The sequence below is a fragment of the Acidovorax sp. A1169 genome (genome assembly GCF_030704685.1).
Lineage (GTDB): Bacteria > Pseudomonadota > Gammaproteobacteria > Burkholderiales > Burkholderiaceae_C > Acidovorax.
Genome location: NZ_JAUZDX010000011.1, coordinates 1 through 56,746 on the forward strand (window position 1 = coordinate 1; position 56,746 = coordinate 56,746).

Below are 56,746 nucleotides of genomic sequence, written 5' to 3' on the forward strand. Positions count from 1 at the left end.
TACCGAATAGCGTTGGTTAGCAGATTGCCGAGCACCTGCTCCAAGCGAAATTCGTCCCAAATTCCTGCAACGGTGTCAGGCGTTGCATAGGATAGTTCGCAGCCTGCAGCTGCGGCTTGGGCCTCGAATCCCACCGCCACGCGGCTGACCAAGTGAGCCAAGTCCATCGGTCGGGTCAAAATGGACATCGCGCCATGTTCCATGCGTGCGGCGTCTCTTATGTCATCAATCAGGCGCACCATGTTCTTGATCATCCTCTCGTCACGCTGCATCATGGCTGCGTTGCGATCCACGCTGAGAATGTCACTTCGCGGCACACGAAGCCTCATCTGAGTTTGGAGATAAAGGGTCTGTAGAGGCGTCCGGAGTTCGTGCACGGCTACGGAGGTGAACTCCTCGCGCAGATCGTTTTGGCGCTGCAGCATCACCTGGGCAGCTTGCAACTCCGCGAGTTGCCTGCGCAAGAGCATGTTGCTGAGCACAGCCTCCTCGAGAAGGTCAATGGTGCGTTGATGGTCAAACGCGCCCAGTGTCGCGCCAGATGCGCAGACGATGGTGCTAATCAATACACCATCGCAGCCCACTACCGACCGCAATCGCGGCTCACACCTTTCTTGCAAAAGTGCATTCCTCCGATCGAGAATCTGGTCTGAGATAGTCAAGTCTGTTGTTGTCATGGAGAGATCCTGTGGCGAACGCCTCCATGAGCTTGCTATCACCGGCTACCGATGTCCGTGCGGTGACGCACTGACATGGGTGTTACGTAGCAACACATTTGCCACCCTTGTCCCTAGAGCAGACTACGTTTCTCGACAGCGCGGCCGTGTGGTGGCAGGACAGGGACGTAGCTAGCTCGCGATCTGTGCCGGCAGCAGCCGGTCATATTCCCTCTTTACAACCTCGTAGCACTCGCAAGAGCGCTCCTCCAAGCCCAAACGGTCAAGCACGGTGATGCGGCCACGAGCGTACTTGATCAAACCCGCCGTTTGTAGTTTGAGTGCACTTTCCGTGACGCCCTCGCGGCGCACGCCCAGCATGTTGGCGATCAGCTCCTGGGTCATCACAAGTTCGTTGCCGGGCAGGCGATCTAGACTGAGCAGCAACCAGCGGCACAACTGCTCGCCCAGTGAGTGATGCCGGTTGCACACTGCAGTCTGTGCCATCTGCGAGATCAGCGCTTGCGTGTAGCGAAGCAGCAGATGCATCACGGGCAAGGACTTGTCGAACTCGTCTTTGATCAATTGCGCAGTCATCCGGAACCCTTTGCCGGCGCTTTGCACCACTGCGCGGCTGGGTGTGGAATTCCCGCCCATGAAGAGCGAAAAGCCTACGATGCCCTCGTTGCCCACAACAGCAATCTCCGCCGAGTCTCCGTTCTTCATCACATAGAGCAATGACACAATGGCTGAGGTCGGGAAGTAAACATGGCTCTCGGACTTTCCCGCCTCGTAGAGAACCAAACCAAGCGGTAGGTCGACGAGCTCAAGCACCGGCAGCCAGCGCTTCATTTCGGCGTCAGGCAACGCTGCGAGCAAGCGATTGAGTTTGGCTTCGGCGGAACTGGGTACAACCGGCTTGTGGTGGCGTGTTGGTAAGGTCTTGACAGTGTGGCGCTTACTGTCTGGGGGAGAGATAGGCATTGCTGATTCCCTTGTCAACCTGTCGGTTGCGAATATGTACTCGAAGCCGATGGTCTCGACGATGCTCAGCAAATAGACTTCCAAATCTCCCATAACTGAGTCATGGCACGCTGTGGAAAACCATTGAAATCAGATGCAAGTACAACTATGGACTCCATCTGAAAATTTACACGTAGGACGTGGTCGGCTACTTCATCTGCAGCGATAGAGAGCATTTGCAATGAGAGCCCATGCGCTGCTGCCCGACTTCAATTTCTGATACCGAGTCGATCCCATCTAGGATGTCTGAGGGTGGTAAGCAATCATATTGCGAGCCACCGCAGCCTCCCTGCTGTGTCGATCGTGGCGTAGATCGCATTGCTTCGGTCGGTACGGAATAGCAACGCGCTTGGATTTCGCGTCACTGGCAGACTCAGCAATGGTGGCTACAAGGGATGCGCTCACTGAAGCAGTGATGCATCACAAGCTATTGTTTAGGCGCACAAGGGAAGACGGGGAGATTTTGCGAATACTTGGCATAGTTCAAATCGCGGTTTCCGCGTCCGTTCGGTACCGAACGGACAGGGACCTTGCTTGCGGTGATATTCCGATATGCAGTCACCCTTGAACAGCCGCCACTCACGCGTAAACGGGGAGCGACGCGCCGAACTCGATGATCCAGTCTGTGAAAATTGAGCGGGGCTGGACTATTCCTGCAGCGCCGGATGCAAGGCCATGTTACGACTCTGCCCGGCAGAGTCTGTCACGCAAACACCTGATATCGCTTAGCTGATCGATATGGCTGCGTGCTACAGCGCCCCAATGCGCAAGTGCGCTTATTGAAGGCAACGAGGAGCAACTGAGCCGCTAGGCCCGATACTCCTAAGGGAATTCATCATGATTTCTTCGAAATCGCTACTGATCGTCATAGCCCTGGCAGGTGTCAGTTTCTTGGCGCATTCTCAGGCGGCACCCGTCGCAACGCGAGGGCAGTTGCTATACACCACCCACTGCATTAGCTGCCACACAACGCAGGTGCACTGGCGCGACGACAGGCAAGCCAAGGACTGGAATAGCCTCAAGATGCACGTGCGCCGATGGCAGGGCAACACTGGCCTGCAGTGGGACGAAGCGGACATCTCCGAAGTCGCCCGCCACCTCAACGAAACGATCTACCACTTCTCTCAGACGGCCGATCGGGTGGGAGTGGTTTCCTGGCGCACAACGCCGTGAGCATTCGCCATCTTGACCGGTTGCTGGAGCCCAGAGTGAAGCAGCTCATAACCCACCGCTTCAAGCTCGCGGACATCCTGCAGGCCTACGACACCTTCGGCCGGGCTGCAGAGACCAAGGGGCTGAAGGTGATCATCGAGGCGTGAGCGAACCCGCCGTCAACGCACCCAGCCTTTACTAACCAGGAATTCGAGCATGACCAACAAGCGGATTCTCCTGATTCAGGGCCACCCCGACGCGCGCGAGCCCCACCTGTGCCATGCGTTGGCGCGGGCCTACGCGGCCGGCGCGGGCGATGCGGGTCACGCCATACGCCAGGTCGATGTGGCCGGGCTCGACTTTCCGCTGCTGCGCAGCCAGAAGGAATGGGAGGCCGGCAAGCTCCCACCAGCACTGCAGCAGGCGCAGGACGACATCCGCTGGGCGGAACACATCGTGCTGTTCTTTCCCCTGTGGCTGGGCGACATGCCGGCGTTGCTCAAAGGCCTTCTGGAGCAGGTGGCCCGGCCCGGCTTTGCGTTCACGCGGGAGGCCGGTGGCAACACCTTCGGCAAGAAGGGCCTGACGGGCCGCTCGGCACGAGTGGTGGCCACGATGGGTATGCCTGCCATCGTCTACCGCTGGTACTTCCGGGCCCACAGCATCAAGTCGCTGGAGCGCAACATCCTGGGCTTGTGCGGCATCTCGCCGGTCCATGAAACCCTGATCGGCATGTGCGGTGACCTCAAGCCCGCAGACACAGCGCAATGGATCGCCAAGTTGAAACGTCTTGGCCAGGTGGCTGCCTAACCTCATCGTGCAGAACCTGGGCTTGCAACAGGCCAGCGCGTTTGCCATTCTGATGCTGCTGTCGCTGTTCCTGATCGTGATCCACCTGGTGTTCGCTAGCTAGCGCTACGGCGCTGGCATCCACGATGATTCCCATCATCCTGAGCGTGCTCCTGGCGATAAAGACTCTGGGCATCAATGTGGTCGGCATGAGCATGCTGATGCAGTTCGTGGTGAGCTTTGGCTTCATCCTTCCGGTCAACGCGCCGCAAAACATGATCGCCTATGGCGCCGGTACCTTTGAAGCCCGCGACTTTCTGCACACCGGCATTGTCATCACGCTGGCAGCCACGGTCCTGCTAGTGGTCTGCTCCCTAACCTGTTGGCTGTGGATGGGGTACATGGTGAAGCCCACCTGACTATGTCCCTGATTATTCTGAAAAGCCTGACGGGCTCTTTCCAGATAGATCGATTCGCTGTCAGATCAGCACCGCACCGACCTCACGCCGTAGTGATGGTGGTAACGTCGGCCCTCTGCCGAAGCGCACTATGAGGTCGGGGCGCCCCTCGATGCCCATGGCTGCAGCAAACTGTGACCTGAGCGAAGCGACCTCGACAGGCTGGTTCAAGAACGCATTGCGAACACCCAACGCGGTGGCCTGCAAGGCAAAACGCTCGTAACAACGACCCACTTCGATCCAGTGTGCTTTGTCCGCAGCGTGCCCGATGAACACTGCGATGCCGGCAGAGTTGCGTATCTGCAGAGAGTTCTTGTCATTTTCACTCTTGGCGCTGATGAGCCAGTCAAACGCCTGGCGCCCGATCCAGGCAGGCATGGTGGGGTTCCCGGAGCAGAGGCTGAACAACCCGTCTCGGGTGCGATGGGCGTCGTCCGAGCTGAACCGGATCCAGGACCTGAGTTCCCCCAGGAATTCCTGGTCTACCATTTGCGCGTTGTTTCCTTGAACCACGAAGTCACGCACCCGCTCCATTCCGGAACGTTCTGTGACGAGCAACAGGCTGACACGATCCGACGAGCCCGCCCGTTCCAAGATACTGAGTTCCAGAGTGCTCAACGGCTTTCCATCGAAATCACCTCGTGTGCACTGCCGCATTGAAATGGCATCGAACAGGGATGATCGCGTGGCGTCGACGGGGATCAACTCGGTTCGTATGCTGTCCGCTACGGTGTCGAAAGTCATCCTGGCACCGAACCCATGCGCTAGCGCTGCATGGCCCAGGTTCTCGGCGGCGCACCCCAGAGAAACGAAAAGATGGTGGTCGTCAGGGTCTACTGCAGGGCATCGCCGAGACAGGTCCGGCAAGATCGTGATGGCCTTGTCCTCCATCCTGAATTTCCAGCATTGGGTATTGTGGCTGGATGGCGCCAGCGTGGCGTAGCGGACCAGTTCGCGCTGGACAGCCATAGGGCCGTTAAGTTCCGACGCAGGCGGCTCCTGCCGGATGGAAGCCGCGACAGTGCTGTAGTTGTCCGAGTCCGCGGCCGGTGAGCAGCCTGCGAGCATCAGTGGGCTGGCAACGATGGCGCGCGCTGACGCGGTGAATTGTCTACGTGTCAACATGCGTTGAGCTCCTCATTTCCTGCAGGTGGGGGGCGAAATCGCGTAGCTGGGAGGGTTCGAAAAGCTTCTCTGATCGCATCACACAGAGCGGATATGGCAGTGCCGTCAGGACCGCGCGTGCCCTGAAGAGATGTCGATGAACTCTTGCACGGCCATGGGCATTGCGCTTCCTGCGTGCGGCACCATACTTTCCAGTACGGTGATGCGCTGGGTCAGTACCTCGATGCGCCGCAGCCCATCCATGAGCAGCACCACCGTGAACATGTCCAGGTCGTAGGCGACACGCAGCCTGACCGCCGCGCGCAGAGGGACAACACACTCCGCGCTGAAGTGCTGCTCCGCTTGCTCCGGGGCCATTGGTGCAATCGCTCCATACTCAACCAGTTCTTCAAGCTCCTGCGCGGTCAGTCCGCTGGCCCGTGAGAGATCGGACAGGCTCACTGTGCCCCGGTGGTCCAGCCAATGCCAGTCATGTTGTTGTGTGGTCATTTGGATGCTTCCGTGAGGTTGTTTGACGTGGGTTGAAATCCGATGCACTGGCAAGCTCACCAAACAGCTCTTGCTCGCGCGCAGTAAGCGTTTTCGGGATCTCGATGTGAACCACGGCGTAGAAATCCCCGCGTCCTCCATTGCCATCTGCAAGGCCTTGCCCGCGCACCCTGAGTTTGCGGGCGTAGCGGGTGCCAGCCGGCACCGTCAGCAGCACGGGGACGCCGAGGGTGGGAATCTCTACCTCGGCACCCAGCGCGGCTTCCCAGGGGCTGAGCGCCAGTTTGAAATACAGGTCGTGCTGCCGTACCTGGAACAGCGGATGCGGCGCCAGGGCAATGTGCAGGTAGATGTCCCCGTTGGCGCCGCCCTGGTGCCCTTTGCCACCTTGCCCACGCAGGCGCAGCTTCTGGCCATCGCGCACGCCCGCTGGTATTGTCACTTCCAGCGCACGCCCGGCACCACCGTCGTCAAGCTCCAGGGTGAGCTTGGCTCCCTGGTGCGCCTGCTCCAGGCTGATGCGGGCCGTGGTGTCGAAATCGCGGCCCGGCACCGGGCCGCGATCACTCTGGCGGCCCGCCCGCCCGTGCCCCATGGCCGCCAGCAGGTCGGCCAGGTTCATGTCCGCGAATGTGGGGCCGTTGCCGCCAGCAGGACGTTCCCAGGCGGGCGGCGGCTGGAATTCCTCGCCGGGGACGTGCTTGCCGATGTTGTCGTAAGCACTGCGTTTTTCCGGATCCTTGAGGGTCACGTAGGCTTCTGCAAGCTCCTTGAATTTCGCCTCTGCATCGGCATCCTTGGAAACATCAGGATGGTACTTGCGGGCCAGTTTGCGGTAGGCCTTCTTGACCTGCTCCAGCGTGGCGTCGCGTGGCACGTCCAAGGTGGCGTAGTAGTCTTTGTATTTCATGTTGCAAGCCAGGCCATTGGAGCTCTGGTCATCGGGCCCATATGCTGCCCCGACGCCTGTTGATAGCTGGCTTTAGAGTGCCGCATATGGATGTCCGGAAGTGGGGTAGCGGCAACTGAGGGTATGCATTGCGGTGAATACGGTCTGTGCGGTAGCCGACCCTTGCCATGGCCTCGGGATGTGCAGCCTGGCTCGTACAGCACCTGACCCAACGGCATCCCTACCTGTTCAAGCTGCGATCACCAACGCTCCTACTCGGCGTCTGGTAAAGAGGCAAGCAGGTGGCTTTTCCTCAATTCAAGAGAGGAGGACATCGCGAAAGCTCCGAGACGCTTCGGATGCGCCTCGTTTGTCGATGTTCTGCCTCGGTCGCTACTCTGACGGTAGGCAGCCAGCTTCCTCTCTTGTAGTCAATGGCACGGGATCAGCAACAACACTGCTCCGGACATTCGCGATGCAAGGCATTTCGGAAGAACTGACCAATCACGCCACGCGCTGTAGCTGTCTGCATCCGACGCCTGTGAGCAGCCGAGGGGATCAGGTGGGCTCGGCTGGTACCAAATAGGTCGGCTCCATGTCCAGAGGCATCGCACTGAGCTCTTCCAAGTTTAGTCGGGCATACACCTCGATGCCGTATCCGGTCGGGTCGCGCAACCACAATTCATGCAGAGGCGTCCCGCGCCAGGTTGTCCTCGGGGGTTTAACGATGTGCGCCCCGGCTGCCCTGGCCCGCGAAAAGCTTTCGATGACGGCAGCCTTGTCTCGCACGCCCAGGCCAATGTGATATAGGCTGTAAGTGTCCAGCGGCTTTCCACTGTCGTTGACCAGCAAAACCAGATTCAACTTCAGGCTCGGAACTAAGAATGTCGAAAATCGCGGCATTCTGTCCTTGGGCTCCACGCCCAGGAACGCGGTGTAGAACTTGGTGCTTTCAGCAAGGTCCGCAACACGAATGCTGATGTGAAATTCCTCCGGTGAAACGATCATGGTCATTTAGCGTACGCATCAACTGCGAAAAATGACAAGTTGAAGGCGATTTCGACCGCAATAACCAGGTTGTAGGTGGCGGGAGCATGCGTCTGCCCGTGCTCTTTTTCATTCAAAGTGCGTTCTCGTTCAGTGGTGCTTTGCGCACCAGGACCCCTGAAAGATCAGTAGCCGGCGCAATCGTGTTGAAGACGGTGCCGTACTTCTTCACGTTCTCGTGCAACAGTTTCAGGCGCTGGTCCGACTCATCCGTGTCTACAGTGATTTCGTAGCGGACTGATTCCATCTTGGGAGGGGCATCTTGCCGGACGCCCTGAACCTTGACCTCGACTCCGCGCATCCCAAACTTCAGTATGGGTGTCACGCGCTCAATGCTCTTGATGATGCACGCACTCAGTGCCGCCAACAGTAGTTCCGCAGGATTGAACGCTTCTGGATTGCCAGCCATATCCGTGTCGAGAGTGACTGCTGCTTGCTTGCAGTGCGCAATGCTTTGATGCGCGTCCACACGATGCGCCACTACAGAAAACTGCATCTTCTTTCGCTTTTCAGGTTGGACTTCGGTTGAATTCACAGATGTCTCCTTGCATTGGCAGTACTCGCTGGTGGCCCTTCACTGACCTTGAATATAGTCAAACCAGGCGGATGCACGGAACAGTTTTGCAAGCGTCGTGGAGTGCATGCCGGCTGGTAAGTCAGCAATCTCACCGCGTCTTCACGCTTGGCGCCTGCGCGCATACCTGGGTTCCAGCGTGGCCTGCAAGCATTTCCTCGATCCGCTCCAGCGATCCGATCACCGCGCGCCGGCCTGTGGCGAGCACGAATGCCCGTGCGGCCTCGACCTTCGGCGCCATTGAGCCTGCCGCAAAGTCGTGCGCGGCCAAGGCCTGCGGTGTGATCCGGCCGATGGCGCGCTGTGTGGCCAGGCCCCAGTCCAGGTAGACCGCAGACACGTCCGTGGCGATGACCAGCACGTCGGCCTGCAGCTCACGTGCGAGCAGGCTGGTGCACAGGTCCTTATCGATCACCGCTGCAACGCCCTGCAGGCCCTGTTCGCCCACGGCGGCGCGCGCTACCGGTATGCCACCCCCACCCGCAGCGATGACGAGCGCGCCATGCCCCAGCAACCAGCGAATGGCTGGCAGGCTCAGCACGCGGAGCGGCAGGGGCGATGCGACTACACGCCGAAACCCCGCACCGTCGGCCACCATGGTCCATCCCTTTTCAATCGCCACGCGCTCGGACTCGGCCTTTTCGTACACCGGTCCGATCGGCTTGCTGGGGTGCTGGAAGGCGGTGTCCAGTGGATCGACCTCCACACGCGTGATCAGTGTCGTCACCGCGCGCGAGGCGGGCAGCAAATTGGCCAGTTCCTGCTCCAGCAGGTAGCCGATCATGCCGTCGGTCTGCGCGCCCAGCACGTCCAGGGGGTAGGGCTCCACATCCAGGTAGGCGGCGGCCTGCAGGGCCAGCAGGCCCACCTGCGGACCGTTGCCGTGCGTCAGCACCAGATCATGCAGCGCTGCGACCCGTGCCAGTTGGGCGGCGGCACGGCGGATGTTCTCCAGCTGGTTGTCTGCAGTGGGCGCCTGGTCACGCCGCAGCAGTGCGTTGCCTCCCAGCGCCACGACGACTTTCATGCGAAGCCGATCAACAACATGGCCTGCATCATCCGAGCGTGGCCACGAGCACGGCCTTGATGGTGTGCATGCGGTTCTCAGCCTGCGAGAAAACGATGGACGCTTCAGACTCGAACACCTCGTTGGTGACCTCGATCTCCGTCAGGCCGTACTTCTCATGCACCTGCCTTCCAACCTCGGTGTCCAGGCCATGGAAGGCAGGCAGGCAGTGCATGAACTTCGTGCGCGGTTTGCCGGTGGCCTTCATCAGGGCTGTCGTCACCTGGTAGGGCAGCAGCTCAGCGATGCGTTGCTTCCACACTGCGTCGTCCTGGCCCATCGATACCCATACGTCGGTGTAGAGGAAGTCGGCACCGGCCACCGCCTTCAGCGGGTCGGTCTCCAGCGTGATGCGTGCGCCGGTGGTGAGCGCCAGCTCACGCATCTGCGCCACCAGTTCGGGCGGCGGCTGCAGGCTGGCTGGCGAGCAGATGCGCACGTCCATGCCCATCTGCGTGCCGCCGACCAGGAGCGAGCTGCCCATGTTGAAGCTGGCATCACCCAGGTAGCAAAAGCTGAGCTCGTGCAGGGGCCTGTCGCCAAACTCCTGCATCGTCATCAGGTCGGCAAGAATCTGCGTCGGATGCGCTTCGTCGGTCAGCCCGTTCCAGACCGGCACCTTGGCGTATTGCGCGAGCTCCTCGACCACGGACTGATGAAACCCGCGGTACTCGATGCCGTCGTAGTAGCGCCCGAGAACACGGGCCGTGTCCTTCAGCGACTCCTTGTGGCCCAACTGCGAGCTGCCCGCGTCCAGGTAGGTGACGTGCCCGCCCTGGTCATGCACGGCCACCTCGAAGGCGCAGCGGGTGCGCGTCGATGGCTTCTCGAAGATCAGCGCGATGTTCTTGCCTTTGAGGCGAGGCAGCTCGTTGCCCACTGCCTTGGATCGCTTGAGCTCGACCGCCAGGTCGAGCAGGAAGCGGATGGCATCGGGCGCGAAGTCCTTCAGCGCCAGCAGGCTGCGGTTGCGCAGGTTGAAACTCATGGGGTAACTCCGTTGTGTCGGGCGATCAGATCGCGTCGCGCTCTATCGGGCACGACATGCAGTGGCTGCCGCCGCGACCGCGTCCCAGCTCTGAACCAGGGATGGTGATCACCTCGACACCTGCCTTGCGCAGCAAGGTGTTAGTGTGGGTGTTGCGCGCATAGCCCATCACCACGCCAGGTGCCAGTGCCAGCAGGTTGTTGCCGTCGTCCCATTGCTCGCGTTCTGCCTGCCATGCGTCGCCGCCAGTGCCCACGGACCGCAGTTGGGGCAAGCCCAGCGCATCCGCCACGACGCGAAGAAACGGCCCTGTCTCGGTGCGCACATCCAGGGCACCCTCTCGCCCCCCTGGGCGCAGGCTGTGCACGCGGATCGCATCGACCATCTCGGGGAAGGTCGTCACCAGGTCGACGTCGCAAAACGTGAACACGGTGTCCAGGTGCATGGCGCCGCGCGACTTGGGTATCTGCGCGGCCAGGACGCGGCTGGCGGCGCCCTGGGCGAACAGCGCACGCGCCAGCTGGCTCACGGCCTGGGGGGACGTGCGCTCTCCCATGCCGACCAGCACCACGCCCTTGCCAAGCGGCATCACGTCGCCGCCCTCCAAAGTGGCGCCGCCGTGGTCCTGGTCGGGGTCGCCCCACCAGGTGGTCACCTTCCCTGCGAACAACGGGTGGAAGCGATAGACGGCCGCTGTGAGCAGCGTTTCCTGCCGCCGCGCCGGCCAATACATCGGGCACAGCACCACGCCATCGCCGATCCAGCAACTGCTGTCACGGCTGAACAGCGTATTGGGCAGAGGCGGCAGCAGGAAGTCAGTAGCCGCCGTAAAGCGGGCCAACAGCCCCTCGGGTTCAAACGGCAGCTCTGCGCGCGCCAGCCCGCCGATCAGGTGTTCGGCCAGGCGCAGGGGCGGCAAGCCCTCCAGCCAGGGACGCAGCTGCTGCGCCAGTTCGGTGTCGACCGTGCCGGCGCTGAGCTTGCGGTCGAGCAGCCAGGTGCGGGCCGCCGGATCGGCCACGACGGTGGCCAGCAAGTCGTGCAGTTCCAGCACCTCCACACCACGGTTGACCATCGCATTGGTGAAAGCGTCATGGTCATTGCGCGCCTGAGATACCCACAACACGTCGTCGAACAGCAGCTCGCGGCAGTTGGCGGGTGTCAGGCGCCGCTGCGCCAGCCCGGGCCGGCACACCAGCACGCGGCGCAGGCGGCCAACTTCGGAGTTCAGGCCCTGGGGCATGGTGTGGGCTTTCTAAAGAATTGAACGAAGGGGATGTTCACAGGCCAAGCTTTCCTTGCGCCAGCAGCGTCGCTGCGACACCGGCCAGCGCCAGCAATGCGACCAGGATGGCCCACTCCCACGTTGTAAACACGCGGTCCCGACGCTGGTGCTTGGCCCAGGCGTACAGCACAACACCGGGTGCATAGAGCAAGGCGCTCAGCAGCAGGTACTTGAAGCCTGCCGCATACAGCAGCCACACGCAGTAGACGGTGGCCAGCGCGGCAATGGGTAAGTCGCTGCGGTGTCGGAACTCCCGCTGGCCCTCACCGCGCCACGCCAGCGACAGGCCATATGCAGCGCTGAACAGATACGGCACCAGGATCATCGCGGTCGAGAGCGAGATCAGTGCCAGGTACGACGCCTTGGAAAACAGCGTGAGCACCAGAAACAGTTGCACCATGCCATTGGTGAGCCACAGCGCGTGGGCGGGGACGCCCTTGCTGTTGGAGGCCGACAGCCATTTGGGCATCACGCCATCGCCGGCCGGCGTGAACAGTGATTCGGCTGCCAGCAGCATCCAGGCCAGAAAGCCGCCACCCACCGAGACGATCAGGCCGATGTAGATCAGCACGGCGCCCCAGGTGCCGACTGCATTTTCCAGGACGCCGGCCATCGACGGATTCTTCAACCCGGCCAAGGTGGGCTGGTTGAAAACGCCCAAGGACAGCAGAGACACCGACATCAACAAAAGCAGACAGATGAGGAAGCCCATGACCGTGGCCCGGCCCACGTCTTCGCGCTTGCGGGCGCGTGCCGAGTACACGCTGGCGCCTTCGATGCCGATGAACACCCATACCGTCACCAGCATCGTGCTCTTGACCTGATCGAGCACCGAGCCGAGCTGGGCCGTGCCCCAGAAGTCCAGGCGAAAAGTGTCCAGCTGAAAAGCCATGGCCACCAGCACGATGAACAGCAGCAGCGGCACGAGCTTGGCCGCAGTGACCACCGCATTCAGTACGGCCGCACCCTGGATGCCGCGCAACACCAGGAAGTGAACCACCCACAGCACCGCCGAGGCGCCGAGAATGGCCGCCGGCGAGTTGCCACTACCGAACACCGGGAAGAAATAGCCCAGTGCGCCAAAGGCCGCCACCAGGTAGCCGACGTTGCCGATCCAAGCGCTGACCCAGTAGCCCCAGGCAGAGTTGAAGCCGACGTACTCACCCGACAAGGCACGGGCATAGGCATAGACGCCGTTGTCGAGGTCGGGCTTGCGTAGCGCAAGCATCTGGTAGACCCGCACCAACAGCAGCATGCCGATGCCCGTGACGGTCCAGCCGATAAGGACGGCGCCCGCACCGGCACCCGCTGCCATGTTTTGCGGCAGGCCGAAGATGCCGCTGCCGATGATTGAACCGACGACTAGCGCAACCAGCAGGCCCAGGCCCAGCTTGGCCGGGGCGGGGCTGAGGCTGGGCACGGGGCCTTCCTTGTTCATGTGGATTCGTCGACCGACGCCTCCAGGTGGCAAAGCCTCTTGACCCTGGCCTGAAGCGTGCTCGCAATAGCCCGTGCTTTGTCGGGGGTTGTACCTGCCAAGAGACGCATGGAGACCTTGCCGCGCACGGGCAAGCTGTCCACTTCGCCCAGTGGCTCATAGACGATGGTGATTGGGGCCTCGTCCGGTGCATGTTCCGTGGGCGCTAGCTCCCTAACGATGTAGTCGTAGACGGCAGGATTTGATGAGGACACGCATATTCCAGGAAGCAGGTGTTGGTCCAAGATAGCCGTGTGGCAATCGCCCGTCTGTTCGTTACCGAACCACAGGATCACAGACCTTTTGGCCACTGCGAGACCTTCGAGTCGACGCCTGCGATGACGTCGAAGAGTTCTTCGACGATGCCACTTTGGCGTATCCGCTGGAATTGGCGTCGAGGTCAGTGAGCAACTCGTCGGGGCGTGGGTGGTAGTGCAGCACTCACGCCCCACTACGCGGAGAAATCGCGCTGCATCTGCGTCGATCATTTCTTTCCCGCTTCCCTGGCCAAGGTCCTTCTGTACGTCACCGCACGGTCAAAAAAAGATAGATCACGACAATCAGTGAAATCGCTTGTGTGGCTGCGAACTGTTGCTTGGCTAGCGCATCGAGATCCCGGTGCGCGGCCGCTGTTGGCTTCGATGCGATAGGCCATAAGTGGCCGCATTTCAGCTTGACATTGCCATCGTGTTAAGCCCTATCGTGCCCCAGGGCCTTCAAGCTATCTCTTGCAGAGCAAGTCCGTCACGACTCTCGCCCTGGTCACAGCCGAGGTTCTCGAATGAGCGATTGGAGATCCATTTATGTCTACCGCAACGCCCCATGATCAAGCCCATTTGGGGGCAGAAGAGCAACCTCGAAAAAGGCTCCACGAGGGCCATGACGTGCAAGCATCGCGACCGTCGGCCGGACTCAAGGATCCCGTCTGCGGCATGGGTGTCACGAGCCAGGCCCATCATTCAGCGGAGCACGAAGGGCACCACTTCTACTTTTGCAGCGCCAGGTGCCGCGCGAAATTCGTCGAGGCTCCCCAGAAGTACGTGCCCGGGAGCGACGCACCCGCCTCGCGCGAACCCGAAGCGGCTCAGCCAGGCACGACCTACACCTGCCCCATGCACCCGGAGGTGAAGCAGGACCACCCTGGAAACTGTCCCAAATGCGGCATGAGCCTGGAGCCGATGCTTCCGACGCTAGACGAGGGGGAAAACGCCGAGCTCGTGGATTTCCGGCACCGCTTCTGGTGGACACTGCCCCTGACTATCGTGGTTACGGTCCTGGCCATGGCGGGACACCAACTGCGGTGGTTCGAGATGGCCACTCAGAGCTGGATCGAGCTGGTCCTGACCTTGCCCATCGTGCTGTGGGCCGGTTGGCCCTTCTTCGTGCGTGGCACCCAGTCGGTGGTGAATCGCAGTCCCAACATGTGGACGCTGATCAGTATGGGCACAGGCTCTGCCTTCGTCTACAGCGTGGTGGCCACCTTGGCGCCGGGTGCTTTCCCGGCGTCGTTCCAGGCCATGGGGCGCGTGGGGGTGTACTTTGAAGCCTCGGCAGTCATCATCTCGCTGACGCTGCTCGGCCAGATGCTGGAGCTGAAGGCGCGCTCCCAGACCTCTGCCGCCATCAAGTCGCTGCTGGGCCTGGCGCCCAAGACCGCGCGGCGCATCGACCCCGACGGGCAGGAAAGCGACGTACCCCTGTCCCATGTGCACGTGGGCGATCTGTTGCGCGTGCGCCCCGGTGAGAAGGTGCCAGTGGATGGAGTGGTGGTCGAGGGCAGCAGCGCTGTGGACGAAGCCATGCTCACCGGAGAGCCCGTTCCGATCGTCAAAGGGCCAGGGGACTCGGTAATTGGCGCCACGCTCAACACCAACGGCGCGCTGGTCATTCGCTCGGAACGTGTCGGCTCAGCCACCATGCTGTCCCAGATCGTGCAGATGGTCTCGCAGGCGCAGCGCTCACGGGCGCCCATGCAACGCATGGCAGACCAGGTGGCGGGGTATTTCGTGATGGTCGTGGTCGGCATCGCGCTTCTGACACTTTTCGCGTGGGGCCTGTTCGGACCGGAACCAAGCTGGGTCTATGGCCTGGTCAACGCAGTTGCCGTGCTGATCATTGCGTGTCCCTGTGCACTGGGCCTGGCCACGCCCATGTCCATCATGGTGGCGACGGGCCGGGGCGCGACCAGTGGCGTTCTGTTCCGAGATGCCGCAGCCATCGAGAACCTGCGCAAGGTGGATACGCTGATCGTGGACAAGACCGGAACGCTTACCGAGGGCAAGCCGTCATTCGAGCAGGTGGTGGCCATGCCCGGCCTGTCCGAGGATGAAGTGCTGCGCCTGGCGGCCAGTCTGGACCAAGGCAGCGAGCATCCTCTGGCGGACGCGATTGTCCATGCGGCGCGGGCCAAGGGCTTGGCGCTGGACAAGCCGGAGGATTTCGAATCTGGATCGGGTATCGGCGTGCGCGGCCGGGTTGCAGGCCGCCAACTGGCCCTGGGTAACACTGTCCTGATGGAGCAAGTGGGCGTGTCAGCGGAGCCGCTGCTTGCGCAGGCCGAGGCTTTGCGTGCCACGGGCGCCAGCGTGATGTACCTGGCAGCGGATGGTCAGTTGCAAGGGTTGCTGGCGGTCTCGGACGCGGTGAAGTCCAGCACGCCGGATGCCTTGGCAACCCTGCAAGCGGCAGGTTTGCGCATCATCATGGCCACTGGCGACGGCATGACTACCGCCAAGGCCGTGGGCGCAAAGCTCGGCATCGATGAGGTCCACGGCGAGGTCAAGCCGGCAGACAAGCTGGCCCTTGTTTCCAGGCTGCAGGCCGAAGGCCGTGTCGTCGCCATGGCTGGCGACGGGATCAACGACGCGCCAGCTCTGGCCAAGGCGGATGTGGGTATCGCAATGGGTACCGGCACAGACGTGGCGATGAACAGTGCCCAGGTTACCCTCGTCAAAGGGGATCTTCGCGGAATCTCCACGGCGCGCGAACTGTCGGAGGCTACGGTAGGAAACATGAAGCAGAACCTCATGTTCGCCTTCTTTTACAACGCGCTGGGCATACCATTGGCCGCCGGCCTGTTGTACCCCTTCACCGGCTGGCTCCTGTCCCCGATGATTGCAGCTCTTGCGATGAGTCTGAGCTCAGCATCTGTGATCACCAATGCCCTGCGGCTTCGCAAGGGTTGAGTACGTAGCCAAATGTTGAACCATCCAGCGCAGCGGAACAAGAGCCTCATGGTTGTTCAAAAGCGATCGCGTTGATTTCATATCCGGGGATCAAGGCTTCCTTCATCCTGAGCTCAATCGAAGGTGGGTTGAGCCGGCCTTACCACTGGCATACCCTCTGCCAACCAGGCATCGTATCCACCGGCAATCGATTCCACGTTCATGTATCCCATGGATTGCATGGTGGTGGCCGCGAGCGCGGAACGACCGCCTGTCTTGCAATAGAGGACTACGCTGAGGTCGCGCCTCTCCAGTGCGGGGGTGCCTGATAGCTTGAAATCGAGTAGACCCCTTGGAATATTCATGGAGCCGGCCAAGTGCCCTGCAGCGTATTCATCAGCTTCGCGTACGTCGAGAATCGCGTCGGCTGTGAGCAAGACATCAGTGGCGTCCTTGACCGATACCTCATGGCATTGGGCTTTAGCGGCAAGGACGAGATCATGTGCTGTTTTCATGGGAATGGATGAGATCGTTTTGAAAATGAGGTCCGAGGCACATTCGATCGGCTGACACCTACTGCTTAGATGGCTCGTCATAACGATGAAGTACATGCCGGTGCCGCGAGGCAGTTAGTAAGGATTCAGCCCTTCAGCACCCAGCGCAACACCATGGCCACCCCCAGCAGCGCGGTGATGCTTGCCCCCCAGATGCCAGCCATCCAGAGCAGCCGATTCCACAGCGGCGGCAGGGGCTCGTCGGAGCGTTGGGTGGTGATGGCCGGCCAACGAAAGAGACGCGGTTTCATGCGTGGTACCCGTCTGCGGCGACCTTGCCGCGAAACACCCAGTACGACCAGGCGGTGTAGCCCAGGATCATGGGCAGCACGAAGGCAGTGCCCCAGAGCATGAAGATCTGGCCGCTGCGGTCGGTGGCTGCGTCCCAGATGGTCACTGCACCTGGCACGATGTACGGGAACACGCTGACACACAGGCCCACGAAGCTCAACAGAAAAATGCCCAGTGTGAGCAGGAATGGCGCTGTCTCATGGCCCGCCCTGAGGCTGCGCACGAAGGCCACACTGGCCAGGGCCACCAACACAGGCACCGGGGCCACCCACAGCAGGTTGGGCCAACTCAACCAGTTGCTGAAATAGTCGGCGCTCAGGAACAAGGTGGCGATGCTCACCGCCCCGATGGCCGCCAGCGTGGCGCCGCCCAGCCACCACGCCATGGCACTCGCCTGGCGCTGGAGCGCGCCCTCGGCCTTCATCACCAGCCAGGTGGATCCGAGCAGCGCATAGGCCACGACCACACTCACGCCGGTGAGCAGCGAGAACGGCGTGAGCCAGTCCCACCAGCCGCCGGCGTACGCCCGCCCGCTGATGGCCACACCCTGCAGCAGCGCGCCCAGGATGATGCCTTGCGAGAAAGCGGCCAGCAATGATCCGCCGGTGAACGCGAGATCCCAGAAGCCGCGGTGGGCCGGATCACGCCAGCGAAACTCGAAGGCCACGCCGCGAAACACCAGGGCCAGCAGCATGGCAATGATGGGCGCGTAAAGGGCGGAGAAGATCAGGCCGTAGGCGAGTGGAAAGGCCGCGAGCAAGCCGCCGCCGCCCATCACCAGCCAGGTCTCGTTGCCGTCCCACACCGGCGCGATGCTGTTCATCGCGGTATCGCGGTCTTGACCCACCTCGAAGGTGCTGAACAGGATGCCGATGCCGAGGTCGAAGCCGTCGAGCACCACGTAGATGAAGACAGCCACCACGATGATGAGGGCCCAGACCAGCGTCAGGTCGATGTTCATGCCGTTTCCTTATTCGGTGGTCAGGACTTCTGGCCGCAAGGCCACGGCGGGCGTGGTGCCGGCGGCGCGCGCAGGGATGTTGGGCGGGGCCGATTCATGAACCACTGGCGGCTTGGCCATCAGCTTCAAGATGTAGAGCACCCCGGCCCCGAAGACCGCGAAGTACACGACCACAAAGGCCACCAGCGAAGCCGCCACCGCAGGCGCTGACAGCGGCGAGGCCGACTCGGCCGTTCGCATCAGGCCCTGAATGGTCCAGGGCTGGCGGCCCACCTCGGTGGTGACCCAGCCTGCCAGCACCGCAATCAGGCCCGATGGGCCCATGGCCAGTGCGAAGCGATGCAGCCACTTCCATTCGTACAGCCGGCCCCGGGCGCGTGCCAACAGGCTCCACATGCCCAGCCCCGCCATGAGGAAGCCCAGGCCCACCATGGTGCGAAACGCCCAGAAAACGATGCCCACCGGCGGATGGTCGGCCGCTGGCACCGTGTCCAGGCCCGCCATCGGAGCGTTGAGGTCGTGCTTGAGGATGAGCGAAGACAGCTTGGGGATTTCCAGCGCATAGTCGACGCGGCCTTCGGCGCTGTTGGGAATGCCGAACAGGATCAACGGCGCGCCTTGCGGGTGGCTCTTGTAGTGACCTTCCATCGCCATCACCTTCACCGGCTGGTGCTCCAGCGTGTTCAGGCCGTGCAGGTCGCCCAGCACGATCTGCAGCGGCGCCACGATCGCCGCCATCCACATCGCCATCGAGAACATGAGCCGCGCGCGTGGGTTGGTGCGGTCCTTCAGCAGGTGCCAGGCACCGACGGCGCCCACCAGAAAGGCGGTGGTCAGGTAGGCGGCTGACAGGGTGTGCGCCAGCCGATAGGGAAAGCTGGGGTTGAAGATGATGGCCAGCCAACTGCCCGCCGGGATGAACTGGCCGTTGGCGTTGATCGCGTAGCCAGTTGGGGTTTGCATCCAGCTGTTGACCGACAGGATCCAGAACGCCGAAACGAAGGTGCCCAGGGCCACCATCAACGTGGCGGTGTAGTGCAGGCGCTTGCCCACGCGGTTCATGCCGAAAAGCATCACGCCGAGGAAGCCGGCTTCCAGGAAGAACGCGGTCAGTACCTCGTAGGCCATCAGCGGGCCGATGATCGGGCCGGCCCTGTCAGAAAACACGGCCCAGTTGGTGCCAAACTGGTAGGACATCACGATGCCCGAGACCACCCCCATGGCGAACACCAGCGCGAAGATCTTGATCCAGTAACGGAACAGGTCCATGTAGTCGGCGCGCCCGGTCTTCAGCCACAGGCCTTCGAGCACTGCCAGGTAGCTGGCCAGCCCGATGGTGATGGCGGGAAACAGAAAGTGGAAACTCACCGTGAACGCAAACTGGATGCGTGCCAGCAGGAGTGCGTCGGGCATCTCAAACATTGTGAATTCCTTGCTTTTCTGCAACAGGACCGATCGGTCTCATTGCTGGCATCCGTCAACTGGAAAACTCGCTGAAGCATCGGCGTTCGGCGGAGGATCACTACAGCTGTGTGTAGAACTTGCCACCTCCTGGTTTAGTCCGATGACCGCTGCCGCAGCGCTGCCCAGCAGGCCCAAAGAGTCGAGAGCAGCATGCACCGATAGCTTTGCGCCAGCAGGCTCCGTGCTCGAACGGCTGCGGCATGCACAACGTCCGGACGATATCGATGCTGCAGTTCTGAAGTCGCTTGAGAAGTCTGCTTGACACCAGGAGGCTGAGGCTACCGGGATGAGCGAAACGGGATCGCCACCTGCTATCCGTGCTCTGCGTACACTCACCGCGGCCCACCGCCAGCGTCCAGTGAGCCACCCAAACCTCTAAGCTTGCCGTGTCTCGTTGCAAGCCGATTCAGCTGCCTTTGAACAATGCGCTGTAGCTCTCACAATCGATTTTCGGAAATCTTCATTCCCTGTACCGAAGCGCCGATCTCCAGGCCAGCATTCGCCAGAACAAAGCCTACTACTGGGGCTCGCATAGTGTTGGTATCAATGCTGCCGTTTGCTCCAACGTTCGCAATCGCCACGGTTGCATCGACACCGGCGATCCAGCCGTTGCTGGCTAGAAACTTGTCAAGTGCTTCCTGGGTCGTGAATAGGTAGAAGATGCCCTTCGATTGAGCGCCCGCCTGCCAGCCGATTGAGCCGGCTGCGATGTTGTAGTACTTTTGCGTACGGCCCTTGATTCGAAGTGCACCATGCCCGAATTCGCCTCCCACCACAAAGCTGCCACCGACCACTGCCGGGAAAACCAACATACCCTTGGATGCTGCGACCATGTCCCGCGCGCCCGGCACCGTGTTGTAGAGCTTTGACAGTTCAGCGTCGATCTGGGCATCGACAGCGGCATGCTTAGAGGTAGCGCTTGCACGATCGCCAATCTGACTCGTCGTACAGCCCAACATGGAGAGGCCACTTACTGCGACGAAAGCGGATAGAGCGTAGGAGCGGATGTGGTTGGCGTACATATGAAATTTTCCTTGAGTGAGACAGAAAGCCCTGGCCAATGAGCAGCGCTACACGCGCAGGCCGACCTCAAGGGTTGCACTATTGCAAAGTGCAGTCTGTTCGTCAGCGCACGTGGTTCAACAATGGTGGATGCACGGCCAGCGCTGCGTTCGTCAACGCACAGACTCGGCACAACGACGGGCGCAGGCTCAAGCCTCCAACAACTACTTGGGTCGCGACCATGAAATCAGATAGCCAGATTCAAAAAGACGTCCTTGACGAACTGCTTTGGGAGCCTTCGGTGCACGCAGCTGAAATCGGCGTCGAGGTCCACGAAGGCGTGGTTACCCTCGCAGGGCACGTGAATAGCTATGCCGAAAAGTTCCAAGCGGAGCAAGCCGCCCAGCGTGTTTCTGGTGTCAAGGCGTTGGCCATGGAGATCGATGTCAAACTCGTTGGCTCAAGCAAGCGAACTGATGCCGAGATTGCGGCTTCCGTTGAAAGCGCCTTGCAGTGGACAAATTTTGTGTCAAAGGACAGCGTCAAGGTGATGGTTGAGAAAGGGCTGGTTACCTTGTCTGGCGATGTAGATTGGGACTATCAACGGCTGGCCGCAGTCACTGCAATTCGGTTCTTGCGCGGTGTCAAAGGCATCAATGACCAGATCTCCATCAAGCCCAAGGTGGCAGTAGCAGCGGTGAAAGCCGACATCGAAGCGGCTCTCAAGCGTCGTGCGCATACCGACTCGCACGCCATCAGCGTGTCGGTCAAGGGTCAAGCAGTGACCTTGTCGGGGAAGGTCCACAGTTGGTCTGAACGTGACCTGGCTGCGACCTCTGCTTGGGGGACTGCAGGCGTCTACCAAGTGATCAACAACATCGAGCTGATCAGCTGAACAAGGACGCTTCCCTGTACGGCCGCGTACGCGGCTTACTTCGATCCCCGGTAGCAGTGCCGGGAGCCTTGCGCTTGCACACGCTGCAGGCGGCTTTTGAAATCAACGCACGCACACGCTATGACCTATGCCACTTTGATGGTGCACCTGGAAATCGGCCGCTCCAACGAGTCTCTGCTGAATATTTCTGCTGTATTGGCTGATCGTTTCAAGGCTGCGGTAGTTGGCATTGCTGTTGGCCAGCAACTGCAGCCGGCGTATGTCGACGGCTATGCCGCCGGGGACATGTTTGCGCTGGACCTCGATGACATCAACAAGAACATCTCTGAGGCCGAAGATGAGTTTCGTAAGGCGTTGGCTTCTGCATCCACCAGATTGGAATGGCGATCTTCAGTTCAGATGGGGCCACAGGCTGAGCATATCGCGACTGAGGCTCGCAGTGCCGATATCGTCCTCACGGGCGCCAGGGGACCTGACCTCTTTGGCACCTCACGGATGGCGAGCTGCGCTGAAATCGTGATGCGCGCCGGGCGTCCGGTATTAGTCGTGCCTGACGCGGTCAATGTTCCCAGATTGGACTGGATCGTTGTTGGCTGGAAGGATACGCGTGAGGCTCGGCGCGCTGTATCAGATGCGCTTCCATTTTTGAGCAAGGCGGCTCATGTGACTGTCGTCGAGTTTGCAATGCCTGACGATATGGATTCAGCACGTTCCCGTGTCGACGATGTGTGCGCTTGGTTGGCGCATCACGGTATCAGTGCCGAAGCGGTGGTGCAATCCGCCGGGGATGGTGACAACCTTCTGGATACGTTCGCTGAACGTCGTGGAGCTGATCTGATAGTCGCGGGGGCCTACGGACACACACGCTTGGGGGAATGGCTGTTTGGCGGATACACCAAGGATCTGGTGCGGCGTGCTAGGCGGTGCGTGTTGCTTTCGCATTGACAAGGGCGTTTGCAGGATTCTTCTCGGACTAGCTGCAGCTTCCAAGCGCGAATTTTTACGGTATTCCAAACGTCGTTTTTTCGTCCTGTATGTGGGCCGTCTGCCGCTGTGTGCGCCAGCAGACTGACTAGTTTAAAGACGCGCTGTCTACTGCAATCAACCACACGGCGGTGGACTAGTTGCACAAATCCTTCCCATCTCTCGGAGAAACCATGAACCGTATTCACTACCCAAGCTTGCTCATCGCATTGGCTATTGCTTCAACTATCGGTGCTGCTCAAGCTCAAAGCTCAACTGGAGCGAGCCCTGGCGGCGCCGCCACGAGGACTCAAGTCAGAATGGAGACCAAAGAGTTCTTGAAGACACATCGCTGGGATGAGATCACCGAAACGTGGATGCTCAAGAATGGAGTGGAACCTCCAGTGGGCGTCATTCCGCGTGCCGTATTCAGGTCGCAGCGTGATGATTTCCTGCGCAAGAATAGCTGGAACGACATGAACTCTACCTGGGTGCCTCGCGACCCCGTGCCAGCAACGCTGAGCAATTTGACCCGTGCGCAGCAGCAGGCTGATACCTTGGCCTTCATGCGCACACACAGTTGGGATGAGGAGGGGGGCGAGTGGGTCGTGAATCCATCACGCCAGATGAAATAGACCCGAACGCTGGAAGACTTGGCGGCAAATGAGCGAGGCGCGTTGGCGCACATCTGGTGAAGGTATCCTCGTTTGCTTCCCAACCGCTAAGCTGCATCGCAGCAATGCGTCACCGCAAAAAAGCGGACTTGGGCAATTGGCAATCCCGGTGCGCCCAGTCAACAGTAGAGCCAATTTGAGCTGCGTCGCCTACTTGCCGTGCTGGTCGCAAGTTCCTCCTTGTTACTTCCCCCATATCCACTTTGTGCACCCTGTACCGTCACTGCTTGGCGACCGCGGCATCTGGACGACCTGCTACCAACGCCTCAAGGATGGCGCAAATAGCCAATTGGGGCTACTCAGCGCCACCAGCAGGCCAGCTTCAGGCCCAGGGCCCCGCAGCGCCACATCGGTAGGCGCTTGGTGTCCATTCAAAGCTTGCCCAGCGCTTGCGTCTTTACGGTTGGTTCCACTTCAATGCGCTGCACGCCGTCCATCCACAGCAGCACCGTGAACAGGTCCAGGTCATAGGTGACGCGCAGCCTTACCGCTGCCCGCAGCGGGACGAGGCACTGCGCGCTGAAGTGCAGCCCCTCCTGCTCCGAGGCCAGTGGTGCGATGGCTCCATAGTCGACCAGCTCGGCCAACTCCTGCGCGGTCAGCCCGCTTGCTCGGAACAGCTCGGACAGGCTTACGCTTGCGCGCTGGTCCAGCCAGTGCCAGTCATGTGCTTGTGGGGCCATGGGCATGCTCCAGGGTCGTTGCTTCACGGGGGTTGAAATCCGATGCACTTGCCAATTTCTGGAACAGCTCTTGCTCGCTGGCAGAAAGCGTCTTCGGAATGTCCAGGTGCACCACGGCATAGAAGTCTCCGCGCCCGCCATGGCCATTGGCCAGGCCTTGCCCGCGCACCCTGAGCTTGCGGGCGTGGCGGGTGCCCGCAGGCACCGTCAGCAGCATGGGGTTTCCCAGGGTGGGGATCTCCACCTGCGCACCCAGCGCCGCCTCCCAGGGGCTGAGCGCCAGGTGGAAGTACAGGTCCTGCGGCTGCACCTGGAACAGCGGGTGCGGCGCCAGGGCAATGTGCAGGTAGATGTCCCCGTTGGCGCCGCCCTGGTGCCCTTTGCCACCTTGCCCACGCAGGCGCAGCTTCTTGCCATCGCGCACGCCGGCCGGAATGGTCACTTCCAGCGCACGCCCGGCGCCGCCGTCGTCAAGCTCCAGGGTGAGCCTGGCTCCCTGGTGCGCCTGCTCCAGGCTGATGCGGGCCGTGGTGTCGAAATCGCGGCCCGGCACCGGGCCGCGATCACTCTGGCGGCCCGCCCGCCCATGCCCCATGGCCGCCAGCTGGTCGGCCAGGTCCATGTCCGCGAAGGTGGGGCCGTTGCCGCCAGCAGGGCGTTCCCAGGCGGGTGGCGGCTGAAATGCCTCGCCGGGACGTGCTTGCCGATGTTGTCGTAGGTACTGCGCTTTTCCGGATCCTTGAGGGTCACGTCGGCTTCTGCAAGCTCCTTGAATTTCGCCTCTGCATCGGCATCCTTGGTGACATCAGGATGGTACTGGCGGGCCAGCTTGCGGTAGGCCTTCTTGACCTGCTCCGGCGTGGCGTCGCGTGGCACGCCCCAGGTGGCGTAGTAGTCCTTGTATTTCATGTTGTGCGGCGAGCCGTTTTGCTCTGGGGCATTTACGGCCATTCAGTGGCCGCTAGGACTTGCCTATTCGAAGCTCCTCCACGCAAGTAGTCACGCGGTAGCGGAAAGTCATCTAACTATGTCCCGGTATTGAAACTGTCTGTGCGTTCTGCAACATAGGAATTGTGGCTTCAGTGCGCTATGTTCGCCAGCGAACAGATGGTTTTCCATAGGTTGTCTAAGTTAGGACCATCCACTGTGAAATCTTTCCGACCAGATGAAATACTCAAAGCCACAAAAAATCGTTACCGTCAAAATTGATGGGAATATCAATCCAAGAGACAACCATCTTCTTGCGTCATTGCCCGATGCAGAATGGGCACGCTGGCTCCCAATGCTAGAGGGTATCAAGATGCCATTGGGCCTGGTGCTCTATGAGTCGGGAATGAAGCTGAGCCATGTGTACTTTCCCATCACCTCCATCGTCTCGCTGCTGTATGTACTGGAGGACGGAGGCTCCGCGGAGATTGCGGTAGTAGGAAACGAAGGCGTTGTAGGTATCTCCATTTTCATGGGGGGAGAGTCGACCCCCAGTCGGGCAGTGGTACAGAGTGCCGGCTACGGACTTCGGTTGAGAGCAGATGCCACGAGCATCGAATTCAATCGTGCCGGTCCCGTCATGCATCTTCTGCTCCGCTACACCCAGGCATTGATCACGCAGATGTCACAAACGGCTGTCTGCAATCGTCACCACACGCTCGATCAACAACTGTGCAGATGGCTTCTGCTGAGCTTGGACAGGCTGCGGGGAAGCGACCTCATCATGACGCAGGAGCTGATTGCCAATATGCTGGGTGTACGCCGTGAGGGAGTCACTGAGGCTGCGCTAAAGCTGCAGTCAGCCGGGCTGATTCGCTATGCCAGAGGCCACATTAGTGTGATTGACCGCCCGGGATTGGAGCGGCGAACGTGCGAGTGCTACGAGGTCGTAAGAAAGGAATATGACCGTCTGCTGCCGAATATAGAAGCTGTGTAGCTAGTCCAATTGCGACGTCCAGATGCAGCACACGCTCCCAGCAATTGACGGAACTTCCACGACCTCCAATGCGCGAATCGAATCGAATCGTTGCAGTGCTTGCAAGGTCGTTTTGATCGCGCTATTCATGCAGCCATAGGCGACAACCAGCTTGCAGAAGGCGCGCCCCCGCCACGAGGCTTCCAAATTCAGAATTGGGAGAATGTCATGCATGCAATGGTGCTGAAGCAGTTGGGTAGGCCACTGGAGTGGACTGAGTTGCCAGACCGTTGGCCGGGACCAGGTGAAGTTCGTGTCCAAGTAGGTGCCTGCGGCGTCTGTCGAACGGATTTACACGTCGTGGATGGAGAGCTACCGCGTCCGCAGGTGCCCATAATTCCAGGTCATGAAATCATCGGCCGCATTGATGCGATAGGCGTTCACGCTGACGGCTTCACCCTTGGCCAGCGCGTAGGGATCCCCTGGCTTGGACATACCTGCGGTGTGTGCCCATACTGCAGAATGCAGCGTGAGAACCTTTGCGACACCCCGATTTTCACAGGCTACACCCGCGATGGCGGCTTTGCAACTTCGGTCATCGCCGATGCGCGATTCGTGTTCTCCGTCGGTGAGGTGGGCAGTGATGAATCACTTGCCCCTTTGCTTTGTGCAGGGCTGATCGGTTGGCGTTCCCTGAAGATGGCTGGAGATGGGCAGTTGTTGGGTCTTTACGGGTTTGGAGCAGCTGCTCACATTCTGGCGCAAGTGGCGAAATCGGAGGGGCGCAAGGTATTCGCATTCACTCGGCCTGGCGACGGCAAGGCTCAGGAATTTGCGCGAAGCGTGGGTGCCTGCTGGGCTGGTGGTTCAGATGAAGCGCCGCCTCAGCTCCTGGATACTGCGATTGTTTTTGCTCCAGTGGGCGCTCTCATCCCCCCGGCACTGAAGGCAGTGCGCAAGGGCGGCAAAGTGGTGTGCGCGGGCATTCACATGAGCGATATCCCAAGCTTTCCTTACGACCTCCTGTGGAATGAGCGGCAGATACTGTCAGTGGCCAATCTCACTCGACAGGACGGTCTGGATTTCTTGGATCAAGTGCCGAACTTGAATCTGGTCATCAGGACAACCGCTTACCCCCTGCAGCAGGCAAACCAGGCATTGGCTGACCTGCGCTCAGGGAGTTTCGAGGGAGCGGCTGTGTTGGTACCCTGACTGCGTCGCTTGTTGCGCAAGGAGACCGCGCATGCATCAGGCACGCATATCGCGCTCATGGCGGCTCTCACACGCCACGCATCGCAAGGTTTGCGGCTCGACGCTTAGTCGTTGAAATGGGATGGCAGCCAGACAATCAATGCACAGGCCGTAGCCCGCCCCCTGGATGCGTCGGACAGCGTCCTCTATCTCGTCGAGCTCCTTGATGTGCATGTCAAGAATTGCGCTATCAACTTCGTGCATGCCGGACTGCTGAGGGGCGTCATCGGCATCTCCCAGTAGTGTCATTCGCGCTGCCTCGACTTGCGACACACCTTGAAGTTGCAACGCCCGTTGGACCTTCAGCTCTGTCACCCGGGATTGCAGCAAGGTTGCAAGGGATATGCGCTGAGCATGGGAAAGATGCGCGATCGTATTCATGTGCGGTGATCCAAGTTCTGCGCTAGCGGGCGAGATACCCACCATCCACCGGATAGTACGCACCTGTGACGAACGATGCTTTGTCCGACGAAAGCCAGACCACCAGCTCTGCTACCTCTCCGGCGCGACCCAGGCGGCCCATCGGATGTGCGGCGATCAGCATGGCGTTCAGAGTCGGATCTTGCTCAAGTTTGCTGACCATGGGCGTACTGATAAATCCTGGCCCTACGGCGTTGACGCGGATTCCCTTGCTGCTGTACTCGAGCGCAGCCACCTGGGTGATCCCAACCACCCCGTGTTTGGCCGCGGTATATGCTGAATTGGTTGCGAAGCCGACGGCGCCCAGAACCGAGGCCATGTTCACGATCGAACCACCACCCGTTTGGAGCATGGCTGCAATCTGCCGCTGCATGCCGTAGAACACGCCAGAAAGGTTGATGTTGATGACGTGATCCCACCCGTCCAATGGGTAGTCGGCAATAGGAGCGCTAGGGCCGCCGATGCCTGCGTTGTTGCATGCCACATCCAGTCGGCCGTAGGTGGAAAGCACGTGGTCCACCAGTGCTTGGGCGTCTTTGGGCTGGCCGACATTGGCAGCCAGGAAGACAGCCTCACCTTGCTGGGCCCTTACCAGTGCTACTGTTTCTGCACCACCTGAAGGATTGACATCGGAAACGACGACCTTTGCTCCTTCGCGCGCGTAAGCGAGGGCTACGGCGCGCCCGATGCCAGACGAGGCACCAGTGACCAGCGCTACTTTGTTTTTCAGCATATTGCCATCCATTCATTGATCCCGGTGTCCGGGGAGATAAGTTGCATCAGTGCGCCAAAGTCATCTTGTCGACGAGGCTGTTCACGCCGGGAGTGCCCCAGGCTGAGTTGGTCGCAATTTCGCGCTCGGCCCAGCTATTGACGGTGCCGGCCAGTGTGACTTCCGTGCCTTGCAGGACCACCGAAATTTTGCGTGCATCAGCGATGGATGTGCGCGCCAGAGCGGCCTCAATGTCTGACTGAACAGAGCTTGCTGTCTTGGCCGGCTTGATGGCGATCTTGTCGCTGATGCCAGTTACGCCTATGAGGTGGCGAACTGCGTCAGTTGCGGCGCTTTTCTGGTACTGCCAATCGACGCTGCCTGATAGCGTGACCCAGCCACTCTCCACAGTCACTTTGACCGCCCCAGCAGGAACTGACGACGTCCACTCCAATACGTTCCGAACTGATCCTGCGATCTCTGCGTCGGTCCTTTCTCTGGTGCCAGCAAGATGCACCTTCAATTCGGTGGCCATGGCGTGTACACCGGAGACTCGTTGTGCTGCACGCTCGGCGCTCCACTTCTCCGTGAAGGATTCAACTTGGCCTGCCAAGGTAACCACGCCGTCCTTGACCTCCACCCCAATATGGGCAGCGTTGACCGAGGGCTCCCAAGTCAGTTCTGCTCTCACATCCTGCTGTAGTTGGCTGTCTGTCTTCATTGGGGCCTTGCAATTTATTGATAGGCGCTAAGCATGGTTCGGTCAAGGTGTTGTCGTCTGTGCGTTGCCGAACCTCACTCGGTTGTTGGAGTCGAGGCGTCATCGCAAAAATCGTGAAGTGGATCTTCATGTGTTGCTCGAATCGAGCGAAGCGCTGTTCGACAGACGCTCTGCGATCTGACTGCATGCATTTGCGACATGGCTAGAGCCATTTCGGTACTTCAACACCTAGAGGAGAAGTCCTGACGGGCGAGAACTTATGCTGCCTCCAATGCGAGACAGGGTGGCTAGTCCAGAAGAACGAGATAGCCGCAATTTGCCGCATGCGCAATTGCTTCTCTGGCCATCCATGTAGAGTGCTGTCCGAACCTTCCCCAGGTGATGCTCCAGACAGGCCTGGTTGATTGTTCGATCACGCATGGACCAATTGGAATCTCGCGATGCTTGCCATCATTCAGAAGGTACCGCACCGGGGCGGTAATTCTGGCGTTGTGCGTCGTGCTTGTCATGCTTGGATAGTCTCTCGGCTGGCCCTGAAACTCTGGACGACACCGTAACGCTGATTTTCAGCGTCTGTTGGCAGGTGCTCGAGCTTGGAATGACAACTCAACATTCAGCCCACTGCGATGAAGCGGTCGGCCCGCGCGGCGCTGAGTACGTCGGTCAATTCGCTGCTCATTAAGTCTGCCGGCTTGCGTTGCTGGAGCCAGGAATTTGGCGCCGCAAACCATGCAGCACGAGCCCATCCATCGAATCCGTTTCCTAACTCCGCCAAGATCAGACGTACCGAACGCCTGACCGATAAATTATGCAGGTCAAACTGGAACATTGGAATCCAGAGTGTGGACCGCCACTCAAATCCGAACACATCCCCAGCGGCGATCAGGCGGGCGAGTCCAATGAAGTCGCCCACACCGCGCTCCTCCAGAAGACGGGCTACATCCTCGCCTCGTGCTGTTCCTCCCGTGGCCCTGTAGGCCACGAGCAATGAGGTAAATCCGCTGGTGGTTGGGAGTTCTCCGATGGGCTCAATCGCCTCAAAGAAAGCTGCCGGCTTGAAGGCTTGCCGATTGGGAGTTCTTGAGGATCCGTGGCGTAATCTGGGATTCGATCCTGTCAACACATTCTGCATAGTGGGCCTCTGGGGTAGTTGAATGGGCCTGGCAGCATCTCTAACATGCTCGCCAGAACGGCAAGAATGCGCGGATCGAATGCGCCGCGTCTGTGCGCTCTCTAACTCTCGTTCATCGGCAGCTTTTGCGGGGTAGCCCTACTGGCCATCGATTTCATTCCCTAGAACGGTCTACTCAATGCAGTAGCAGTCTTGTTCGTGCTTGAACCACTCCGCGATCAGAAGTGCTCCAGAGGATTGCGAGCTGCCAGCACACACGGTGAGTGGTGAGTGGGAACCCTCCTGGCCGTAGTGTTGCAATTGGCTCTTGTGATTCGGATACTTCAAAGGCTGAGACGTGTTGCCTGTTGTGTACGGCAGCGAACAGACCACTGCCAGCCGCAGAGGTCACATTCTTTGATGCGTTGGCAGAGCTGTCTTCATGGATCCCATAAACCCCTCTCGTTAGTGGTGGACGGCTATGTGCAGTGGCTGTTTGCCATCTTGAGCGGTCCCACAGAAGAGTGCCTGGTGTGATCAAGCGTGCCCGATCTCCGATATGGCTCGTGGCCGTAGGCAGCGTGTGGTTGGCTGTCTCAGGCAGTGGCCCATTGTGGCGTCGTCTGTCTGCACTGGAGCAACTGCAATCTGTTGCAGACTTCCTATTTGCGTTCTCCCTACTGGGATTGATATCGGCTTGCCTGGCATCCGTTCTCAGTCTGTTTGCATGGCGTCAGACCCTCAAGCCGGCGATCACCGTTCTGCTGTGTATCACGGCGCTTGCAAGCCACTTCATGACCAGCTATGGAGTGGTGATCGATACCTCCATGCTGATCAACGTGATGCAGACCGATACGGCCGAGGCCAGCGCATTTTTGGATGGGCATCTGCTTACGCGACTCATGTTGATGGCTGTCGTGCCAGCGATCTTTGTATGGCTTCAGCCCATTGACTACGGAACAATGAGACGCCAACTGTGGAAAAACCCCTTTGTTGCGTTGTGTGCTTTGGTCATTGTGGTCGCAGTGATCCTGTCTGGCTTTCAACGTTTGGCTTCCACGATGCGCAACCACAAGGACTTGCGCTATTTGCTAAACCCGCTGGCCAGCATGTATGGCTTGGCAAGGATGGCAATGGGTCCATTGGAACGCGATGAATCTACGATCGTGCCGATCGCCCTGGATGCAGGCCAGGCCGGCCGCACAAACGAGGGAAATTCCACTCCCATCCGACCGCGTTTGCTTCTTCTGGTGCTTGGCGAGACCGCACGCAGTGCCAATTTCAGCCTGAATGGGTATGAGCGGCCGACAACCACGGCTCTGGAGCAGCAGGGTGTGGTGAGTTTCACCAATGTGTGGTCCTGTGGTACCAGCACAGCGGAGTCACTACCGTGCATGTTCTCGCATCTTTCCCGGCATGAGTTTGGCGTGCGCAAGGTCAACTACGAGAACCTGTTGGATGTATTGCAACGTGCAGGGCTTGCCGTTTTGTGGCTGGACAACCAGTCGGGATGCAAAGGCGTGTGTGATCGTGTGCCCCATGTGTCGACGGGCAAGAGCGTGGACTCAGACCTTTGCAAAGACAATGAATGCCAAGATGGGATCCTGCTTTCAGGGTTGGATGAAAGGTTGGCAGCTCTCGACCCTGCGCGCCGGGCCCGTGGCACGGTGATCGTGATGCACCAGATGGGGAGCCATGGCCCTGCTTACTTCAGACGATCTCCTGAGAAATTCAAAACCTTTCATCCCGAATGCACGACCAGTGCCCTGCAGGTCTGCAGCCGTGACATGGTCTTGAATGCCTACGACAACTCCATCGTATACACCGACCATTTCCTGAGTTCCGCCATCGACTGGCTACGGCACAAGGCGCCGCAGGCGGATGGAGCGATGCTTTACGTTTCCGATCATGGTGAGTCGCTGGGCGAGAGCAATCTTTACCTGCATGGCCTGCCGTACGCCATTGCCCCCGACGTGCAGAAGCACATTCCGTGGGTGACTTGGATGTCAGCGCAGTTCGAAGAATCCTTGGGCATCTCTCTGGAATGCTTGGGCCGGCAGAGACACCTGAGAGTCACCCATGACAACTACTTCCATTCCATCTTGGGACTGATGGACGTAAGTACGAGTGTCTACGAAACTGAACTGGATGCATATGCGTTGTGCAGGAAGAGGCTTTGAGTTAGCGCATATTTTCTAGTTCTTGACTCAAAGGGACATCGCCAGATTAATTTCACTTGTCTTGCGCTGAATCAACTGAATGCACCGCCCCAGCCGTCAGGTGCGCTGTCGAACAGACGGATCCCTTTGAAGTCCGTACAACGCTTGTGAGGATGCACAGATAAGTCATCCGTCATTGACAACCCACTCACAAGGAAATGAATCATGAAAAATAGTCTGTCGCACCAAGCCTTCGCAATCGTTGCGATTTCCAGCGCGCTTTGGATGGCGAGTCCTGCCTTGGCACAAGTCGCAGGCGCAACCACCACAGTCGATGCAACGGTGACCGAGTCGATACAGCTTGCAAGAGGCTGGAGTGTCAAGAAGACACTGTTGGGCAAGACCATCTACAACGATGCCGGAAAAAAGGTAGGGAGAGTCGATGACTTGATCATCTCGCTCGACAGAAACGTTTCTTACGTCATCGTCGGCGCTGGCGGCTTTGTGGGAATTGGACGGCACGACGTAGCGGTTCCTGTGTCCGAAATTCAGGACCAGGCAGGCAAGCTGGTGATGGCTGGAGCGACCAAGGAGTCTGTCAAGTCCATGCCTGAATTCAAGTATGCAACTGACACGACCAAACGTGAGCAGTTCGTGGCAGCTGCTGACAAAGACATCGCAAGGGGCAAGGCAAAGGTTTCGGACCTTGAGAAGAAAGCCGGCGCCGCCACTGTGGATGCCAAGGTCAGGATCGATCAGGAAATTACCTCTCTTCAGGGGGATGTGAAGTCTGCAGAGACCAAGTTGACGGAGATGAAGCAGGCCACCGTGGCCCGGTGGAAGGAGTTCGAGGCTGGTGTCAGCGCTGCGACAGCCCGCCTGCGCAAGTCAATAGATTCGGCCGCTGGCTGATGGCCATCGCTGATTTTGAAGTTGTGGTTTCAAGCTGGTAGAAAGGGATTCGCAATGAACAAGATGTTGGTATCGATTTTCGATAGCGAGATGGCAGCGCAGTCAGGGTTGCGGGCTCTGCGAAAGTTGCACGAGACAGGTGATATCACCCTGTACTCCACCGGGGTGTTGCTCAAGGATGCCAATGGCACCGTCAGTGTGAAAAAGTCCTTGGACCAGGGGGGCATCGGCGCCGGTGTCGGTCTGGCCGTTGGGAGCTTGATCGGCCTTCTGGGCGGTCCAATGGGCGTTGCATTGGGCGCTGTCACCGGCACGGTCGCCGGTGCCATTCGGGACTTCTGGGTTGCAGGAGTTGGCCGCGATTTCATTGAGGAAACTGATCGGTTTCTGGCACCCGGAAAAGTCGCTCTGTTGGCCGAGATCGAAGAAGAATGGGTCATTCCGGTGGACGCAGCGCTTGAAGCCGTTGGCGGGCGGGTGTTCCGGCGAAGCCGCACGGAGATGGTCGAGGAGCAATTCGACCACGACTACACTGCGCTCAAGTCTGAGCTCAATGAACTAGAAGGCGAGGTGACTCGGGCCAGCGGCGCTGCCAAATCGGGATTGCTATCCAGGATCGCCACTACCAACGGCCGCTTGGATGCCTATGTTCAACGCGTGAAGGATCGGGTTGCTTTCCTTGAGCTGGAGGCCAAGGAAAAGGCTATGTCTTTCAAGGAACAGCTGAGCCGATCTAAGGGAGAAGCCACGACAAGGATAGAGGCGCGCGCAAAAATTGTGAAAGCGGCATACCAGAAGCGTGGTGCCAAGCTGTCTCAGGCGTGGGGCCTTGCAAAAGAGGCCCTGACGGTTTGAAAGGGGCATATAGCGGCTTGAATAGAAAAGCACTGAGGTCGCTATGCGTTCAATCACCGCCTCTGATCCAGATGGATACCTGCAAATGAGCGCGCATCGTGTCTCTCGGCTGCGAGATATCCTGTGTGCGTCGCGCCCCGGTGTGCCGATGACCGCATGGACGCTGCTCACTGTGCTCATCTGGCCACTTATCGCCTGCACAACCGTGCAGTCCCTTGAGTCTTCGGATGTGATTCCGGAGATTCCTGGGGCCTGGTCGATTGATGAGCAACAAGGAGCAGGCGCTACGGAAATTGACTATGCCTCGTTGACCGCGTGGTGGCATCGTTTTGATGATCCCCTGCTTGGTGTGCTGGTTGGCTTTGCATTGAAGGAAAATACCAGCATCCAGGGCGCGCAGGCAGCGCTGCGGCAAGCCCAAGCCCTGCGCGAAGCGGCAGCAGCTTCGCTGTGGCCCACAGTGAGCGGCTCTGCATCGGCCCAGCGCGGGGTAGAGGGGGGCCTTAGCACCGGTAGCAGCATCTTTCTAGGCCTGGACGCCAACTGGGCGGTTGACGTCTTTGGAGCCCGGCGTGCGGGCGTGGATGTGCTGGACGCGAATGCCCAGGCAAGCGAGGCTAGCCTAGGCGATATGCAAGTGCAAATCGCTGCCGAAGTAGCGTTGAACTACATCCTTCTGCGAAGCGCTATTGGCCGAAGCTCCATCGCCGGCGAGAACCTCGCAAGCCAGGAAGAAACACTGCAAATCACTCTGTGGCGCCAGCAGGCGGGGTTGACCAGCTCGCTGGAGGCCGAGCAGGCTCGCACCGCCGTGGCGCTAAATAAGGCGCAACTGCCATTGCTTCAAATGAGCATTGTGCAGACGCAGAATGCCCTGGCTGTTTTGACTGGTCGCCCTCCAACTTTCTTACCCGAAATTCTTGACATGCAGGTGTCTGGAGCAGCTGTGCTTAGGGTACGCGATGCGCTGCCGATGAGCATCCCGGCCCAGGTGCTGCGCCAGCGCGCAGATGTGCGTGCTGCCGAGTACCAGGTCGCGGCTGCACTGGCCCGTGTGGGCCAGGCCAGGGCACAGCTCTTGCCGAGTTTCACGATCGGCGGCTCGCTGGGGTTGCGTGCGGCCACCATCGGAGCCTTGACTGGCAGCAGCGCAGGCTTGGGCAGTGTGTTGGCCAGTGTGACGCTCCCAATACTCGATGGAGGAGCCTTGAGAGCGCAGCTGCGAGCGCAGCAGGGGGCATTGGAACAAGCACAGCAGATGTACCGTGCATCCGTACTCGCTGCTTTGAAGGATGTGGAGGATGCTCTGGTTGCCTTGCGTGGTGATCGCCTTCGCCTTGCCAGTCTTCGCATCGCTGCCGAAGCAGCAGGTAACGCCGCATTGCTTGCACGGCAGCGTTACAGCAGTGGCTTGATCGATTTTCAGACCGTTCTTGAAACACAGCGCACGCAGTTCGCAACTCAGGATGGCGCGGCCACGGCCAGCGCTGATGTGAGCCGCGACCATGTGCGTCTTTTCAAAGCGCTCGGAGGCGGCTGGCCTCACATGTTGCAAGAGGATCAGCTATGACCGCGCCGCAAACCCCTGCAGCTGCGCCCATTGAATCGGGCACACCACCGCTAACTGCTGACGGCCCTATGGAAGACGGCGCGCATGACGCTGACTTGACGGAATTGCTCGGGGAGCCAGCCGACCCACACTGGTACAGGAAACCAGCCATTTGGCTTGCCGTCACTGCAGCACTTGTGGCGGCCGGAGGTGTCTGGTGGTGGCTGTCAAATCGTGCAGCTCACGCGGCTCCGAGCTACAACACAGTGCCGGTGGGTCGCGGTGACATCTCTCTCACGGTCACTGCCAACGGCACGGTTCAACCGACGCGGGCTATCACCGTCGGTAGCGAACTCTCTGGCACGGTGCTGAAAGTCAATGTGGATGTCAATGACAGCATCAAAAAGGGGCAGGTTATGGCCGTGCTGGACACTGCCAAATTGCGCGACCAGATCTTGCGCTCGCAGGCAATGCTTGCAGCATCGCGCTCCAAGCTCGCCCAAACCAGTGCGACCATCGATGAAGCCCGCGCTGCGTTGGGACGCCTTGAGGAAGTTGCACGCCTGTCCGGCGGCAAAGTACCTTCCAAGGCAGAAATCGATGCGGGCCGTGCCACGCTGGCACGTGCCGTTGCCGACAATGGCAGTGCTCTCGCAGGCATCAGTGACGCTCAGGCGGCCCTTTCCACCGATCAGATCAATCTGTCAAAGGCATCCATCGCCGCTCCTGCCGACGGAGTGGTACTCACCCGCACGGTAGACCCTGGAAATGCAGTGGCTGCATCACTGCAGGCCGTTACGCTCTTCACCGTGGCCGAGGACCTGGCCAGGTTGCGTCTCTGGGTCTATGTGGACGAGGCGGATGTCAGTGCCGTGACGATTGGGCAGAACGCAACCTTCACGGTCAGTGCTTACCCCAGCCGACCTTTCCCAGCACGCATTACCCGCGTGGGATTTGGATCCACCATCACTGACAACGTGGTCACTTACCTGACCTATCTTGATGTGGACAATCTGGACAGGAGCTTGCGCCCGGGTATGACGGCCACTGCAACCATCATCGCCACTACGCGCAAGGACGTATTGCAGGTGCCAAATGCCGCGTTGCGCTTTGCTCCCGTAGCTGCTTCGGCCGACATGCCTAAAAAGGGCTTCGCATCGGGAATGATACTGGGGCCCCCGAGATCTACGCGCAAATCCGCTGCAGCGGGTGCCAGCACGGCTGGTGCCAAGCAGGTCTTCGTCCTGCGCGATGGTGAGCCGGTCGCTGTAGCAGTCCATGCCGGTATCAGCGATGGGCATATGACTGAGATCACCAGTGGCGAACTCGCGGTTGGCATGGCCGTCATCACCAGCCAGAAAATGGTGGTGAAATGAATGCGCCTTTGATCTCCTTGCGAAACGTCAGCAAGCGCTATGGCCATGGTGCCTCAGAGTTGATGGCACTCAAGGGAATCGATCTGGATATCCATGCAGGCGAGCTTGTTGCAATCATGGGGCCCAGCGGTTCCGGGAAATCCACGGCCATGAACATTCTTGGCTGTCTGGATACCCCGACGGCCGGACAATACCTGTTCAAAGGGTCACATGTAGAGGCACTTTCACGCGATCAGCGCGCGAGGCTGAGAAGGCGATTCCTTGGGTTCGTTTTTCAAGGCTTCAACCTGTTGGCGCGAACATCGGCGCAGGAGAATGTAGAGCTCCCCCTGCTGTACCGCGGCGATTCGGCCCCCGCCCGGCGTGCCGCTGCGGTCAAGGCCCTTGACGCTGTCGGCTTGTCTGGCTGGGGGCATCACACACCCGCTGAGCTTTCTGGCGGCCAGCAGCAGCGCGTGGCCATTGCGCGCGCCATTGTGACCCAGCCGGCGGTCTTGCTGGCCGATGAGCCCACCGGCAATCTCGACACCCAGCGAAGTCACGAGATCATGGGGCTGCTAATGGCATTGAACAATGAGCATGGCATTACGGTGCTCATGGTGACCCATGAGCCCGACATGGCGGCCTACGCAAGGCGCATGGTGCACTTCGTTGACGGTCGAATCGCCAGCGATGAGCCCAACCAGAACCCTACCATCGCCGCACCTGCTGGTCGGCTGGTCGGCGAGACCGTCTGAGAGACGTTAACCGATGCTGTTCTCGGTCTTCATGCTGGCGATACGTTCTGTGCAGCGCAATATGCTGCGCTCATTCCTCACTATCTTGGGGATCGTCATCGGTGTCAGCGCGGTGATCACGATGGTCACATTGGGTCATGGCGCAACGCTCGCCATCGAGACGCAGATCACAAGTCTGGGCACCAACCTGCTGATGATCAGCCCGGGTCAGCGCATTGCCGGTGGCGGTGGAAGCGGCGGCGGCGTGCCACAGTTCACCGAGGCCGATGCTGAGGCCATTGCTTCTCAGATCGGCGGGGTGGCTGCAGTGGCTCCGCAAGGGCGCACAAGCGTGACGGTGGTAGCCAACGGCCGCAACTGGAGCACTGGCGTCACGGGTAGCACCAACGCGTGGTTCGAAACAGGCAATTGGAAGCTCGCTAGTGGGCGCCTGTTCGAAGCCCAGGAGCAGTTGGCGGGTGCTGCTGTATGCGTTATCGGAGAAACGGTGCGCCGGGAATTATTTGGCGGCGCATCGGGACAGTCTGGCCTGGGGCAGCAACTGCGGATCAAGCAGTTTTCCTGCGATGTCGTCGGCATCCTAGTGTCCAAAGGACAGGGTGGGATGGGTGATCAAGATGATGTGGTGGTACTGCCGCTGCATACGCTGCAGCGACGTGTCACTGGCAGCCGAAAGGTGAACTCCCTGTTGGTGTCCATGGAAGAGGGCAGCGACAGCGGGCCGTTGAAGGCCAGTCTGCGACAGTTGCTCAGAGAGCGTCGAAAGCTGTCCGAATCGGACGACGATAATTTCAACATCTTCGATACGCAGCAGCTTGCCGATACCCTCTCCAGCACGATGGGAGTGCTGACGAGTCTGCTTGGTGCAGTCGCTGCGGTGAGCTTGCTGGTGGGTGGGATAGGCATCATGAACATCATGCTGGTAAGCGTGACAGAGCGAACCCGCGAGATTGGTCTGCGGCTGGCCGTGGGGGCACTGGAGCGCGAGGTGCTTCTTCAGTTCCTGATTGAGGCGGTTGTGCTATCGGCGCTGGGTGGTTTGGTGGGGGTGATCATCGCCACAGGTGCGTCTTACGCATTGTCTAGCGTGATGGCCGTACCCTATGTGTTTGATCCAACGATCAACCTGCTGTCCATGGTTTTCTCTGCGGCAATAGGCGTGCTCTTTGGCTATTTCCCGGCCCGACGCGCAGCCCGGATGGACCCGATCGATGCGCTCCGCCATGAGTAGGCCTGGAACAGCTGAAGCAAAGGAAGCCACCCATGAAAAACGTCACATCGACAAAGAATCAAAACTTGCCGCGCAGAAGGGGTTTCAGCACGACGATGGCCCGCCATGCAGAACAGCATCGTAGCGATCGCACAGGTTGGTTGCGCGCCGCAGTTCTCGGTGCAAACGACGGAATTGTTTCAACCGCCAGCCTGGTCTTGGGTGTCGCCGCGGCAGGGGCTGACCATCGTACGGTCCTCCTGACCGGCACTTCCGCGCTGATCGCGGGAGCCATGTCCATGGCTGCTGGAGAGTATGTCTCCGTCCATTCCCAGAAGGATACGGAGACTGCAGACCTGAGCCGCGAGCGCGCCGAACTCAAGCAGGACCCTCTGGGCGAACAAAAGGAGCTGGCAGGCATCTATGTCAAGCGCGGTCTGGATAGTGCGCTAGCGGATCAAGTCGCTCGGGAACTGATGGCCCGCGACGCGTTGGGTGCTCATGCACGGGATGAGCTCGGCTTGTCGGCCGTGACGGCTGCTCGTCCGATACAGGCTGCATTTGCTTCCGCTGCCAGCTTCTCTGTCGGAGCCGCTCTGCCTATCGCGGTGGTCGCCATTTCGTCGCCAGAGCGACTAATGTTGTGGGTATCTCTGTCCACCATCGGCTTTCTAGCCTGCCTTGGAGCCATTTCAGCCCAGCTTGGTGGTGCACCGGTGTGGGCAGGAACCTGGCGAGTTGCTCTTTGGGGCGCCCTGGCGATGGGTGTAACTGCCGGTGCCGGCGCTCTGTTTGGGGTGGTAGGTTGATCTGTCGCCGAGCTCGGCAGGCATGAGCATCCGTCCACCATGCAAGCTGACGTCTCGGCCGTCATGGATTGCCTTGGAAGAACACTGCGCAAGCATTCGGGAGCAGCATCTTCGTTCGCTTTTTTGCGCGGAACCACAACGCGGATCGCAGTACACCGTCGAGGCTGCGGGGCTGTACCTCGACTATTCAAAAAATCGAATCGATAGGCAGACTGTGCCGCTGCTTGCCAGGCTTGCAAGCGATTGCCAACTGCGCGAGAGGACCGATGCCATGTTTCGTGGTGATCTCGTGAACTGCACCGAGAGACGCCCCGCATTGCACACTGCGCTGCGTACTCCTTTGGGTCACCGAATAGTGGTGGATGGCGTGGATGTAGTGCCCGATGTGCATGCGGTACTTGGCCGCATGGCGATCTTCAGTGACCAAGTTCGCAGAGGCGGATGGACCGGTCATACGGGGCGGCCCATACGCAATGTCATCAATATCGGTATCGGGGGATCGGACCTTGGACCTGCCATGGCCCATGAGGCGCTGCGGCATTACAGCGAGCGGGCACTGAGCATTCGCTTTGTCTCCAACGTCGATGGTACGGATCTTGTCGAAGCCCTGCGCGAGATTGATGCTGTAGAAACACTATTTATCATCTGCTCCAAGAGCTTTAATACTTCGGAGACGCTCGCAAACGCGCGCTCTGCCCGGGCCTGGATCGTGCAGCAGTTGGGTGATGAGGCCGCGGTGGCGCGCCACTTCGTCGCGGTCTCGGTGAATGCCGGGGCCGTGACGGAGTTTGGCATCGCAATGCCTCAGATGTTTCCTCTTTGGGATTGGGTAGGCGGCCGTAACTCCATCGCTTCTGCGATCGGCCTTTCTGTCATGGTGGCTATTGGATCGCCGAATTTCTTGCAGATGCTTGCCGGCATGCGGGCAATGGACGTTCACTTCCGGTCAGCACCCATCGAACAAAACATGCCGGCACTTTTGGGAATGCTCGCGATATGGAACACCAACTTCCTGGGTTCAGCTGCCCAGGCGGTGCTACCCTACGAGCAGTATCTGCGGCGCTTTCCTGCCTATCTTCAGCAACTCACAATGGAGAGCAACGGCAAGAATGTAACGACTGAAGGCCTCCCAGTTGGCGTGGCTACCTCGCCTATCATTTGGGGTGAGCCGGGCACCAATGGGCAGCACTCCTTCTTTCAACTGCTGCACCAGGGGACGCACCTGGTGCCATGTGATTTCATTGGCTTTGCCCAGGGTCTGAATTCTCTGGGTCATTCATCAGGGCAAGCCGATGGGCAGCACGATTTTCTCATTGCAAATATGTTTTTGCAGGCGGAAGCCATGGCCTTCGGCAGGACGTTGGAAGAGCTACGTTTCGAAGGCCTGAATGACTGTGCGGCTGCTCATCGCGTCCTGGAAGGAAATCGCTCCAGCAACACGCTGCTTGGAAATGTGCTTACTCCACACTCACTCGGTGTTCTTATTGCGCTGTTCGAACACAGTGTATTTACCCAAGTAGTCTGGGATATCGACTCCTTCGATCAGTGGGGCGTTGAACTGGGAAAGGAGCTTGCGCAAGGCCTGTTCTTGGAGCTGCGCTCGCCATCAGATAGAGATGCGGTGCATGACAGCTCTACGCAGGCGCTGATTCAAAGATACCGGTCCCTGCGCCGTACATGCGCGGAGGCAGCCATTGATTCCGGGCCGAGTTGACCTGAAGTGTGCGGTGATCGAAGCAGCATGGCAAATCGTCTGACTGGCTTTTCGCAAGACGCAAGAGCCAGGGGTTTTACTCAGCGAGCGCGTGCTCGCTCCCACCACAATTCCACAGGGAAATGACACGCCGCTGTGGATGCGCGGGTTCGAATCCGAGAATACTGATCGACGCGGGGGCGAGGGTGAAATGTTGGCCTTCCAGCACCGGCAGGCCTATCCACCTTGCCGCAAGCACACGGCCGAATTGGCCATGTGAGAAGAGTGCCACCTTTCCCTTGAGGTCTTTTAGTCGAGCGATGAGGCGGTCTGCGCGATGACTTACTTGTATTGGCGCCTCTCCACCAGGGCACCCGTCCTCCCAGATGTTCCAGTTTGTGTGCCGATTACAGATTTCTGCAGTGCGCAAGCCCTCGTAGTCCCCGTAGCCCCATTCGGCCAGGTCGGGCTCTGTTCGCGCGGCGGCGCCCAGTCCAGCCAGGTCACAGGTCGCTTTTGCCCGCAGCCGAGGGCTGGTCAGAACCAGTGTGAATTTAAGCTCCTTCAAGCGCTGCGCCAAGCCCAGCGCCATCGATTCGCCGTGCACTGTTAGCGGCAACTCCGTGGCGCCTGTATGTTGGCCACTGACTGACCAGGCGGTTTCGCCATGGCGTATGAAGTAGATCTGAAGGGGGGTCATGCCGACTCTGGCGTTTCGGAATACCGACCTTGTATCGCGAGGCTGTTGCAGCGGGAGCGATGTATCAGCGCCTGTTGCGCCTCTGCTCGATTCGCATCCAATCCTGCCCAAATTTCCAGTGCTGGATGTTGGAGTGCACGCGCGAAGGAAAACGATAGTTGCCAGGGCAGGACTGTGGCGCCTGGTGCCCCGCTTGGCTGACTCGGTGTACCGTAACGAACGTGCATCGCGTTCAGCCGTGTGCTGGCTAGCTTGCCGGACTGGCCTCCGGACAGAAAAGCGATTCCCGCTACGGCGGCCGGTACCGTCCTAAGAAGGCACTGAATCGTTGCATCTGCAACATCATCTGCTTCGTCAGTTGTCGGGGCTTCCAAGCCGGAGAACACCACGTTGGTCTTCAAGACGACCTCTTCCAGCAGCACCCCCTGGGTATTGAGTTGCTCAAACACGTGGCGCAGTAGGGCTTCTGAGACTTGTTGACAGCGCTCCAGATTGTGGAATCCGTCCATGAGTACCTCTGGCTCGATGATGGGTACGAGACCTTCTTCCTGGCAAATGGCAGCATACCTAGCCAAAGCGTGGGCATTGGCTTCCAAGCATGCTCGGGTCGGACTAGCGTCGCCGTGGATCTTGATAGTTGCACGCCATTTGGCAAATCGTGCTCCCTTACCCGTGTAAGAGCGGAGCCGTGCACGCAATCCGTCCAGTCCTTCTGTGACTGTTTCCCCTGGATGCGCCGCCAAGCGGGTGGCGCCTGCGTCCACCTTGATGCCTACAAGGATCCCCGCATCTCGGGCAACCTCGACGAAGGGAGTTCCGTCGGCGGTGGTCTGCCAAATCGTCTCGTCGCAGAGAATCAAGCCGTTGATGTACTGGTTCAAGCCCGGTGTAGTGATTAGCAAATCCCTGTAGGCGCGCCGCATCTCTACCGTGGGAGCTATGCCAGCGCTTTCGAGGCGTTTGTCGCACGTACCGTTGCTCTCGTCTATTGCCAGCAGCCCCTTGTTGGGCGCAACCATCGCATGGGCTGTCTCGATCAACCTATTTCCTCTCTCCGTGCCTCCCACGTCGCTGCCCAACCGACTCAAGTTATTCGACATTCGCATGTTTGGGCCTATTCAGGTGGTTTGCCTCGAGGCGAGACAGCTCTCTGCGCCTGCAGCGAGAAAGTTTGGAGTACTTGGTGATGGTTGGGATTCATCGACGGCGATAGACGTCTCGCGTTGAGGGCCGCCGTCCTCAGGCATCGGGGCTGGATGTCTTGCTCCATTTCCAGTGTCGGATCTCAGGCATGTCTCGGCCATGTTGGTCAATGTATTGTTAGTGCTCAATCAGCTTCTCGCGTGTCAGCTGTTTGAGATAGTCAGCCTTGCTGCCCAGTTGGGGCAAGCATTCCACTGCGTCCTGCACCAAATGGAACCGGTCCAGCTCGTTCTGCACTCGCATGTCGAAAGCTGTGGTGATCGTGCCTTCTTCACGGTACCCGTGCACGTGGAAATTTCGGTTTACCCGGTGGTACGTCAGCTGGTGCACAAGCGAGGGATAGCCGTGGAAGCCAAAGATGACGTGCTTGTCCTTGGTGAATATCGAATCGAAATCTGCATCACTGAGGCCATGTGGGTGTTCGCGGCGCGATTGAAGCTTCATCAGGTCCACTACGTTGATGACTCTGATCTTCAATTCGGGTAGGTGCGCACGCAAGATGGAAACGGCCGCCAGAACTTCCAGCGTCGGTGTGTCGCCACAACAGGCCATGACGATATCTGGGTCGCTCTCCTGGTCGTTGCTGGCCCAGCTCCAGATTCCAATTCCCTCACTGCAATGGACCAGTGCCTCGTTCATGGTCAGCCACTGTGGCAACGCGTGCTTCCCTGCTATCACAACGTTGACCTGGTTTCGGCTACGTAAACAGTGGTCTACGACAGAGAGGAGGCAGTTGGCATCTGGCGGAAGGTAGACCCGCACAATGTCTGCTTTCTTGCTGACGACATGGTCGATGAAGCCTGGGTCCTGGTGTGTAAAGCCGTTGTGGTCTTGCTGCCAAACGTGCGAGGTGAGAAGGTAGTTCAGAGAGGCAATGGGCCTGCGCCAAGGCAGTTCCCGCGTCACCTTGAGCCACTTGGCATGCTGACTGAACATTGAATCGACGATCCGGATAAATGCCTCATAGCTGTTGAACAGCCCATGTCGGCCCGTCAGCAGATAGCCTTCCAGCCAGCCCTGGCACTGGTGCTCACTCAGCATTGAGTCAAGAACTCTGCCAGTGGGTGCAAGGAACTCATCGCCAAGAATGACCTCCGCATCCCACTGCCGATTTGTCACATCAAAAACTGCGCCCAGTAGATTAGAGACGGTTTCGTCGGGGCCGAAGATACGAAAATTCTGTTCGTTCTGGTTGAGCTTGACGACTTCGCGCAAATAGCTTCCCAGGACAAGAGTGTCCTGACTCTCCTGCGCACCAGGTGCTGGCACGGTCACCGCATACTGGCGGAAGTCTGGCAGCTTTAGTTCTCGGAGCAACAAGCCGCCATTGGCGTGTGGGTTGCATCCCATGCGGCGATTTCCCTTGGGGGCCAAGGCTGCAATCTCAGCTATCAAACGCCCGTTGCTATCAAACAGTTCGTCCGGCTTGTAGCTCTTCATCCAGCTTTCCAAGATCTGAAGATGCTCTGGAAACGCCGGGCTTACAGGCAGAGGAATCTGGTGTGAGCGGAACGTGTTCTCTACCTGCACACCTTCGAGCGCTTTGGGCCCGGTCCAGCCCTTGGGAGAACGTAAAACAATCATCGGCCATCGCGCGCGCACCTTGATGTTGCGATTGCGTGCATCGTCTTGAATCTGCTGGATCAGTTCTACTGCCGCATCTATGGCTGATGCCATGAGTTGGTGCATGGCCAGAGGATCGCTGCCTTCCACATAGATGGGTGCCCAGCCACATCCCCGAAAGTATTGATCGAGTTCGTCATGGCCGACGCGCGCCAGTAGTGTGGGATTGCTGATCTTGAAGCCGTTTAGATGGAGAATAGGAAGCACGGCTCCGTCGGTGATGGGATTGAGCAGTTTGTTGGAATGCCAAGCCGTAGCCAATGGCCCAGTCTCGGCCTCACCGTCACCCACCACGCAGGCGATAACCAAATCTGGGTTGTCGAATGCAGCTCCAAATGCATGGCTGAGAGAGTAGCCAAGCTCGCCGCCTTCGTGGATCGATCCCGGTGTGGTCGGCGCCACGTGGCTGGAGATGCCTCCAGGGAAAGAGAACTGCTTGAACAGGGTCTTCATCCCTGCCAAGTCCTGCGTCACCGTGGGATAGACCTCACTCCACGTGCCTTCGAGATAGACATTGCTCACCAGTGCCGCTCCCCCGTGCCCAGGACCGGCAACATACAGCATGTTCAAACCGTACTTAAGGATCGCGCGGTTCAGATGCACGTAGATGAAATTCTGCCCAGGTACCGTGCCCCAGTGACCCACCAGCAATGGCTTGACATGCGCCATCAGCAGCGGCTCTCGTAGCAAGGGGTTGTCATACAGGTACAACTGTCCCACAGACAGGTAATTCGCAGCGCGCCAATATGCGTCCACCTTTTGAAGCAGTTCGGGCGCAAGCGTGTCGGTGGTCATGAATGATGGATCCTGTGTTCGTTTGCCTGACGTCGTTCAGGCAGCTTTCTTGGCAGATAGCGCCGTTCGGACGAGCTACCAGAATTTCTCAAGACATGGCTTGGGAGCAGTCATCTTCTGGCTACTACCGAATTGGCTTTGCCGCTTCAGAGGGGATCACTTCAGGTCCAACAGGTACGGCCAATTCAGCCGCGTCACCAACGTCCTGTTCTTTGCTCTCGTGCGCGGTGTGCCGCAAAGGGCTTGCGCCACCTTCGTTGGCCCACCTCGACAGTGCAATCTTGCGCAAGTGCGCCGGCGAGAATGCATTCGGATCCTGTTCGATCATTGCCTTACTCCTGGTGGCTGGTGCGAAACGCTGCGTTGTCTCGCAATCCTAGGTTGGCCTACTTTGAGTAGGCGGTCTGTGCGTTGGAGTACATGGGCCGCTTGGACAGGCTGCAGTCGATTCACCGTAGTACACCATTGCGGAAAATTGCCTGTGTCCACATGGCTGGGGTACGGCAGCGAACAGACGTGGCGAGCGTGCCGATGGACATTGGTTGGTCTTCGGACCTTATCGTCTCGTGTTGAACTCTTGGCGTTGGGTGTCCTTATCCGCATTCATGAATGGCCGGCGAGGCGGAGTCGGAAATTTGAAAGGACGCCCCAATGTTGCGCAGCATGAAAGACTTGAAGCACTACACGATCAGCGCGACCGACGGACAAATCGGCCGCGTGAATGATCTCTACTTCGATGACCATAGATGGGCCATCCGCTACCTCGTCGTTGACGCAGGTTCCTGGCTCACTACCAAGCAGGTGTTGATATCTCCCATCTCGCTTCACCATCCGAACTGGTCTGAAAAAACGCTCTCGGTTTCAGTGACCCGAGAGCAGGTGAAGAACAGCCCAGGAATCGATACCGAAAAGCCAGTTTCACGGCAAAACGAAGAGCAGTACCTGGGCTACTACGGCTATCCATCCTATTGGGGAGGTGCCGGCATCTGGGGAGAAGGACTCTACCCATACGCAATCGCCCCTGGCTATGCGGGAGACGGCGTTGACTGGGCGCAGCGCGACCGGGAAATGGAAGCTTGGGTGCAATCGGAGAAAAACCGCCATCAAGTATTCGATCCTCATTTGCGAAGTTGCAATGCCGTCAATGGCTACCAGCTGCATGCCACCGACGGTGAAATTGGTCACGTTACAGGCTATCTGATCGATGATGAAACTTGGTCAATTCGCTACGTCATCGTTGACACGAGCAATTGGTGGCTAGGCAACAAGGTCGTTATTGCGCCCGAGTGGATTACGGGCGTTCACTGGGGCGACAGGTCATTGACAGTCAGCTTGTCTCGTGAATCGGTGAAATACGCGCCTGCCTACGACCCTGAGAAGCTTTGGGATCGAGAGCTCGATGTCAACCTCTATCGGCACTACGGAAGAGCTGGCTATTGGTCTGGAAGTCCGCCGCTCGCAGACGAGATTTAGAGGTGACTTGGCCTAAGGGACGCTTCCCGCACAATTGAAAAGCACTGCTTGACGATTGATGGACCCAGCGACTCCTTCAGGCCTAAGGCTTCCAGGCGTGACAGCACCGATTCACGCCTGGCTTGTGATGACGTTGTCGCAAATTAAGGGGAAGATATGAGTCCATTTCGCACTTCCGCCGATTGGTGGGGATCTCAAAATCAGGGATCCATGATTCAACATGGCGAGACTGTCGAGCCCTTTGCAGTCCATCTGGCTGCGGATCCGAAGCAGTCGAAAGGGCGTTGGTGGAGGTGGTTCGGCCGCAAGCGATTGGTCACAAAAACTGCCTCAGAATCAGGCGCTTTGAGGAAGCGTAGCTCCTAGAGTGGCTGACGGTAGCGCTGCAGGGCGGCCCGCACCTCATCGACCTCTCAAAGTTGATCGCGGCATATTTAGTAGAGCTGGCCCGGATCGCTCTCGGCCAACGCGCGCGACAGCGTGTTGTCCGCACCCCAGGCGGCCGTGGCCAGCAGCACGGCCAGCAAGCCCTGCAACTGGCTGCCGCCAGCCTGGCCTAGTCCATCACCAGCGCAATGCCCCCGGCCAACAGCAGGATCATGGCCCCCCTGACGCGGCGGTTCGTCGTCACTCCGTAGATCAGGCGCGCCAGCACTGCGGTGAACAGCGCCTCCAGCGTCAGCATCAGCGAGGCGCCGGTGCCGCTGGTGTGCTGCAACCCCCACGCCATGACCACCGGGCCCAGCACCGCGCCAAAGGCAGCCATTGACAGCAGCCGGGGGATATCACCTCGCGTGAGCCGCGCCTCCTGCTCGACCCGCTGGCGCGACAGCGCGTCCACCGCCGCCGCGCCCGCACACAGCAGGGCCGCGGTGGTGAACGCGCCCAGCCCGGCACCGAAGTGCTGAACCAGCGGCATGCTCACGCCAAACAGAGCGGCTGCCAGCATGGCCAGGAGTCCGCCGCGCAGAGAGGGCCAACGCGTAGGGGTGCGGTCCATCTGTAGTTACCCCTCTCTAAGGCGAGCGTTACAGGAGCATCGCATTGCCAGGCTGCGGTGTTAGTACTCCAGCGTCATCTTGTCCACCACGCTGTGCACTCCTGGCGTGCCCAAAGCAGAGCTGTTTGCGGCTTCGCGTTCCCTCCAGCTTTGAATCTTGCCGGTCAAAATCACATTGGCACCGTCGATGGTGACCGATATCTTCTTGGCATCAGCCGCAGCTCCGCGCTTCAAAGCTGCCTCGATATCAGCCTTGATCCCGCTGATAGAGAGATGGGGTTTGAGGGCAATTTGGTTCCGGACGCCAGTCACCCCAGACAATTGGCGGACGCAGTTAGCCGCTGCCTGTCTCTGGAATTGCCAGTCCACTGTGCCGGACAAGGTTACCCAGCCCTTCTCGATCAGCACCTTGACAGAGTTTTCGGGAACCCAGGTGGTCCATTGCAGGAGGTTCTCTACAGCTTCTGCGATATCCGCGTCTGTGCGCTTGCTACTGCCGGCAAGCTTGACTTTCAATTCCGTGGTCAGCGCCTTCAGACCGTAGACGCGTTGGGTCGCGCTCTCGGCCGCCAGCTTTTCGGCGTAACTGCCCACCTCACCTGCCAGTGTCACGATTCCATTCTTTACTTCCACACCGATGCCCGGAGCCGTGACTGCTGGTTCCCACTTAAGCTCAGCAAGTACGTCCTGCTGCAGTTGGGTGTCTGTCTTCATGGCGTGCTTTCAGTTGGTTTATGGAGGCCAGATTTTGGGCGAACTGCTATATGTGGTCTGTACGCCAACCCACTCCTTCCATTCAAGAAATAGTGCGCGACGGCCCTGCTAAAAAAGCTATGCCTCCAGTTTGGTGCGTGAGTACGGGCACTTAGCGAGTAGCTGGCTCGTCCCAAGTTTTATGGAAGATCGTGACGGTCACACGGAACTGTCGCAGTCAACCATGAAGCACACATTCGACGGCGAAGCCATCACCGGACCTGGTAGTGCATGCCAGGTTTCGTGATCTGTGGAATACGGACCTTTCGAGCATCTGCGGAATTTCTCCATCGGCGGCCCGTTTTCACTATGGCGACAGTCTGTGCCCAGTTGGAGTCGAGTCAATTCGACTCGTGGTCCGGAACGTCGCGGAAGCTAGAGTGCAATAGCGCGCTAGCTGTTCCAGCACAAGCTTCACTGCTCGATTGGCCGCTATCACGCCGCCATATGGATCTTCGCTCTGGGAATCAATGGTCTCATCGAACTCGCGCCATGAAATGATTTGGCGGGTCGCATTGTCTACAAGGGTGGCACGCAAAGTGAATCGGACGCGGCTGGGAAGAACACCGAACTCCTGCTGAAGTCGTACCACCTCGGTGTCAAGACGCAGGTCGCCAGCGATGCCACTGGTCGCCGGAACCACTGCGCGGAAGCTGCCTGCAGAATTGATGGCTGAGACGATGAGCGGCGCCAGCATGCGCGCCGGTGTATCAATCCAGTCGCTGCGCGCGAAGTGTTCGAGCTGATGAGTGACTCGGACATAGACAATATGCTGGGTGTCGAAGCCCGGGGCGGAGTGCGTGGGATTGATGATCAGCGTAGGGGCCCGCTCTGGGGCCGCGATCGGGGTAGTCGCACGTTGATCGCTCCGTGCGCTGTCCAAAGCGTAGACCAACGGGGGTGGGACTGCGCTTGGAAGTAGGCCGCTGCAGCCGGCTATGAGGGCTACCCCCACCGCTGCAGCAGTGCGTAGGGAGGTCACGCACTTCGACTGGGAAGTTGGCTTGTTCATGGCGCCAGTTGTTTGGGCATGGTCTCTCCGGGGCCGTCGGGAATCGGGCTGTGACCACGCAGCAAACCACCCGGATCGCGGGCGGTCTGGTCGCTAAGACGCCGCAGCGAGATTGAGAGATCATTCAGTTCACCAAGAAGCCGTTGAATCTCAGGCAAAGTATCCGCAGCGAAGCGTTGTGCGTCAGATCCGACAGAACCCACTGCCTTCGCGGTAGTCCTGCCGGCCAGCGATATGTCATTGCCCATCGCCTCTACAGAGTCTGCAGCGCGGCCGATACGGACAATGATGGGTCCGAGCTGTGCCGTCGCACGTGCGGTGTTCTCCGCGGTTCGCGACGCGCTGACAATACCCGCATCAATCACGTCCTTGCGTGCAGCAATCGTGTGGGACACCGTGGCAATGTCCGCAAGAGCGCCTTTGAGCGCGTGCCTATTTTCGTCGCTGAGCAGTGAATCGATATTGGTCGACGTACGGTCTAGCTTCACAAGCACGGTTGTCAAAACGTTCTCCAATCGCGCGCTGAGAGAAGGCTTTGTACGTATTACTGGATAAGCCTCCAGCATTTTGGCCTTCAACGGAGGAGCGTCCCGGCTGCCGCCGCCAAGTTCAACGTAGGCAATGCCAGTCAGACCCTGGGTCTTTAGGACAGCTACGGTGTCCGTCTTGATAGGAGTGCCGCGTTCAATCAGGAACATCAGTCTTACTCGCTCCGGATTTTCCGGGTCAAGATAGATGCTGCTTACCTTGCCAACTTCAACGCCGTTGTATTTGACGGGCGCGTTCAAGTTCAGTCCTGCGACCGATTCATCTTCGATCGCCATGTATTGGTCGTATTTTTTCTGAAAGGTACCACCCGATGCAATCCACAGCACACCGCTGACCAGCACAGCTCCAAGCAGAATCACAAAGGCGCCAACGAGCGTGTAGTTCACTTTGGTTTCGATGATGTGCTCCTGTGAACGTGCGTAGCAGCCGATCCAACCAGCCTGAGATCCTGCTCGCGTGCTGCGCGTCCCCGCGAGCCGTCGAAAAACTGGCGGACTGAGGGCTTGTCCATGCGCGATAGCTCAGTCATCGAGCCCACCCCCTGAACCTTGCCATCCGAGAGAACAGCCACTCGATCTGCCACTTGCCATAGCAGGTCAAGGTCGTGCGTGATCATGAAGATAGTGAGACCAAAAATGTCTCTCAGCTTGAGTACGAGGTCGTCGACCCCTTCTGCACTGACTGGGTCCAGGCCTGCCGTTGGCTCGTCAAGAAACAGCATTTCCGGGTCCAGCGCCAGGGCACGGGCTAACGAAGCCCGTTTCATCATGCCTCCGCTCAGCTCTGATGGATACTGTGTTCCCACTTCTGCCGTGAGCCCTGTCATCGCTAGCTTTGCAGACGCGAGTTCGTCGATCAAATTCTCGCCGAGTTGAGTGTGTTCCCGCAGTGGCAGGCCTACGTTCTCCTTGATGGTCAGTGCGCCGAACAAGCCTCCGTGTTGGAACATCACCCCCCAGCGCTGGCGCAATGCCAATGCATCTTCTTCTCCAAGATTTGAGAGCTCGCTGCCCAACACCCGGATAGATCCGGAGTCAGGCCGCTGAAGCAAGATGATTTCTCGTAGAAGGGTTGATTTTCCTGAGCCGCTACCGCCTATCAACGCGAAGATCTCTGCGCGGTCAACTTCGAAACTGACATCAGAGTGCACTACGTGGCTACCGAAGTGGGTTGAAACTTTGTCCACTTCAATGACGGTTTCACGAGCCTTCGTCGAGCTTGTCGTATCAGAACCTTCCCGATCGTCGCAGGGGCTGATACTTGCCTGCGCGGTCGAATTGCCGGACGCATTGGGGTTGACCATCTTAGAGATCCAACGCACTGAAGACTATGGAAAAAAGTGCATCGGCGACAATCACTAGGAAGATTGACTGGACGACACTTCGCGTTGTCTGGCGACCGACACTGTCGGCGCCGCCTTTCGTGTGAAACCCTTGGTAACACCCAACCACAGCAATGATGGCCGCGAAGACCGGCGCCTTGCCGATGCCGGTGAGAGCGGTGGACGTGACAACTGCCTTGACGAAGCGATCAAGAAAGTCTGTGAAGCTGACGTCGAGTTGCTGGCTTGCCATGACCATTCCGCCCATAACGCCGAGCACGTCTGCGAATACCGTTAGCAGCGGTAGCGCAATGACCAGCGCGATGAATTTGGGTAACACCAGCATTTCCTGGGGATCGATGCCAAGTGTTCGCATGGCGTCGATCTCTTCCGTTACCGCCATAGTGCCGATTTGTGCAGCATAGGACGAGCCCGAGCGTCCAGCGACAATGATCGCCGTGATCAAAGGAGCAAACTCGCGCAGCATTGACACTCCCACAAGATCTGCGACGAAGATGTTGGCGCCATACTGTCGCAGCTGCCCAGCGCCCTGGTAGGCCACAACCACTCCCAGGAGAAATGACAGCAGCCCGACAATCGGCAATGCGTCGAACCCAGCGGTACGTATGTTGAACAGGATAGGACGCCATCGCAGTCGTGCTGGCCGACAGATGCAGTTTCCAACGCAAGCCGTGATCTCGCCGATGAAGGCAATCATGCTCATGGCTTCCGCAAGGGTGGCTACAGTGCCTCGGCCTAGACGTTCAAACGCGTTCTTGCGCGGCGGTAGGCCAACTGATGCGATAGCCATCTGGTCATGGAACTGCTGGGCCACTACATCCAGCAGTTGAGCGAACGATTGACGCAGGCCGACGACATTGATGGTGGCGTCCTTTGCATGTGACCGCTGCAGGAACCGCTGCAGAACCCAGGCACCTGCAGTGTCCATTGCGCTGACGCGAGAACCATCGATAGCAGTCGTCACCCCCGCAGCCGCATTCAATGCGCAGAGGCGTTGGTCGATATCGCCCAGGCGCAGCGCTGTCCAATCGCCTGTTAGGACCACAGACTGGTGCGATGGTTGAGTGAATTCAGCGGGTTTGCTTCTATTCTCGGAAAGACGCGGAATTGGCGTGGTGCTCGGCGACCTCCAGGGCCATAGACGGAAACGCCGGAGCGTACTCGCCGCGCGCGCTCCAAACGAAATCAACAATGGATCGCCAATTTTTTCCACGAGTTAGGGTCCGAAATTTAGATGGCGGTAGTACATGTTCCAAGGAACTTGTGTCGTGGGTCCATTCGCACATGCTGGCTCATATGATCGCCTTGCGCAGTTCTACAAACGCAAGGGCATTCGAGATCTATCGAGAAGTTACTCATCGCGAGCCTGCGGCTTTAATGGGTCGTACGCCTAGTGCCGTACGCCGCTGCATATTCGCGACAGAAAGACTGTAGGCAATGTGCGGCTGCACTGGTCCAGCTCTCTTCTTGATGTTTTGCATGCGCTACTTCAGCGCCTTGATGAGCGCTTCGAGCTGCGCATGGAGCGACTTGTCGTGTGGCGTGACTGGCGGAACTGGCTTTTCTATGCCCAGGAGTTGGTATACCGCCATCTGTGCTGCCCGCACCGAGAACTCGACTGTAAATACAGTATCGAGCGGGATCTCGACAAACTGACTGATGAATGCGAAGTTCTTCGATCCCGGTGGAACTGGAAGCGGGCGGTCGCCCGGTGCACGAGGCATGAACATGCTCGTTATGTAGGGCATGTGACAGGGGATGCAGTTCGCCGTTTTCATGATTGACAAGTCAAGCCGCAGATGTCCGCAGAGTTCCTGCAGAAGTTCGGCGCCATTGCAGTCGGCCATTGCCTTGGCGACAAAGTTGCCGATTCGGTCCGGAGACAGTGCGTAGCCCCAGAAGACCTGTACATCGTCCGGCTGATTGGAAAAGTGAGGTTGGTGTGCCAGGACGATAGACATTAGCCAGTTTGAGTCCTTGAACGTGACCAGCCCTCCTGTCCCGGCCTCGTTGCCGCTAAAGCGCTCCATTTCGTCGAAGAAGGCAGGGTCATTCAGCGTGACAGTGAATGACGTCCAGCTCGATTGAGCAGTACAGCTATTGAACGCCGCAGGGTTCCCGAATGACGGCCGTTCTTCTGCAAGCTTTTCCCATAGCGTCCAGCTGCCGTGTCGGGCCTTCGTCAACTTGATCGGCGCCATGGTCATCGATCCGAGACTGGAGGCATCGGTCATAGAACCATTCTGTAAAAATACAAGGTCTCCCTCTTCCAGCTGCATGGTGTCGTCCTGTCCGTTCAACGTGCAATGCAGTGCTATGACCTCGAATGGATCAGCGGCGGATTTGTGGATCAGATCGATCACAGTGCAATCGGTGACCATGCGCACTCCCTGGCTCTGCAGCCAACGCTGCAGCGGCACAACCAGCGAGTCGTATTGGTTGAGCACGGTGCGCTTAACGCCAGCCAGAGTCTCGATACGCGAAAATTCCAGCATGAAGCGATGCAAGTACCTCCGGAACTCGACTGCGCTGTGCCAAGGTTGGAAGGCGAATGTGGTGACCCACATGAACCAGAACTCGGTCTGAAAGAAGCTCGGAGAAAGATGATCGGTGATGCAGCTGTCACCTAGTGAAGACTCCTGCGCGTTGGCCAGCTTGAGCAATTCCGGACGGTCGTGCATCGAAAATCCCATGGACTCCACTGGCACTTTGGCGCGGCGGCTGTCTACCAGGCGCGCTCTTGCATCGGATACATGCTCTTCGTTGAATTCCAATGTTTCGTCGAAGACACTTCGGCCCGGCTGGGAGAGTGACGGAATGGATCTGAAGAGGTCCCAGGTGCACTCGTAATTTTCGGTGGTCAGCATGCGGCCACCACGCATCGAATAACCCAGGTCGGCATTGCCTGTCCCGTCGAGACTGCCTCCCATCATTGAGCCGGCTTCCAGGATCGATATATGGTCGCCAGGCATGCCGCCATCACGGATTAGAAAGGCTGCGCCTGCTAAGGACGCGATGCCTCCGCCGACGAAATAGGCTTTGCGAGTTGCGGTCATGTTTCTGTCTTCCTAGAGCGCAAGGCGCAGATAGAACTGGGTCGAGGCTGCATTGCTGGCTATCGTGAATCGGCTTGGGGAATCGCAACACCTATCAATCGATGAACTCAAGAGGCGGTGAGATGAAGGGCCAACGATAGGAAGTGCGAGCATCGCGGTCTGTGCGATAGACAACACTCGGATAAAAATTGCAGTTGCTGCTGTGAGGGTGATGCCTGAACCTTTGCGATCACATCCTGGAAGCTTCTCGGTAGGCCAAGTGCAAGGTGCGCGCATCACACAGCATGTGGTGGCGGGAGCAATGCATGAGGGCTTGGCCTTTGAAATACTTATCAACCGCAAGATCTATGGGGCTCAGCCCACGCTCCAAAGATTGGCAGAGCTGGAGACCTCGCTCAGTGAGCTGCCGAACGCCGCGCAGACTTCGCGCGCAACATTTACTTGCGTGTGGGCTACGGCCTTCGGTGTCCCACCGAACGGACCCGGCAGTCTTGGGCAAGCACACTGTCCTCTCCAGGGCTTGAGCCGCTACTTGATGCTGTTCCTCCTGAGATCGTTCAATCCCTTGAGCTCCTCGATGAATTTCGAATAGTCGGCTACACCGATTTCCCGACCTGTCGGCCTGACTCTCACAACCCGAAAGACTGCACCACCATGACCTATGCGAGTGTGAATCCAAACAGCGGAAAGGTGCTCAAGAGCTTTGAGCATTTGACAAATGGACAGCTGGAGAAGTCGCTCGCTGCCGCAGAGCATTGCTTCCAAAGTTGGAAGAAGAAGAGCTACTCCGAGCGGGGGGTCATCGTGAGCAGAGCCGCGGCGCTGCTGCACGCCAACGTGGATGATTTCGCAAGGCTTGAGACGCTCGAGATGGGCAAGCGCATCGACGAAGCGCGAGGCGAAGTCACGTTCAGTGGCGATATTCTGGCCTACTACGCCGAGCATGCAGAAGCCTTCCTGGCGCCTACCCAACTGAATCCCAAGGTCGGTGAAGCGCACATGGAGAGTTCGCCCATCGGGGTGGTGTTCTGTGTGGAGCCCTGGAATTTCCCGTACTACCAACTGGCCCGAGTGGCCGGCCCGCAACTGATGGCGGGCAATGTGCTGGTGGTCAAGCATGCGGGGTGTGTTCCGCAATGCGCCATTGCGTTCGAGAAGCTGTTGCTTGACGCAGGCGCACCGGTGGGCGCCTATACCAACCTCCTCATCTCACATGAGCAGTGTGATCGCGTGATTGACGATCCCCGCATCAAAGGTGTGGCCCTGACAGGAAGCGTCGCAGCAGGGCGCAAGGTGGCGGCCCGTGCCGGGCAGAACCTTAAGAAGTCTTCGATGGAACTAGGAGGTAGCGACGCATTCATCGTGCTCGACGATGCCGATCTGGAAAAAACGATTCCGTGGGCCGTCTGGGGTCGCATGTACAACGGCGGACAGACTTGCTGTGCGGCCAAGCGCTTCATTGTGCAGGAATCAATTGCTGACCAGTTCCTTGAAAGGTTCAAGACGGCGCTGGCTTCATTGAAGCCGGGCGATCCGATGGATGAGAAGACTACCCATGGGCCGCTGTCTACTGAGGCCGCTCTGCTGCAATTGCTTTCGCAGGTAGATGCAGCGGTAAAGAGCGGGGCCAGAGTGCTGATGGGCGGCAAGCGCATTGATCGTGCGGGCTCATTCATGCAGACCACCATCCTCACTGATATTGCCTCCGACAATCCGGCCTTTCGCGATGAGTTCTTCGGGCCTGTGGTGTCGTTTTTTAGAGTGAAGGACGAGGCTGCGGCGGTGGCGCTGGCCAACGACTCGGACTTTGGTCTGGGCGGTTCGGTATGGACTAAGGATGAAGCCCGTGGCAAGAGGGTTGCCAGCCAGATCGATACCGGAATGATGTTCGTCAACAACATCAACTGGCTGGATGCTGAATTGCCCTTTGGTGGTATCAAGGATTCTGGCTATGGGCGTGAACTCGGCAACATGGGTATCCAGGAGTTCGTGAACAAAAAGCTCGTGCGCACTGGGAATTTCCCGGCGCCAATCTGAGAGGGCTTGCAAAAATGACCAAAATTCCCGGTACATCCCTCCTTGTCAAGCCGCCCGTTTGGTTCATCACAGGTTGCTCCACCGGCTTCGGCCACGAGTTAGCGAAGCAGTGCATT

Annotated in this window: 52 protein-coding genes and 4 pseudogenes (1 of these 56 cut by a window edge); 22 read left to right on the forward strand and 34 right to left on the reverse strand. The window is 59.0% G+C overall.

All coding sequences use genetic code 11. From position 1 onward, the window contains the following. Positions 1 to 677: sensor histidine kinase KdpD (locus QYL93_RS18050; protein ID WP_305744937.1), on the reverse strand; the 677-nt coding region annotated here is incomplete at its 3' end. A gap of 171 nt (positions 678 to 848) precedes the next feature. Beyond that, positions 849 to 1,508, reverse strand: a complete 660-nt coding sequence (locus QYL93_RS18055; protein WP_305745106.1) for a Crp/Fnr family transcriptional regulator — start codon at positions 1,506 to 1,508, stop codon at positions 849 to 851. A gap of 1,008 nt (positions 1,509 to 2,516) precedes the next feature. On the opposite strand from QYL93_RS18055, the gene QYL93_RS18060 reads away from it, so the two are divergent. The 4 genes and pseudogenes from QYL93_RS18060 to QYL93_RS18075 all read left to right on the forward strand — a co-directional run bounded on the left by QYL93_RS18060 (position 2,517) and on the right by QYL93_RS18075 (position 4,039). Further along, complete coding sequence (locus QYL93_RS18060) at positions 2,517 to 2,852, forward strand: cytochrome C (protein WP_305744938.1); 336 nt, start codon at positions 2,517 to 2,519, stop codon at positions 2,850 to 2,852. 38 nt (positions 2,853 to 2,890) lie between these two features. Then, positions 2,891 to 2,998: pseudogene (locus tag QYL93_RS18065) on the forward strand (alcohol dehydrogenase); the annotation flags it as partial. Between the two features lie 49 nt (positions 2,999 to 3,047). Beyond that, a complete protein-coding gene (locus tag QYL93_RS18070) occupies positions 3,048 to 3,641 on the forward strand; it encodes an NAD(P)H-dependent oxidoreductase (RefSeq protein ID WP_305744939.1) in 594 nt (197 codons plus the stop codon). Between the two features lie 125 nt (positions 3,642 to 3,766). Then, complete coding sequence (locus QYL93_RS18075) at positions 3,767 to 4,039, forward strand: anion permease (RefSeq protein ID WP_370876997.1); 273 nt, start codon at positions 3,767 to 3,769, stop codon at positions 4,037 to 4,039. Between the two features lie 60 nt (positions 4,040 to 4,099). On the opposite strand, the gene QYL93_RS18080 is transcribed toward QYL93_RS18075, so the two are convergent. From QYL93_RS18080 to arcD, 9 genes are all read right to left on the reverse strand, one after another. Then, positions 4,100 to 5,203, reverse strand: coding sequence for a Tat pathway signal protein (locus QYL93_RS18080; RefSeq protein WP_305744940.1), 1,104 nt, complete (start codon positions 5,201 to 5,203; stop codon positions 4,100 to 4,102). 105 nt (positions 5,204 to 5,308) lie between these two features. Further along, positions 5,309 to 5,692: a chaperone modulator CbpM gene (locus tag QYL93_RS18085; protein ID WP_305744941.1), complete on the reverse strand. Its 384-nt coding sequence runs from the start codon at positions 5,690 to 5,692 to the stop codon at positions 5,309 to 5,311. Beyond that, positions 5,673 to 6,602 carry a J domain-containing protein gene (locus tag QYL93_RS18090; protein ID WP_305744942.1) on the reverse strand — a complete coding sequence of 310 codons (930 nt, stop codon included), beginning with the start codon at positions 6,600 to 6,602 and terminating at the stop codon, positions 5,673 to 5,675. The genes QYL93_RS18085 and QYL93_RS18090 overlap by 20 nt, the downstream gene beginning before the upstream one ends. Before the next feature lie 537 nt (positions 6,603 to 7,139). After that, positions 7,140 to 7,595, reverse strand: a complete 456-nt coding sequence (locus QYL93_RS18095; RefSeq protein WP_305744943.1) for a VOC family protein — start codon at positions 7,593 to 7,595, stop codon at positions 7,140 to 7,142. Positions 7,596 to 7,701: 106 nt separating this feature from the next. Beyond that, on the reverse strand, positions 7,702 to 8,124 hold the full coding sequence (locus QYL93_RS18100) for an OsmC family protein (protein ID WP_305745107.1): 423 nt from the start codon (positions 8,122 to 8,124) through the stop codon (positions 7,702 to 7,704). Positions 8,125 to 8,293: 169 nt separating this feature from the next. Next, positions 8,294 to 9,229, reverse strand: a complete 936-nt coding sequence (arcC, locus tag QYL93_RS18105; protein ID WP_305744944.1) for a carbamate kinase — start codon at positions 9,227 to 9,229, stop codon at positions 8,294 to 8,296. A gap of 28 nt (positions 9,230 to 9,257) precedes the next feature. Next, positions 9,258 to 10,256 (reverse strand): ornithine carbamoyltransferase, encoded by a 999-nt coding sequence (gene argF / locus QYL93_RS18110; protein ID WP_305744945.1) that lies wholly within the window; start codon positions 10,254 to 10,256, stop codon positions 9,258 to 9,260. 25 nt (positions 10,257 to 10,281) lie between these two features. After that, positions 10,282 to 11,499, reverse strand: coding sequence for an arginine deiminase (arcA, locus tag QYL93_RS18115; protein WP_305744946.1), 1,218 nt, complete (start codon positions 11,497 to 11,499; stop codon positions 10,282 to 10,284). A gap of 37 nt (positions 11,500 to 11,536) precedes the next feature. Next, complete coding sequence (arcD, locus tag QYL93_RS18120) at positions 11,537 to 12,979, reverse strand: arginine-ornithine antiporter (RefSeq protein WP_305744947.1); 1,443 nt, start codon at positions 12,977 to 12,979, stop codon at positions 11,537 to 11,539. A gap of 971 nt (positions 12,980 to 13,950) precedes the next feature. Here arcD and QYL93_RS18125 point away from each other — a divergent pair. Then, complete coding sequence (locus tag QYL93_RS18125) at positions 13,951 to 16,203, forward strand: heavy metal translocating P-type ATPase (RefSeq protein ID WP_370877000.1); 2,253 nt, start codon at positions 13,951 to 13,953, stop codon at positions 16,201 to 16,203. A 113-nt stretch (positions 16,204 to 16,316) separates the two neighbouring features. Here the strand turns inward: QYL93_RS18125 and QYL93_RS18130 are convergent, their stop codons facing one another. The 5 genes from QYL93_RS18130 to QYL93_RS18150 all read right to left on the reverse strand — a co-directional run bounded on the left by QYL93_RS18130 (position 16,317) and on the right by QYL93_RS18150 (position 20,474). Next, on the reverse strand, positions 16,317 to 16,697 hold the full coding sequence (locus QYL93_RS18130; RefSeq protein WP_305744949.1) for a rhodanese-like domain-containing protein: 381 nt from the start codon (positions 16,695 to 16,697) through the stop codon (positions 16,317 to 16,319). Positions 16,698 to 16,822: 125 nt separating this feature from the next. Then, a complete protein-coding gene (locus QYL93_RS18135; RefSeq protein ID WP_305744950.1) occupies positions 16,823 to 16,987 on the reverse strand; it encodes a DUF2474 family protein in 165 nt (54 codons plus the stop codon). Beyond that, positions 16,984 to 17,988: a cytochrome d ubiquinol oxidase subunit II gene (cydB, locus tag QYL93_RS18140; RefSeq protein WP_305744951.1), complete on the reverse strand. Its 1,005-nt coding sequence runs from the start codon at positions 17,986 to 17,988 to the stop codon at positions 16,984 to 16,986. The genes QYL93_RS18135 and cydB overlap by 4 nt, the downstream gene beginning before the upstream one ends. A gap of 9 nt (positions 17,989 to 17,997) precedes the next feature. Then, positions 17,998 to 19,410 carry a cytochrome ubiquinol oxidase subunit I gene (locus QYL93_RS18145; RefSeq protein ID WP_305744952.1) on the reverse strand — a complete coding sequence of 471 codons (1,413 nt, stop codon included), beginning with the start codon at positions 19,408 to 19,410 and terminating at the stop codon, positions 17,998 to 18,000. Positions 19,411 to 19,889: 479 nt separating this feature from the next. After that, positions 19,890 to 20,474 carry a YSC84-related protein gene (locus QYL93_RS18150; RefSeq protein WP_305744953.1) on the reverse strand — a complete coding sequence of 195 codons (585 nt, stop codon included), beginning with the start codon at positions 20,472 to 20,474 and terminating at the stop codon, positions 19,890 to 19,892. Between the two features lie 221 nt (positions 20,475 to 20,695). On the opposite strand from QYL93_RS18150, the gene QYL93_RS18155 reads away from it, so the two are divergent. From QYL93_RS18155 to QYL93_RS18165, 3 genes are all read left to right on the forward strand, one after another. After that, complete coding sequence (locus QYL93_RS18155) at positions 20,696 to 21,349, forward strand: BON domain-containing protein (RefSeq protein ID WP_305744954.1); 654 nt, start codon at positions 20,696 to 20,698, stop codon at positions 21,347 to 21,349. 120 nt (positions 21,350 to 21,469) lie between these two features. Then, positions 21,470 to 22,294 (forward strand): universal stress protein, encoded by an 825-nt coding sequence (locus tag QYL93_RS18160; RefSeq protein ID WP_305744955.1) that lies wholly within the window; start codon positions 21,470 to 21,472, stop codon positions 22,292 to 22,294. A 212-nt stretch (positions 22,295 to 22,506) separates the two neighbouring features. After that, the gene (locus tag QYL93_RS18165) at positions 22,507 to 22,947 is read left to right on the forward strand and encodes a DUF4148 domain-containing protein (protein ID WP_305744956.1); all 441 of its coding nucleotides are present in this window, start codon (positions 22,507 to 22,509) and stop codon (positions 22,945 to 22,947) included. A 410-nt stretch (positions 22,948 to 23,357) separates the two neighbouring features. On the opposite strand, the gene QYL93_RS18170 is transcribed toward QYL93_RS18165, so the two are convergent. The 3 genes and pseudogenes from QYL93_RS18170 to QYL93_RS18180 form a co-directional block, all read right to left on the reverse strand. Further along, positions 23,358 to 23,669, reverse strand: a complete 312-nt coding sequence (locus tag QYL93_RS18170; RefSeq protein ID WP_305744957.1) for a hypothetical protein — start codon at positions 23,667 to 23,669, stop codon at positions 23,358 to 23,360. Further along, positions 23,650 to 24,291: a DnaJ C-terminal domain-containing protein gene (locus tag QYL93_RS18175; RefSeq protein ID WP_305744958.1), complete on the reverse strand. Its 642-nt coding sequence runs from the start codon at positions 24,289 to 24,291 to the stop codon at positions 23,650 to 23,652. Before QYL93_RS18175 ends, QYL93_RS18170 begins: the two co-directional genes overlap by 20 nt. Positions 24,292 to 24,440: 149 nt before the next feature. Next, positions 24,441 to 24,620, reverse strand: a pseudogene (locus QYL93_RS18180) (DnaJ domain-containing protein); the annotation flags it as partial. A 214-nt stretch (positions 24,621 to 24,834) separates the two neighbouring features. Between QYL93_RS18180 and QYL93_RS18185 the strand changes: the two are divergent. Both QYL93_RS18185 and QYL93_RS18190 read left to right on the forward strand, forming a co-directional pair. Beyond that, positions 24,835 to 25,593, forward strand: coding sequence for a Crp/Fnr family transcriptional regulator (locus QYL93_RS18185; protein WP_305744959.1), 759 nt, complete (start codon positions 24,835 to 24,837; stop codon positions 25,591 to 25,593). A 207-nt stretch (positions 25,594 to 25,800) separates the two neighbouring features. Next, positions 25,801 to 26,784: a zinc-dependent alcohol dehydrogenase family protein gene (locus tag QYL93_RS18190; protein ID WP_305744960.1), complete on the forward strand. Its 984-nt coding sequence runs from the start codon at positions 25,801 to 25,803 to the stop codon at positions 26,782 to 26,784. A gap of 36 nt (positions 26,785 to 26,820) precedes the next feature. On the opposite strand, the gene QYL93_RS18195 is transcribed toward QYL93_RS18190, so the two are convergent. From QYL93_RS18195 to QYL93_RS18210, 4 genes are all read right to left on the reverse strand, one after another. Further along, positions 26,821 to 27,204: a TraR/DksA C4-type zinc finger protein gene (locus QYL93_RS18195; protein WP_305744961.1), complete on the reverse strand. Its 384-nt coding sequence runs from the start codon at positions 27,202 to 27,204 to the stop codon at positions 26,821 to 26,823. 22 nt (positions 27,205 to 27,226) lie between these two features. After that, positions 27,227 to 27,976: an SDR family NAD(P)-dependent oxidoreductase gene (locus tag QYL93_RS18200; protein WP_305744962.1), complete on the reverse strand. Its 750-nt coding sequence runs from the start codon at positions 27,974 to 27,976 to the stop codon at positions 27,227 to 27,229. 46 nt (positions 27,977 to 28,022) lie between these two features. Further along, a complete protein-coding gene (locus QYL93_RS18205) occupies positions 28,023 to 28,676 on the reverse strand; it encodes a BON domain-containing protein (RefSeq protein ID WP_305744963.1) in 654 nt (217 codons plus the stop codon). A 613-nt stretch (positions 28,677 to 29,289) separates the two neighbouring features. Further along, positions 29,290 to 29,589: an antitoxin Xre/MbcA/ParS toxin-binding domain-containing protein gene (locus tag QYL93_RS18210; protein ID WP_305744964.1), complete on the reverse strand. Its 300-nt coding sequence runs from the start codon at positions 29,587 to 29,589 to the stop codon at positions 29,290 to 29,292. 731 nt (positions 29,590 to 30,320) lie between these two features. Here QYL93_RS18210 and QYL93_RS18215 point away from each other — a divergent pair. From QYL93_RS18215 to pgi, 9 genes are all read left to right on the forward strand, one after another. Next, positions 30,321 to 31,967, forward strand: a complete 1,647-nt coding sequence (locus QYL93_RS18215; RefSeq protein ID WP_305744965.1) for a phosphoethanolamine transferase — start codon at positions 30,321 to 30,323, stop codon at positions 31,965 to 31,967. Positions 31,968 to 32,171: 204 nt separating this feature from the next. Next, complete coding sequence (locus QYL93_RS18220) at positions 32,172 to 32,858, forward strand: PRC-barrel domain-containing protein (protein ID WP_305744966.1); 687 nt, start codon at positions 32,172 to 32,174, stop codon at positions 32,856 to 32,858. Between the two features lie 54 nt (positions 32,859 to 32,912). Further along, positions 32,913 to 33,713 (forward strand): DUF1269 domain-containing protein, encoded by an 801-nt coding sequence (locus QYL93_RS18225; protein WP_305744967.1) that lies wholly within the window; start codon positions 32,913 to 32,915, stop codon positions 33,711 to 33,713. A 43-nt stretch (positions 33,714 to 33,756) separates the two neighbouring features. After that, the gene (locus QYL93_RS18230) at positions 33,757 to 35,283 is read left to right on the forward strand and encodes an efflux transporter outer membrane subunit (RefSeq protein WP_305744968.1); all 1,527 of its coding nucleotides are present in this window, start codon (positions 33,757 to 33,759) and stop codon (positions 35,281 to 35,283) included. After that, positions 35,280 to 36,638 carry an efflux RND transporter periplasmic adaptor subunit gene (locus tag QYL93_RS18235; protein WP_305744969.1) on the forward strand — a complete coding sequence of 453 codons (1,359 nt, stop codon included), beginning with the start codon at positions 35,280 to 35,282 and terminating at the stop codon, positions 36,636 to 36,638. The genes QYL93_RS18230 and QYL93_RS18235 overlap by 4 nt, the downstream gene beginning before the upstream one ends. Continuing rightward, positions 36,635 to 37,375: an ABC transporter ATP-binding protein gene (locus tag QYL93_RS18240; RefSeq protein WP_305744970.1), complete on the forward strand. Its 741-nt coding sequence runs from the start codon at positions 36,635 to 36,637 to the stop codon at positions 37,373 to 37,375. Before QYL93_RS18235 ends, QYL93_RS18240 begins: the two co-directional genes overlap by 4 nt. A 13-nt stretch (positions 37,376 to 37,388) precedes the next feature. Continuing rightward, complete coding sequence (locus QYL93_RS18245) at positions 37,389 to 38,606, forward strand: ABC transporter permease (RefSeq protein WP_305744971.1); 1,218 nt, start codon at positions 37,389 to 37,391, stop codon at positions 38,604 to 38,606. Between the two features lie 95 nt (positions 38,607 to 38,701). Then, positions 38,702 to 39,394 carry a VIT family protein gene (locus tag QYL93_RS18250; RefSeq protein ID WP_305745108.1) on the forward strand — a complete coding sequence of 231 codons (693 nt, stop codon included), beginning with the start codon at positions 38,702 to 38,704 and terminating at the stop codon, positions 39,392 to 39,394. 22 nt (positions 39,395 to 39,416) lie between these two features. Further along, positions 39,417 to 41,108: a glucose-6-phosphate isomerase gene (pgi, locus tag QYL93_RS18255; protein ID WP_305744972.1), complete on the forward strand. Its 1,692-nt coding sequence runs from the start codon at positions 39,417 to 39,419 to the stop codon at positions 41,106 to 41,108. A 76-nt stretch (positions 41,109 to 41,184) separates the two neighbouring features. Here pgi and QYL93_RS18260 read toward each other — a convergent pair whose 3' ends face one another. From QYL93_RS18260 to QYL93_RS18275, 4 genes and pseudogenes are all read right to left on the reverse strand, one after another. Next, on the reverse strand, positions 41,185 to 41,787 hold the full coding sequence (locus tag QYL93_RS18260) for a histidine phosphatase family protein (RefSeq protein ID WP_305744973.1): 603 nt from the start codon (positions 41,785 to 41,787) through the stop codon (positions 41,185 to 41,187). Beyond that, positions 41,784 to 42,887 carry a class I fructose-bisphosphate aldolase gene (locus tag QYL93_RS18265; protein WP_370877001.1) on the reverse strand — a complete coding sequence of 368 codons (1,104 nt, stop codon included), beginning with the start codon at positions 42,885 to 42,887 and terminating at the stop codon, positions 41,784 to 41,786. Before QYL93_RS18265 ends, QYL93_RS18260 begins: the two co-directional genes overlap by 4 nt. A 223-nt stretch (positions 42,888 to 43,110) precedes the next feature. Further along, positions 43,111 to 45,408 (reverse strand): annotated as a pseudogene (locus QYL93_RS18270) (phosphoketolase); the annotation flags it as partial. 124 nt (positions 45,409 to 45,532) lie between these two features. After that, positions 45,533 to 45,736, reverse strand: a complete 204-nt coding sequence (locus QYL93_RS18275) for a hypothetical protein (RefSeq protein ID WP_305744976.1) — start codon at positions 45,734 to 45,736, stop codon at positions 45,533 to 45,535. Positions 45,737 to 46,059: 323 nt separating this feature from the next. Here QYL93_RS18275 and QYL93_RS18280 point away from each other — a divergent pair, with 323 nt between their 5' ends. Continuing rightward, positions 46,060 to 46,881 carry a PRC-barrel domain-containing protein gene (locus tag QYL93_RS18280; RefSeq protein ID WP_305744977.1) on the forward strand — a complete coding sequence of 274 codons (822 nt, stop codon included), beginning with the start codon at positions 46,060 to 46,062 and terminating at the stop codon, positions 46,879 to 46,881. A 440-nt stretch (positions 46,882 to 47,321) separates the two neighbouring features. Here the strand turns inward: QYL93_RS18280 and QYL93_RS18285 are convergent. The 7 genes and pseudogenes from QYL93_RS18285 to QYL93_RS18315 all read right to left on the reverse strand — a co-directional run. Then, a pseudogene (locus tag QYL93_RS18285) lies at positions 47,322 to 47,881 on the reverse strand (EamA family transporter); the annotation flags it as partial. 60 nt (positions 47,882 to 47,941) lie between these two features. Then, on the reverse strand, positions 47,942 to 48,595 hold the full coding sequence (locus QYL93_RS18290) for a BON domain-containing protein (RefSeq protein WP_305744978.1): 654 nt from the start codon (positions 48,593 to 48,595) through the stop codon (positions 47,942 to 47,944). 346 nt (positions 48,596 to 48,941) lie between these two features. Beyond that, entirely contained in the window at positions 48,942 to 49,529 is a 588-nt protein-coding gene (locus QYL93_RS18295) for an ABC-type transport auxiliary lipoprotein family protein (RefSeq protein WP_305744979.1), read from the reverse strand. Positions 49,530 to 49,642: 113 nt separating this feature from the next. Then, on the reverse strand, positions 49,643 to 50,581 hold the full coding sequence (locus tag QYL93_RS18300) for an MlaD family protein (protein ID WP_305744980.1): 939 nt from the start codon (positions 50,579 to 50,581) through the stop codon (positions 49,643 to 49,645). Next, entirely contained in the window at positions 50,578 to 51,498 is a 921-nt protein-coding gene (locus tag QYL93_RS18305; protein WP_305744981.1) for an ABC transporter ATP-binding protein, read from the reverse strand. Before QYL93_RS18305 ends, QYL93_RS18300 begins: the two co-directional genes overlap by 4 nt. A gap of 1 nt (position 51,499) precedes the next feature. After that, the gene (locus QYL93_RS18310) at positions 51,500 to 52,750 is read right to left on the reverse strand and encodes an MlaE family lipid ABC transporter permease subunit (RefSeq protein WP_305744982.1); all 1,251 of its coding nucleotides are present in this window, start codon (positions 52,748 to 52,750) and stop codon (positions 51,500 to 51,502) included. Positions 52,751 to 53,021: 271 nt separating this feature from the next. Then, a complete protein-coding gene (locus tag QYL93_RS18315) occupies positions 53,022 to 54,593 on the reverse strand; it encodes an oleate hydratase (protein WP_305744983.1) in 1,572 nt (523 codons plus the stop codon). Between the two features lie 654 nt (positions 54,594 to 55,247). On the opposite strand from QYL93_RS18315, the gene QYL93_RS18320 reads away from it, so the two are divergent. Beyond that, on the forward strand, positions 55,248 to 56,630 hold the full coding sequence (locus QYL93_RS18320; protein WP_305744984.1) for an NAD-dependent succinate-semialdehyde dehydrogenase: 1,383 nt from the start codon (positions 55,248 to 55,250) through the stop codon (positions 56,628 to 56,630). 14 nt (positions 56,631 to 56,644) lie between these two features. Continuing rightward, positions 56,645 to 56,746, forward strand: partial view of an oxidoreductase gene (locus QYL93_RS18325; RefSeq protein ID WP_305744985.1) — the start only. Its footprint extends 795 nt past the window's final position; only the first 102 of its 897 coding nucleotides appear in the window; it begins with the start codon at positions 56,645 to 56,647; the stop codon falls past the right edge of the window.

Bases quoted from the DNA above. Each gene is read 5' to 3' on its own strand.
- QYL93_RS18055 (WP_305745106.1), bottom strand. From the start codon at position 1,508: ATGAAGCGCTGGCTGCCGGTGCTTGAGCTCGTCGACCTACCGCTTGGT.
- QYL93_RS18060 (WP_305744938.1), top strand. From the start codon at position 2,517: ATGATTTCTTCGAAATCGCTACTGATCGTCATAGCCCTGGCAGGTGTC.
- QYL93_RS18075 (WP_370876997.1), top strand. From the start codon at position 3,767: ATGATTCCCATCATCCTGAGCGTGCTCCTGGCGATAAAGACTCTGGGC.
- cydB (WP_305744951.1), bottom strand. From the start codon at position 17,988: ATGAACATCGACCTGACGCTGGTCTGGGCCCTCATCATCGTGGTGGCT.
- QYL93_RS18150 (WP_305744953.1), bottom strand. From the start codon at position 20,474: ATGTACGCCAACCACATCCGCTCCTACGCTCTATCCGCTTTCGTCGCA.
- QYL93_RS18195 (WP_305744961.1), bottom strand. From the start codon at position 27,204: ATGAATACGATCGCGCATCTTTCCCATGCTCAGCGCATATCCCTTGCA.
- QYL93_RS18185 (WP_305744959.1), top strand. From the start codon at position 24,835: ATGAAATACTCAAAGCCACAAAAAATCGTTACCGTCAAAATTGATGGG.
- QYL93_RS18130 (WP_305744949.1), bottom strand. From the start codon at position 16,697: ATGAAAACAGCACATGATCTCGTCCTTGCCGCTAAAGCCCAATGCCAT.
- QYL93_RS18085 (WP_305744941.1), bottom strand. From the start codon at position 5,692: ATGACCACACAACAACATGACTGGCATTGGCTGGACCACCGGGGCACA.
- QYL93_RS18275 (WP_305744976.1), bottom strand. From the start codon at position 45,736: ATGATCGAACAGGATCCGAATGCATTCTCGCCGGCGCACTTGCGCAAG.
- QYL93_RS18090 (WP_305744942.1), bottom strand. From the start codon at position 6,602: ATGAAATACAAAGACTACTACGCCACCTTGGACGTGCCACGCGACGCC.
- QYL93_RS18240 (WP_305744970.1), top strand. From the start codon at position 36,635: ATGAATGCGCCTTTGATCTCCTTGCGAAACGTCAGCAAGCGCTATGGC.
- QYL93_RS18170 (WP_305744957.1), bottom strand. From the start codon at position 23,669: ATGGCCCCACAAGCACATGACTGGCACTGGCTGGACCAGCGCGCAAGC.
- QYL93_RS18190 (WP_305744960.1), top strand. From the start codon at position 25,801: ATGCATGCAATGGTGCTGAAGCAGTTGGGTAGGCCACTGGAGTGGACT.
- QYL93_RS18320 (WP_305744984.1), top strand. From the start codon at position 55,248: ATGACCTATGCGAGTGTGAATCCAAACAGCGGAAAGGTGCTCAAGAGC.
- QYL93_RS18250 (WP_305745108.1), top strand. From the start codon at position 38,702: ATGGCCCGCCATGCAGAACAGCATCGTAGCGATCGCACAGGTTGGTTG.
- QYL93_RS18125 (WP_370877000.1), top strand. From the start codon at position 13,951: ATGGGTGTCACGAGCCAGGCCCATCATTCAGCGGAGCACGAAGGGCAC.
- QYL93_RS18305 (WP_305744981.1), bottom strand. From the start codon at position 51,498: ATGGTCAACCCCAATGCGTCCGGCAATTCGACCGCGCAGGCAAGTATC.
- QYL93_RS18135 (WP_305744950.1), bottom strand. From the start codon at position 16,987: ATGAAACCGCGTCTCTTTCGTTGGCCGGCCATCACCACCCAACGCTCC.
- QYL93_RS18235 (WP_305744969.1), top strand. From the start codon at position 35,280: ATGACCGCGCCGCAAACCCCTGCAGCTGCGCCCATTGAATCGGGCACA.
- QYL93_RS18290 (WP_305744978.1), bottom strand. From the start codon at position 48,595: ATGAAGACAGACACCCAACTGCAGCAGGACGTACTTGCTGAGCTTAAG.
- QYL93_RS18070 (WP_305744939.1), top strand. From the start codon at position 3,048: ATGACCAACAAGCGGATTCTCCTGATTCAGGGCCACCCCGACGCGCGC.
- arcA (WP_305744946.1), bottom strand. From the start codon at position 11,499: ATGCCCCAGGGCCTGAACTCCGAAGTTGGCCGCCTGCGCCGCGTGCTG.
- arcD (WP_305744947.1), bottom strand. From the start codon at position 12,979: ATGAACAAGGAAGGCCCCGTGCCCAGCCTCAGCCCCGCCCCGGCCAAG.
- pgi (WP_305744972.1), top strand. From the start codon at position 39,417: ATGAGCATCCGTCCACCATGCAAGCTGACGTCTCGGCCGTCATGGATT.
- QYL93_RS18145 (WP_305744952.1), bottom strand. From the start codon at position 19,410: ATGTTTGAGATGCCCGACGCACTCCTGCTGGCACGCATCCAGTTTGCG.
- QYL93_RS18265 (WP_370877001.1), bottom strand. From the start codon at position 42,887: ATGTCGAATAACTTGAGTCGGTTGGGCAGCGACGTGGGAGGCACGGAG.
- QYL93_RS18220 (WP_305744966.1), top strand. From the start codon at position 32,172: ATGAAAAATAGTCTGTCGCACCAAGCCTTCGCAATCGTTGCGATTTCC.
- QYL93_RS18230 (WP_305744968.1), top strand. From the start codon at position 33,757: ATGCGTTCAATCACCGCCTCTGATCCAGATGGATACCTGCAAATGAGC.
- QYL93_RS18100 (WP_305745107.1), bottom strand. From the start codon at position 8,124: ATGCAGTTTTCTGTAGTGGCGCATCGTGTGGACGCGCATCAAAGCATT.
- QYL93_RS18260 (WP_305744973.1), bottom strand. From the start codon at position 41,787: ATGACCCCCCTTCAGATCTACTTCATACGCCATGGCGAAACCGCCTGG.
- QYL93_RS18165 (WP_305744956.1), top strand. From the start codon at position 22,507: ATGAACCGTATTCACTACCCAAGCTTGCTCATCGCATTGGCTATTGCT.
- QYL93_RS18280 (WP_305744977.1), top strand. From the start codon at position 46,060: ATGTTGCGCAGCATGAAAGACTTGAAGCACTACACGATCAGCGCGACC.
- arcC (WP_305744944.1), bottom strand. From the start codon at position 9,229: ATGAAAGTCGTCGTGGCGCTGGGAGGCAACGCACTGCTGCGGCGTGAC.
- QYL93_RS18155 (WP_305744954.1), top strand. From the start codon at position 20,696: ATGAAATCAGATAGCCAGATTCAAAAAGACGTCCTTGACGAACTGCTT.
- QYL93_RS18245 (WP_305744971.1), top strand. From the start codon at position 37,389: ATGCTGTTCTCGGTCTTCATGCTGGCGATACGTTCTGTGCAGCGCAAT.
- QYL93_RS18205 (WP_305744963.1), bottom strand. From the start codon at position 28,676: ATGAAGACAGACAGCCAACTACAGCAGGATGTGAGAGCAGAACTGACT.
- QYL93_RS18080 (WP_305744940.1), bottom strand. From the start codon at position 5,203: ATGTTGACACGTAGACAATTCACCGCGTCAGCGCGCGCCATCGTTGCC.
- QYL93_RS18200 (WP_305744962.1), bottom strand. From the start codon at position 27,976: ATGCTGAAAAACAAAGTAGCGCTGGTCACTGGTGCCTCGTCTGGCATC.
- QYL93_RS18225 (WP_305744967.1), top strand. From the start codon at position 32,913: ATGAACAAGATGTTGGTATCGATTTTCGATAGCGAGATGGCAGCGCAG.
- argF (WP_305744945.1), bottom strand. From the start codon at position 10,256: ATGAGTTTCAACCTGCGCAACCGCAGCCTGCTGGCGCTGAAGGACTTC.
- QYL93_RS18315 (WP_305744983.1), bottom strand. From the start codon at position 54,593: ATGACCGCAACTCGCAAAGCCTATTTCGTCGGCGGAGGCATCGCGTCC.
- QYL93_RS18095 (WP_305744943.1), bottom strand. From the start codon at position 7,595: ATGACCATGATCGTTTCACCGGAGGAATTTCACATCAGCATTCGTGTT.
- QYL93_RS18175 (WP_305744958.1), bottom strand. From the start codon at position 24,291: ATGGACCTGGCCGACCAGCTGGCGGCCATGGGGCATGGGCGGGCGGGC.
- QYL93_RS18160 (WP_305744955.1), top strand. From the start codon at position 21,470: ATGACCTATGCCACTTTGATGGTGCACCTGGAAATCGGCCGCTCCAAC.